This window comes from Brevibacillus sp. NPDC058079 (assembly GCF_042885155.1).
Classification (GTDB): Bacteria; Bacillota; Bacilli; order Brevibacillales; family Brevibacillaceae; genus Brevibacillus.
In genome coordinates this window covers 1-57,671 of record NZ_JBHVSO010000002.1, presented here as the reverse complement: position 1 = coordinate 57,671, position 57,671 = coordinate 1, and the positions used below count along the sequence as shown (strand labels likewise).

Below are 57,671 nucleotides of genomic sequence, written 5' to 3'. Positions count from 1 at the left end.
TGATCTCGTCATTTTCACGGGTGGGCTAGGGCCGACTCAAGATGATTTGACGAAAGAAACCTTGGCGGGGCTTGTAGGCATTGGATTGGAAACGAATCCAGAGGCCATGGAGAGAATTGAAAAATTCTTTTTGCAACGTGGGATTGTCATGACGGAGAACAATCGTAAGCAGGCGCTGGTGCTTTCTGGCAGCCATGTATTCTCCAACGATTTCGGGATGGCGCCGGGGATGGCGATCCGTCATGACAGTAGTACGTTCGTGCTGTTGCCTGGACCACCAAGCGAGCTGTATCCAATGGTGGAGAATTACGTGATGCCTTACTTGACCGATTTGCTTCCCGAAAAACAAGTGTTCCATTCTCATGTACTCCGGTTCTACGGAATAGGCGAATCCGCTTTGGAGGAAAAATTGCTCGATCTGATCGAAAAGCAGGAAAATCCAACGATCGCGCCATACGCCAAAGAATTCGAAGTAACGCTGCGGATTACGGCAAGAGCTGCTACAGTCGAAGAAGGAGAAGCCCTAATCTTGCCTGTAGAAAAAGAAATACTCAGCCGTGTTGGCCAGTATATGTACGGAATGGGCGAGAACTCGTCGCTGCATGATGTGCTGGTTTCTGAGCTAAAAAAGAGAAATGAGACGATCGCTTGTGCAGAAAGCTGCACAGGAGGAGCAATTGCCTCGTTGATTACCTCTGTACCGGGAAGCTCGCAAGTGTTTCGTGGCGGGGTAGTCTGCTACACCAATGAAGTGAAAAATCAGCTGCTCGAAGTACCTCATTCCATTTTGCAAACAGATGGGGCAGTCAGTGAGAAAACAGCTCAATTGCTGGCTGAACATGTACGAGAAAAGCTGGGAGCTACTTATGGTATTTCTATTACGGGAGTGGCTGGACCAGATCCTTCCGAGGGTAAGCCTGTTGGCCTTGTCTACGTAGGGATCGCAGCAGAAGGAATGCCCACAGTTGTAAAAGAGTTGCGCCTTGCCGGAAGAAGGCATGCAATCGTTGGACGTGCCGCTAAATACGCGTTGTTTTATGCGCTGCAAATGCAAAAAGAAAGGTGATTTTTTCATGACGATTTTTTCCGATTTTCCTTTACATAAATCTATTCTGCAAGCGATTCACGATATGGGCTTCGAGGAGCCATCACCGATTCAGGCAGCTTGCATTCCAAAAGTTCTGGATGGCGGAGACCTGATTGGTCAAGCACAGACAGGTACTGGTAAGACTGCTGCATTCGGGATTCCACTTGTAGAAAAGATTACGCCTGCCAATCGTGTACAAGCGATCGTGCTGACCCCAACTCGTGAGCTGGCTATTCAGGTTGCGGGAGAGCTCCTGCGCATCTCCAAATACAATAAAGTTCGTACGCTGCCAATCTATGGCGGACAATCGATCGGACATCAAATTCGTGCACTGCGTCAAGGTGTACAAATCGTTGTAGGTACTCCTGGCCGTGTTATGGACCACTTGCGCCGTAAAACATTGAAGCTGGATCACGTACATACACTCGTTTTGGATGAAGCGGATGAAATGCTGGACATGGGCTTCATCGAAGATATCGAGACGATCATCACGCATATGCCAGAAGAGCGTCAAACCTTGCTGTTCTCTGCGACGATGCCGCCAGAAATCAAGCGTTTGGCTACCCGTTACATGAAACAGCCGCAAACGATCGCGGTGAGCCGTGAGGAAGTAACGGCGCCATTGATCGAACAGGTATACTACAAAGTGTTTGACCGCAATAAAGTGGAGAGCCTTTGCCGCATCTTGGACAGTGAGGATGTTGAGTTGGGAATCATTTTCTGCCGCACCAAGCGCGGTGTAGATGAGTTGTCCGAAGTGCTGCAATCCCGCGGATACCTTGCAGACGGCTTGCATGGTGACTTGTCACAGGCACAACGTGACAAGGTCATGAATTCGTTCCGTGAGGGCTCGATTGAATTTCTGATCGCGACAGATGTAGCAGCACGCGGTATTGACGTAGGAAACGTCTCCCACGTAATCAACTACGATATTCCACAAGACTCTGAGAGCTACGTACACCGTATTGGCCGTACTGGTCGCGCAGGTCGCAAAGGAATTGCGATGACGTTGGTTACGCCTCGTGAAGTAAGACAAATGATGTTTATCCAAAAGCAGACAAAAGCACAAGTGCTCTCTCGCAATGTTCCTTCCTTGGAGGAAGTGGCTGAGCGCAAACAAGAACAATTGCGTGAACAGTTGACTAGCCTTTTGGAAAGCGATGCAATCGCGGATATGTATCAAAAAGTAGCGGATGCTCTCGTAGGTCAATACCCTGCTGAAAAAGTAGCAGCTGCTGCCTTGCACCTCGCATTCCATACCGAAGCGGGACAAGGGCAGGAAGTAGAAGCGTACAACTTTGGTGAGACGGGTGCAGCAAAAGGCATGGTTCGTTTCTTCCTGAACGTAGGTCGCAATGCGAACATGAAGCCACAGGATCTGGTTCGTGAGATCTCTGAATCTGTTGGTATCCCAGGAAAATCAGTAGGTCGCATCGACATTTTCGAGAACTTCACTTTCGTTGAGGTTCCAGAAGAAGTAGCGGCATTCGTATATGAGTCACTGCGTCAAACCCGTATCAACGGAAAACGAATCAATCTGGAGCCTGCAAAGCCTCGCGGAGCGAAGCGTTCCTAATTCGATAGAAATGAGAAGCAGCCATTTCGCTGGGAACAACCAGGAAATGGCTGCTTTTATGCGATGCGAATATTTGTTCGTAAAAAATACTTGGCAAACACTTCTGTCTCGAGGTATGATGAAGACAAGCAAAAGAGATGCGAAAATTGAAAGGGTGTGTACCATTTGTCAGATCGTCGCGCAGCTTTGGAGAGTGCATTGCGTCAAATAGAAAAGCAATTCGGAAAAGGTTCCATTATGAAGTTGGGGGAAGTATCTAACATCCAGATTTCTACGGCTTCTAGCGGTGCACTTGCTCTAGATATCGCACTTGGTGTGGGTGGGTTCCCACGCGGACGGATTGTTGAGATTTACGGACCAGAGTCTTCTGGTAAAACAACAGTAGCGCTTCATGCCATCGCAGAAGTGCAAAGACAGGGTGGACAAGCAGCTTTTATCGATGCTGAGCATGCCTTGGATCCGGTTTACGCTGCTAAGCTGGGTGTGAACATCGATGAATTGCTGTTGTCCCAACCAGACACTGGTGAGCAAGCTTTGGAGATCGCGGAAGCACTGGTGCGTTCTGGTGCGGTAGACATTATCGTAGTCGACTCCGTTGCGGCACTCGTGCCAAAAGCAGAGATCGAAGGCGAGATGGGAGATTCCCACGTAGGTTTGCAAGCACGCTTGATGTCCCAAGCACTTCGTAAGCTGTCTGGTGCCATCAACAAGTCCAAAACGATTGCGATCTTCATCAACCAGCTTCGTGAAAAAGTGGGAGTTATGTTTGGTAACCCGGAAACAACTCCAGGTGGACGCGCTTTGAAGTTCTACGCGAGTGTTCGTTTGGATGTTCGTAAAGCGGAATCTATCAAAGTCGGCAACGACATTTTGGGTAGCAAGACAAAGATCAAAGTTGTCAAAAATAAAGTGGCTCCACCATTTAAGGTTGCAGAAGTGGACATCATGTACGGTGAAGGTATTTCCAGAGAAGGTAGCATTCTCGACATCGGTTCTGAGATTGATGTCGTGCAAAAGAGTGGTGCTTGGTATTCCTTCAACGAAGAGCGACTCGGCCAAGGTAGAGAAAATTCGAAGGTTTTCCTGAAGGAAAATCCGCACATTGCATCGCAGATTGAAACAAAAGTGCGCGAATACTTCAGCCTAAACCCTGGTTCTGTTCCAGAAGGTGAAGCAGTAAATGACCCAGAGCAAGATGAAGAGCCTACATTTGATCTGGAGTAATGAAGAGTAGAAGAGCAGCCTGTCGATGAGACAGGCTGTTATTTTAGCTTTGCGAAGGAGTGAATCATCATGAAGAGCGGCCTGATCACTGCCGTTCATCGAGATATCAAACAAAAGCAACGCTACCATATCGATGTAGAAGGCGAGTATGCCATTACCGTACACGAAGACATACTGGTAAAGTACAACCTATTTAAGGGAACAGAATTAGATGAAGATTTTTGCCGAGAAGTCCTGATAGCAGAAGAAAAGCATAAAGCGTATTTAGGTGCTTTGCGATACCTCGGCATACGACCACGGACAAGTAGTCAGCTGCATTCTTATTTGGTAGAGAAGGGGTTTTCTACCCAGATTGCCGAAGAGATATGCCAGCGCTGCAAGGATCACGGCTACATCGATGATGAAGCATTTGCGAAGCAATGGGTAGACGAACGATTGCGTTTGAAGCCGAGGAGCCCGTATATGCTGCGTATGGAGCTTACCCAGCGTGGAGTGGACAGAGCGATTGTAGAGGACGCAGTCCGTGGCGTGTCTAGGCAGGCTGAACTAGATGCTGCCCGTGCATTGATAGAGAAGAAGGCGAGACGCATAGAAGGCGCACCGAACCCAGATGAAGAACGCAAGCTGCTGTCTATGCTGATGCGCAAGGGATTCTCTCATGCTATCATTCAACAAATGCGTGAAGAATTGCGTCAGAGAAGCGATAGTTAGACGCAACTCTATTTGCATGATCTTGACAATTCTTGTTCACAAATAATAAAATAGGTTTGTATTTACTTGGTGTATCATATCTTTTTGCGATTTGCTCACTCGTTGCCTATGGAACAACTGAAAAACCGTGCGATAACAGTACGGATTCAGCGGACCGAGTAAAATCGGTCTTGTTTTTTAGCCGAATGTTCAAATGTGAGAGCACTCCATGAAAAACAAATGCTTGGAAAGCGGGGAGATGTCTTACAATAAGGAGGTGAAACGAAAAAGCCTATGGATCCTATAATTACTGTTGTCATTGTGCTCGTTGCCCTGCTGATTGGCTTGGGTGCTGGCTACTTCACTCGTAAATCGATTGCGGAAGCGAAGATCTCCAGTGCAGAAGAAGCTGCACGACAGATCGTGGAGGAAGCCAAGCGGGACGCCGAAGCCGTTAAGAAGGAGAAGGTGCTGGAGGCAAAGGATGAAGTCTTCAAGCTTCGATCCGAAGCGGAAACCGAATTGCGTGAGAGACGCAATGAGATCCAGCGTCAGGAACGACGAATTCTACAAAAAGAAGAATCGTTGGACCGCAAGATGGAACAGTTAGAGCGCAAAGAAGAAGAATTGTCTGAGCGTGACCGTGCCATCGCAGAACTGCAAAGCAAGGTAGAGCACTTATATAAAGAGCAAGTATCAGAGCTAGAACGAATCTCCGGCTTGACGCAGGATGAGGCGAAGACGATCATTCTCACTGATGTGGAGAATACCGTCCGTCACGAAATGGCTGTGATGATCAAGGAGATTGAGACTCAGGCTAAGGAAGAAGCGGACAAGCGTGCTCGTGAGATCATTACGACCTCCATTCAACGTTGTGCAGCAGACCACGTAGCAGAAACAACCGTTTCTGTGGTTACGCTGCCAAATGATGAGATGAAGGGACGTATTATCGGACGCGAAGGACGTAACATTCGTGCCCTGGAGACGTTGACTGGTATCGATCTGATTATTGACGATACGCCAGAAGCAGTCATCCTGTCTGGCTTCGACCCGATTCGTCGGGAAATCGCCAAGACAGCACTGGATAAACTGGTCGCAGACGGTCGCATTCACCCAGCTCGCATCGAGGAAATGGTGGAAAAAGCGCGTCGCGAAGTAGACGAGCGAATCCGTGAATACGGTGAGCAAGCAACGTTCGAAACAGGCGTTCACGGCTTGCATCCAGATCTGATCAAGATTCTTGGACGCTTGCGTTATCGTACAAGCTACGGTCAAAACGTACTGAAGCACTCTATGGAAGTGGCACATCTCGCCGGTTTAATGGCGGCAGAACTAAAAGAAGATGTGAAGCTGGCCAAACGTGCAGGTTTGCTGCATGATATCGGAAAAGCGATTGACCATGAAGTAGAAGGTTCACACGTTGAAATCGGTGTAGAACTGGCTAAGAAGTACAATGAGCATCACGTAGTAGTGAACAGTATTGCGTCTCATCACGGTGATACCGAACCAACTTCCGTCATTGCTATGCTCGTGGGAGCAGCTGACGCTCTGTCTGCCGCACGCCCAGGTGCACGCCGTGAGACATTGGAAACATATATCAGACGTTTGGAGAAACTGGAAGAAATCTCTGAGTCGTTCGATGGCGTAGAAAAGTCTTATGCGATTCAAGCAGGACGCGAAATTCGCGTGATGGTTCAACCTGATAAGATTGACGATGCGGAAGCTACCCGTCTGGCACGGGATATCACGAAACGAATTGAAAATGAACTTGACTACCCAGGTCATATTAAAGTGACGGTTATCCGTGAAACACGGGCAGTTGAGTATGCAAAGTAAAGTGGCTGCGTGCCACTTTACTTTTTTTGTAGCACACCAAATGGTTGACGATGTCAAGTTTTCTAATGAGCAGAGGAATTGTGTATACTAGCAATGAGGTGATTTGGTAATGAAGTTGTTATTCATTGGAGATATTATGGGCTCGCCTGGCAGAGAGATCGTGAAAACATATCTGCCGTTACTGAAACGAAAATACAACCCTACCTTTATCGTAGCGAATGGAGAGAACGCTGCGCATGGTCGCGGGATCACAGAGAAAATTACCAAGGAGCTTTTCGCGTGGGGCGTTCAAGCGATTACGCTCGGGAATCATACGTGGGACCAAAGGGAAATTTTCGATTTTATTGATGATGAACCGCGGATGATCAGACCCGCGAACTTCCCAGAAGGGGCTCCTGGAAAAGGGATTACATATATCAAACAACATGAAGGGGAACTAGCCGTCATTAATTTGATGGGGCGTACGTTCTTGCCACCGCTCGACTGTCCGTTCCAAATGGCTGATAAGCTAGTAGAGCAAGCCCGGAAGCGTACGAAGCTCATTTTTGTAGACTTTCATGCGGAAGCTACATCGGAAAAGCAAGCAATGTCATGGTATCTCGATGGGAAGGTTACGGCGGTCGTGGGGACACATACCCATGTGCAAACCGCTGATGAACGTATATTGCCTCAAGGAACCGGATTCTTGTGTGATGTAGGAATGTGTGGCCCGAGTAATGGCATTTTGGGGATGGAGCGAGAAGCTGTTATTAAGAAATTTTTGACACAGCTCCCTGTTCGCTTTGAGGTAGCGCCAGATCCTGCGCAGTTGAATGCGGTGCTGATTACTCTAGATAAAACGACAGGGCATGCGAAAAAAATGGAGCGAATCAGAATTGACTCTGACCATCCGTTTATGGAATAATGGGAATAAGATTAGAATTTTTTGAATCTTTCAAGCAAGTTAGCAGGAATTTTTAGGGGTTATGCGAATATCATTCTAATGATGACAGGATTCCTATCAGACGGGAGGTTCAAAAAGGATGGAAGTATTAAAAGTTTCAGCAAAGTCTAACCCCAATTCCGTAGCTGGTGCCCTTGCCGGAGTTCTTCGTGAACGAGGCGCGGCTGAGATCCAAGCCATTGGCGCTGGGGCGCTTAATCAAGCTGTGAAGGCAGTAGCAATCGCACGAGGGTTCGTAGCGCCGAGTGGAGTTGACCTCATTTGTATTCCAGCCTTTACCGACATCGTGATTGATGGAGAAGAGCGAACTGCAATCAAATTAATCGTAGAACCCAGATGATACAACTGCAAATGCTTCACCTGCCTGTTTGTTCGAAGAATGAACAGGTTTTTTCGTTTGTCCAGAAGTATGACCTCCGAAGAGATCGAAGAGAAGGAGCGTTTCCATATGAAAATCTTTGATGCGCATAGCGATGTATTATGCAAGCTATGGCAGAACCCCGAGCTGGACTTTTATAAAGAAGACAAGCTCTTGCAAGCTGGTTTTACCGCCCTTGAAAAAGGGAATGTAGACATACAAGTGCTTGCCTGTTTCGTCCCTTCTCAGGTGCCGTTTGGACGTCGTTTTCATTCTGTACTAGAAATGATCGATATTTTTTATCAAGAGGTGGCCAGTGATAAATTCCGGCCCATTTTCACAAAGGCAGATTTGGCTGAATGCGTATTAAAGGGACAGAAAGGGGCTATTCTGTTTGTAGAAGGTGCGCATGCATTAGAAGAGAGTCTGGTTCAGCTACGTACGTGGTTCCGGCTTGGTGTACGAGGAATGACGCTGACCTGGAATCATGGCAATGCCATAGCGAGTGGAAATGGAGAGCCGAATCCAGGTGGACTTACTTCATTTGGACGAGAAGTCATAGAAGAAATGAATCGGCTGGGGATGATCATTGATGTTTCGCATTTGGCCGACCCAGGATTCTGGGATGTACTAGAATGCTCAAAAGCACCAGTGATCGCTTCCCACTCGAACGTGAGAAGCCTATGCAATCACTCTCGCAATTTGACGGACGAGCAAATTCGAGCGTTAATCGCCAAAGACGGCGCGATTGGCTTAACGTTTGTAGACTTCTTTACCGTGCCGGACAAGCGCACGGTTTGGATCGATGACTTGCTGCGCCACTTGGATCACATCTGCGCGTTGGGGGGCGTAAACCACGTAGGTTTTGGCTCCGATTTCGATGGTATTACCGAGACGTTTGGAGACATAGCATCCGCGGCAGATTACTCCCAATTACTAGAAGCTTTGTTAAAACGTTATAAAGAGGCGGAAGTATTGAAATTTGTGCAAGGAAATTGGTTGCGTGTTTTCGGAAACGTGCTACAATAAAGCATGAGGATATTAATGTACCAAGTTCAACATTAAAATTCAGGTCAAAAGTAAGTTGAGTAAAAGCACTTGCAATTTGACATGGACAGGACTACAATTGTTACTGTCTATGCACAGAAATGTCACATCTTATCAGTCTTTTTAAGGTGTGATAGGGCAGCTTTTCTCACAGTCACTGAAAGGGTGGAATCTGAATGATTAGTCAACTTTCCTGGAAAGTTGGAGGACAGCAAGGGGAGGGCATCGAGAGTACTGGTGAGATTTTCTCGATGGCAATGAACCGGATGGGATACCATCTGTATAGCTACCGTCACTTCTCTTCCCGTATTAAGGGTGGACACACGAACAATAAAATTCGCGTGAGCACAACGCCAATGCGTGCGATCTCTGACGATCTGGACATTCTCGTAGCGTTTGACCAAGAGACGATCGATTTCAATGCGCATGAGCTGCGTGAAGGCGGTATCATTATCGCGGACGCGAAATTTAATCCAAAGTTGCCGGACGGCTTGAAGCCAGTTCGCTTCTTCACTGTACCACTGACTGAGATCGCTGATGAGCTGGGAACTTCCCTGATGAAAAACATGGTGTCGATTGGTGCGTCCAGTGCCATCCTCGGCATTTCAGTGGAAAGCTTCCGTCCCATTGTTGAAGATATGTTCCTCCGCAAGGGCGAAAAAGTGGTTGAAAAGAACATGGATGCCATTCGCCGCGGTTTTGATTTTGTAAATGAATTGACTGGTGGTCAACTGCCTGAGTTCCAAATGGAAAAGGCTGATCCACAAAAACAACTGTTCCTCATCGGTAACGATGCGATCGCTCTGGGTGCTGTAGCAGCAGGCTGCCGTTTCATGCCAGCTTACCCGATCACACCTGCTTCCGAGGTAATGGAATACTTGATTAAAAAGCTGCCTAAATTGGGCGGTACTGTTATCCAAACAGAAGACGAGATTGCTGCAATTACGATGGCAATCGGTGCTAACTTCGCGGGTGCTCGTTCCTTGACTGCTTCTGCAGGTCCTGGTCTGTCCCTGATGATGGAAGCAATTGGTCTGGCTGGTATCACGGAACAACCAGTTGTAATCGTGAACACACAGCGTGGTGGCCCATCTACTGGTATGCCTACCAAAATCGAGCAATCCGATGTGAATGCTATGATCTACGGTACGCATGGTGACATTCCAAAAGTAGTTATCGCGCCAAGCACAGTAGAAGAGTGCTTCTACGATGCAGTTGAAGCGTTTAACATTGCGGAAGAATACCAACTGCCTGTTATCCTGATGACAGACTTGACGCTGTCCTTGGGTAAACAAACCGTTGTTCCATTTGACTACAGCAAAGTAGAAATCCGCCGCGGAAAACTGCTTGCTGGACAAGAATTGCCAGAAAAAGAGCAAAACGACCTGTTCAAACGTTATGAAGTAACAGAAGACGGCGTTTCTCCTCGTGTTATTCCTGGTCAAAAATACGGTCTGCACCACGTAACTGGTGTTGAGCATGATCAAACTGGTCGTCCATCTGAGAATGCTGCAAACCGTATTCAACAAATGGATAAACGTATGCGCAAAATGGAAGGCGTCCTGAAAAACTTCAAAGGCGCTGTAACAGCAGATGCTCCTCACGCTGACGCGGATGTTCTGGTTGTGGGTATCAACTCCACAATTGGTACCATTCAAGAAGCAAAAGGCCGTCTGGAACAAGAGGGAATGAAAGTAAACCATGCACAAATCCGTTTGCTGCATCCGTTCCCAACTGAAGAAATCAAAGCACTCGTAGATAAAGCGAAGAAAGTTGTTGTTGTTGAGCACAACGCTCAAGCGCAAGTAACAAGCTTGCTCAAACAACACGTTGGAAACGCTGAAAAAATCGAATCCGTGCTTAAATATGACGGTAACCCATTCCTGCCGAAGGAAATCTATGCTGAAGTGAAGGAGCTGGTAAAACATGGCGACTATGAAAGAGTTTCGAAATAACGTAAAGCCAAACTGGTGCCCAGGCTGTGGAGACTTCTCCATCCAAGCGGCTATTCAACGCGCTGCAGCGAACGTAGGTCTGGAACCTGAAAATCTGGCGGTTGTTTCCGGTATCGGTTGCTCTGGTCGTATTTCCGGCTACATCAACTGTTATGGTTTCCACGGTATTCACGGACGTTCCCTGCCAATCGCACAAGGTGTGAAAATGGCGAACCGCGAGCTGACAGTTATCGCAGCAGGTGGTGACGGGGATGGTTTCGCGATCGGTATGGGCCATACTGTACACGCTATCCGTCGTAATATGAACGTTACGTACATCGTAATGGATAACCAAATCTACGGTCTGACAAAAGGTCAAACCTCCCCGCGTTCCGCGACTGGTTTCGTGACCAAGTCTACACCGGCAGGTTCCATCGAGTCCTCGATTTCTCCAGTTGAACTGGCGCTGTCTGTAGGTGCAACATTCGTTGCTCAATCCTTCTCCAGCGATCTGAAGGGCTTGACTGAACTGATTGAAAAAGGTATCCAACACGAAGGCTTTTCCTTGATCAACGTATTCAGCCCTTGTGTAACCTACAACAAGGTAAACACATACGACTGGTTCAAAGAGAACATCGTACCAGTAGACACGCTCGAAGGATACGATCCACATGACCGTATCAAAGCAATGTCTACCTCTATGCAACACAAAGGCCTGATTACAGGTCTGATCTACCAAAACACTGAGCAAAAACCTTACGAAGCTCTCGTAAATGGCTTCAAAGAAGAAGGTTTGGTGAACCAAGACATTCGCTTGTCTGAAGAAGACTTCGAAAAATTGGTTAAAGAATTTGCTTAAGTTTGATAGAGTGAAAAACCTCTCCTTAACGGGAGAGGTTTTTTTATTACATACGATCGCGCCACTGCCTGTACACGAGCATGACAAGGAAAAAGACGACCAGTTGACCAAAGAGTGGATACAGGAAGCGGAGAAGCGAGCTAAACCCGATAAAACTGATCAAATAACAAATCAGCAAAATCCCAAGTAGAATAGTCGGGCCTCGAAGGGGGGTAACTTGTCTAATCTGTTGGGCTAGACCAAAAACGTTAGCTACAAGTGTCGAGAAGATTTCCGCATACACCAATAGGGAGAACAAAAAGGGAATAGTCGGTCCCAAGCCTTGCAGCACAGCAATCATGGGCATTTCCGCGTGATGAATTCCCGGCATTTTTACAGACAGAGAAGCGTAGGCGAGTAATAGCAGAAGGCCTATTCCTAACCCCCCTATGATTCCCCCTAGGATGAGAGGCTTCTCGCTCGTACTCTGTCTGCCCATCGGAATCAAAACCGCTTGTGTAAGCGTGACATTTAAGGCAACATAATAAAAGGGAGAACTAAGCCACGCCCAAGGCCGTAACGATTCAACGACGACATTCGTATCTAACCATGGCTTCGTATAAAGGAAGACAAGTACAGTAAAGCCAATGAGCATCGGAACAAAAATGCTGTTCACGTGATGGATGGCAAACAGCCCTTTTTTCGTCACGAAAAAAATCAAAATCATGCTAAACCAAATGCCGATTTGGGGAGATAATCGAAAAGACTCCCAAAAAATCGCGCCGGTAGCAGCGAGCATGACGGAGGTAGTACCTAGCAATACGGTTAGAAGCAAGGTATTAAATACAGTGCCAAACGGATGCCCAAATAAATAGGTGCTGACTTCTTGATAGGAATCGGCCTGAATCCGATAGGCAATCAGCATGACGCGGATGCCTGCCCAAATAAACAGCGTCGTCGCCAGAATGATGCCTACTAAGCCTTGTGTTCCATATTGAACAAAGAACTCTACAATTTCTTTGCCAGAGGCAAAACCAGCTCCTACGACTGTCCCAATATACGTAAAAGCGATCTGCCATGCGGCTCTCCATGTTCCTTGCATCTCAGACCTCCTGTCCCACCTTATTCCATCCTATGAGAGGGAGTGAACCGAATATGCGCGTTACCGTGTTAGGCTATCAATCTCCTTATCCTGGCCCTGGAGGTGCTACTCCGGGTTACCTGATTGAGACAGACCGTGTCAAAATTCTTCTCGACTGCGGCAGCGGTGTTCTTGCACAGCTAGGCAAGCATTTGCCCATTTATGAGCTGGATGCCATGCTCTTATCTCACTATCATCATGATCATGTTGCGGATGTAGGAGTGATGCAGTACGGTTTGATGGTTCATCAGCTATTTGGCCAAAGACCTGCTGACAAGCCGCTTCCGATCTACGCTCCAGCGCTGCCAGTGGCTAATGCCCAGACATTGGTGTATCGAGATGCGACCACATTTACCCCAATCACAGAAGAAACGTCTGTTACCATTGGGGACGTTTCGATCACTTTTTTACGGACAGACCATGGTGATGGAGATCCATGCTACGCCATGCGCTTAGAAGCAAACGGACGTGTCCTCGTATACGGTGCTGACAGTGGACCAGGTACAGCCTGGGAAGGGTTTGCAAATCAAGCGGATTTGTTTATTTGCGAGGGGACCTATCTGGATTACAATTTACCAGCGAAGCCAAATGGGCACCTGTCTGTTCGCCAAGCGGCAGAACTGGCACAATCTCTATCCTGCCGTTCTTTATTAGTTACACATTTGTTTTACGGCTATGAGGAGTCTCAAGTAATTGCGGAGGCCAATGCCTTTGTCGCAGGTGCCGTTTACGCGGCGCGCATCGGTCTGCAAATCGATTTATAACGTTGTTTTTGTACATAGAGAGGAGAGTTGACTGTGTTTCCAAATGTATTAGAAGTCGCACGCAAATTAATCCGTGAACGGGTACAAGTAGGAGAAACTGTTGTAGACGCCACGATGGGGAATGGAAATGACACCTTATTTCTTGCGCAATTGGTGCAAGAAGAAGGGAAAGTAATCGCCTTCGATATCCAGCCACAGGCGATCGAGAAAACGCGAGAGAGACTCGAGAGAGAAGGTCTGGCGAACAGAGTAGAAATGAAGCTCGCCAGTCATGAGGAAATTGACAAGCTGGAGATAAGTGCCGCGGCGATTATGTTTAATTTGGGCTATTTGCCGGGTGGAGACAAAGAAATCACAACACAAGCGAGCAGTACCATTCAGGCGATTCAATCAGGGTTGAGGGTACTCAGACCAGGCGGAATCATGACGGTCATGATTTACTGGGGACATCCGGCGGGAGAAACGGAAAAAGAGGCAGTGGAAACATTTTGCCACGAGCTAAGTCAATTGGATTATTTGGTTTTAAAATACCAATATATCAATCAGCAAAACCAAGCCCCGTTTTTACTGGCCATCGAACGCAGGGAGCAATAAAGAGAACGAAACGGGATCCTTTCCCGGGCAAGCGCAACATCCGACATCATTCCTATGGGAAAGCAATTATTTTGTCAGGTCGCGTAGAGGTGTACAAAAATAGGCACGCTCTTGCTCTTTCTGGCACATACCCTATGTAGAGCAATGTGGCAAGGGGGATCTACGTGGACAGAATCGGGATAATGTTGGATTGGGCCCTTATGGAGAAAGGAATTCATGGCATCAAGTCATATGAGCGTCTGCCTTATTATGTCGAAATCGGTAAAGAGCTTGGATTGGAGCCTGTTTTTTTCCATCCGCGGCATGTGAAGCCAGGAGATGAAAGAGTCAAGGGATATTTTTGGAACGGAAATCGACTCGTCTCCCAACTGGTTTCAGTCCCGCGAGTCATCCACAATCGTGTTTTGACAGGGGATGCAACAGCGAGGAATGTGATTCGAAGATTGAGCCAAAAGAAGACGGTGTTCAATGGCTTGGTTGTACGGGATAAGCGAAAAGTGCACCAGATGCTCTGGAAAAACGAGCAACTCCGTAGCTATCTGCCGCATACAGTGCCTTATTCCATGGTGCAGTTGCGTCAGTTCTTGGATAAGTACCAGGTGGTGTACGTCAAGCCTTCGATTGGATCAGTCGGAATTGGGGTAGCACGTATTGAACGGCACGGAGGCAATTATCACTTCATTGCATCGAAAAAACGGCAGATTTTATCTCATTCGCAGATACTCTCCACGGTGCGACGCTGGGTCGGTAACAAACGATTTCTAATCCAGCGAGGAATTCCTTTGGCGCGCTATGGAGGAAAAACGTTTGATATTCGTGTTTCGGTGCAGAAAAACAAAGAGAAGCAGTGGACTGTGAGCGGGATGGTTGCCAAGGTCGCCAATAAGAAAAACAAGCTGAGCAATCTCTCTCGAGGAGGGACAGCAGTACCGTTTTCGGAAGCTTTGGTACCCATCTTTGCTGAGGTGAAACAACAACAAGCGGTCATCGAAAGAGTTAGCATAGCGGCGGTGGAAATTGCGAAGCAGTACGGTCGGCATTTTTCATCGTTAGCAGACTTAGGCATGGATATGGGAATTGACGAGCGAGGCAATCCGTATTTGATTGAAGTCAATGTGCGTGATCAGCGCTATTCGTTTTTCAAGGCTGGAGAGAGTGCAATGTTTAAACAAACATACCGTCATCCACTGGAATATGCGCAGACATTACTCGCTGAAAAAAAGAAACAGAAGCATCAGCTGCTATCGCCAAGTTATATGTTCTAAAGAAGAAATGCAGAAGAATGTGAAAAAGACGGTGGCAATTATTGCCCCGTCTTTTCGTATGCGGTGACCTACGATTCTGCCGGCTGTTGTTGGTCAGCAGCCAAAGGAAAGGGCAGATTGCGAAAGTGACGATATACCAAAGCCAATATCGATTTTCGAGTCAAGATTCCTTGGAAATAGTGCTCGTCGTCTTCAATGCAGACGAAAGGGTGATTAATGGACACTTCCAATGCTTTCAAAAATTCATCGGTGTCACGCAATCGAGGGACCTTCGTATCCATCACGTCATCTACAATATGTTCGGACATACGCTCGGTCTCAAAGCGTTCCAGACCTAGAGTCTTATTCATGATCATATTCGTGCTGATTAACCCATGCAAACGATACTGATGATCCAGTACAGGAACGGCTGAATAGCCGGACTTGATTAGGACTAGCAGGGTGTGCTCAAGCGAATTACCTAACTGCACATGTGCGACCTTTGTGGACGCGATTATGAGATCTTTGATCGGAATATGTAACAAAGGGATCTCTTGATTCATCCAGATCCACCACCTTTTCTTTCTGACGTCTATAGCAGTGAGCACTGCTTGTGGTCCTCTTCTATGATACCGTAAGCGAGGTACAAACGGTAGGGTTACATTTAGAAAACTTGGCGTTGGCAAGCCTTTGGTGGGCATTCGACGAAAAAAAGCCCGGCAGTTACGCCAGGCAAGTAATCGAGGTGTGGAACAATCGTCCCTAGTTCTAGTATGGGAGATCATGTTGTTTTTTACATTAGGAGTTTAGAGGAAACCAGGTTCTCCCTTACGCTTTATACGTTTGATTTTTGAAAATCGGTTTTGCTTCCACCCGTTTTTTCCGATTGAACCAAAAGGACATCGTCGTCAACTCGTAAAGGAAAATGCACAGTGGCGGTGTAATCACGAACATGCCGAGAACTATTGACGGTGTTGACCAGCCTAGTCGATGAATGACGTAGCTCTGCAGTAAGAACAAGATCAACGGATGAACCAAGTAGATAGCCATATTTTGTTTGGCTAACCGGGCAAGCCAAGGACCGAGTTTAGGCAGTTTGCCGAGATAACTGGATGCAGGGTAAAAGCTGATAATCACACAGAGTGTGTACACCAAGTAAAGCGGTTCGAAAATATTCATGCTCTCGTAATAGCTTTTGGAGCCGGAAAGATAGCTGTACGCCATCCATACGGCTGCACTTGCCATCACAACGATAGAAGGTATTTGAAGGCGTTTCACCCACGTCCGCCATTTATCCACATTCATCCCGGCATAAGCGCCGAGTGCAAAAGTAAATACGTACATGAAAACATAATGCTGTCCGTAAACATAACTATGCTTTATGAGGGACAGGAATGGGTTTGCAGCCCAATCAATGGCCCATAAAGGCTTGATAAACAAATAATGGTAGAGAACGTACAGACCAGCTTGTCCAATAAATAGGGCGATGATCCAGCGGAAGTTCAAGTACCGTTCTATCCACGATTTGATCAGGCAAAACAACAAGCACAGTTGCAAGTAAAGCGGAATGTAATACAGGTGGTAGAATGAGCTACCCGTAAACAGACTATCGAAAAACGGTCCTACCAGCACGGCCGGGTCAAAGGTTTGGTGTTTAAAATAGGTGAAGATGGCCGTCCAAATTACGTAAGGAAAAATAACCGCGCGCCAGCGTTTTTTCCAGAAAGCACGCCAATCCAATTGTCGGTTCTGATACCAGTAAAACAGCAGCATTCCAGTTGCAAATATAAACAAAGAGCGACCGAATTTTAACAAGATGATTAGAACGGCTTGTAAATCACTATTCCACGGATACGTCTTCTCATTTGAGAGAAAAAAACTGAGGATGTGAATCATCAAGACAGTAAGAGCCCCAAAAACAAAAAGGGCATTCAGATCCTGAAACGTCCCCTTTCGATTGCTATTCATAATTCCTCCAGAATTTTACCGGCAGCACCTGGAGAATCAAAAGCAAGTAAATTGCCCGTTATTCGGGTAAGTGCCAGTCAGGTGCGGCCAGTTCTTTTGCGGTATAAGAAAATAAGTGTAATCGTTGCGACAAATGATGCCTCGACTCTGTCACTAACTCATTTTGCACATAAAAGGGGGTAGGTGATACAGCCCACTCAGAACGAATTGTCTCCAATAGACGTGCTTTCACATCATCTATAGTGGCCAATTTTCCAGTCAAACTCGCAATACTGCCAACAGTAGAAGCATTGATGGAAGGAATTGGCTTATGACTTTGCATTTCATCCAAGCCTGCGAGATGGTAAAAGCGTTCCATCCATTCCCCTCGTGGCCGATCATCTACGTTAATGCATAACTGCAAAATAGAACCGTGTCGCGTGCGTCTTTGTGCCATACCTCCGATTTTTTTACCGTGAATGGAAAAATCGTATTCCCCTGCACAGTAGGAACCCTTCACTTCTCCAAATTCCAGCTTCCCGTAATCGCGCAGGCCCACATCAAGAAGCTGGGCTACAAACGAGAAGAAGGAGTCAATGGAAATCGAAGTGTCAGGCAATAAACAAGCCATATTGAGTACGCCAGCATCAAGCGGAACACAAGCTCCACCAGACGAGCGAAGAACACAACCAAAGCCATCTTGACCGAATTCACGCAAGGCTTGTTGGAGATGAGGAAGCTTGGCGTCTCTGCGGCCGAGATACAGCGCCTGATCGTACACCCAGAGATGAATCACAGGGGATGCAGATTCAAATTGCATGCTGGCTGCCAACGCTTCATCACGGATTAAAGGCTCAAGTGGACTATCCTGGTAGGTACCGGAGTCCATCCAACGAAACGGTTGATTAACAGAAAATGACATAGGAAGGCTCCTTCACAGGACAAGAATAGCTACCATTATAACATCTGAAATGCGTTTATTTCTACGTTTTCGCTATCTTTTTTCCATTTGGTAGAACATGCATGTCAAGTAGAGTGAAAAAATACCCGACAGGCCAAGATAGCTTGTCGGGTATTCATATGGTTCTTTATTTGGTCTCCTTGAAGGAGAAATTGTCCAGATAGGTCGTTTTGCGAGGCGCGTTTTCAGTTGCCTCTTCTTGCAGGTACAGACCGAGCTTTGTGCCTTCTTGTTTCACATACTGTTGACCGAACAAGTATTGATCGTTCAGGTAAATGGAAACAGTGTTCTCGTTAACTTCTACTTTTAAGCGATTGCTGGATTTCAGCTTGTAGGAGCTAGAAGTAATGATGTCAATATCGTCTTCTTCGACATCATTCACTTTACCTAAAACAACGCGATCTTTTTGGACGAATACAACATTGGCTTTTCCGTCTTTACCGTTGAAGTAAAGGCCTCCTAAACCTTCACTGCCAACGACATTGACATCAACGCTCAATTCGTATTTCTTAACTTTGTCAGACTCATTCCAATTAAGTGGCAGGAAGTAGTGATCCAGATCATCGTCATCGGATTCCGCTGTCACTTGTTTGCTAGCGACCTCCCAGTTTCCTGTCGCTTTGTCTGTATCCCAGTTTTTCAATTTGGAATCAGAGAAGGAGTCGCTGATATTGAGTCGCTCTGGTTCTGGCTGAGGCTGTGGTTGACCAGGGGTAGGGAATACAATTTTGATCTCATCATCATCGTCACGATCCAAAATAGCACGATAGAGCAGAGAAGCAGCTTCCGCACGAGTAATCGGATCTTGTGGACGGAAATTGCCATTGTATCCTTTCATCAGATCAGTTTGGATCGCGATCGCAATATACGGACGTAGAGCTGACGAAATATCGTCGTAATCACGGAACTTTTTCAATTGATTCAGGTCGGCTTTGTACTTTTGATCGTAGCCCAACAGGCGTACCAATGCGACAGCAATGTCTTCACGTACTGCAGCTTGATCTGGCTTATACGTGTAGGTGGAGCCGGATTTGTAACCAGTCAAGTAAGGCTTGGCGTATTCCACATACAGAAATGCCCAGTGATGACGCGGTACATCCTTAAAGGTTTGGTCGACGTAGCGTTTGTTTATATCTACATCTGCTGCTGCGATCATAATCTTGGCAAATTCGGCGCGGGTAACTTCATTGTTCGGTCTAAATGTCCGATTGTCGTACCCTTTGATGATCCCTTTTGCCGCCATCTCCGTAATTTCCTTGTATGCCCAATGGCTACGTGGAACGTCTGAGAACGAAGGAGTGGAAGCGGCACCGACGACTGGGATAACCGTTAAGAATATCAACACCGACAAAAATACGGCTAGTGCTCTTTTCATGTTAACCTCCTCAAAATGGCAATGTAGTTTTTGTTGACTGCTATTCAGACGGCGAGTGGGCTTGTATTGTTGCAGGAGAAAAAAATATTATGGTGAAAATAGGAAAAAAGACGGAGTTTCAAAAAATTTGGCAGGTAAGGAGGAGCATGTACCAATGGTAAGGGCATGCTTGTTTGATTTGGATGGAACGCTTTTGGATCGGGAACGGTCATTGGATGCATTTTTGGCACGACAATATAAACGTACACAGCCGCTCCAGAAAAGAATGTCACTGAATGCGTTCTTGTCCCGTTTTCATGAGCTGGACCAGCGTGGGTATGTGTGGAAAGACGTTGTCTATCAGACCATCGTGGAAGAGTCAACGATCGAAGAGGTTACTTCAGCATTTTTATTAGAAGAATACGTACAGCTATTTTGGCAGGACTGTCTGGCATTTACAGGTGTAGTTGAAACACTTCAGATCTTACGCCAATCGGGCATGAAGCTAGGGATCATTACGAATGGACACAGTGAGTTTCAAATGAAAAACTTGAATGCGATTGGAATTGAAGCATTTTTTCATGCCTTTTTGATTTCGGAGCGGGAAGGGGTGTCCAAGCCAGAGTCAATCATATTTGAAAGAGCACTGGACCGGCTGGGAGTGAAAGCGAGTGAAGCGGTATATGTGGGGGATCACCCGGTTAACGATGTACAAGGTGCGCGTGCGGCAGGGATGAAGGCAGTTTGGAAGCGGGACATGTTTTGGGGGGATAACGTGGAGGCAGACGCTATCATCGATGAAATCCCCCAACTGATCACGATCCTAGGAGAGTGGCGAGAAAAATAGAGGAATCTCCCCATCAGCAAACGTACAAACGAGAAGGTTCAGGCGAACATAACAACCGAATCTGCCGTATCAATATGTTTTTTCTCTTGCGAAATCAAGCGATTTGCGTGCGCCGATGATGTCTTTCTTTGCGAGCATCTCACCAAACAACCACATCCTCTTGCCGGGAATACCCAGAGATGATCGGAACGGTCACTCGCCGTTTCGTACATATTTTGCCTCATAATGGTTATTATGCATTAGCTTTTGTATCACCCAAAATGATATAATTCTTTATTGGTTACTTATGTAGATGATTTTAGCTGAGGTGATACATGATGAAGGAAACGAAAGAGGCGACTGTGGACTTAAAATCCGATAAGTCTCCAAAGAAAACGGAAGACTATGCGAAATACTTCCAGGCCCCCTCTCTGAAAGATGCGAAAAAGCGTGGTAAGGAAGAGATTTTAGTCCATTACGATTTTAATATCCCAGAAGGCATGCAGAACATCGGAAAAGGAAAGCGTTATCATGTTCGTACGTATGGCTGCCAAATGAACGAGCATGATTCGGAGACGATTTCTGGTATCTTGAAGGCAATGGGCTATACCTCCTCTGACTCTGTCGAAGATGCGGATGTCATCCTATTTAACACCTGTGCGATCCGCGAAAATGCAGAGGATAAAGTATTTGGAGAGCTTGGCCACATGAAGCGGCTCAAGAATAACAATCCGAATCTGATCCTCGGTGTTTGCGGCTGTATGTCCCAAGAAGAGAAAGTCGTCAAGAAAATCCTGAAAAGCTACCAGCAGGTTGACTTGATTTTTGGAACGCACAATATTCACCGATTGCCAGAACTGTTGCGCGATGCGATGTTCAGCAAAGAAATGGTGATTGAGGTTTGGTCCAAAGAAGGCGATATCGTCGAAAATATGCCGAAGCTCCGCGAAGGAAACACCAAGGGCTGGGTTAACATCATGTACGGCTGTGACAAGTTCTGTACGTACTGTATCGTGCCGTATACCCGCGGAAAAGAGCGCAGTCGACGCCCGGAAGATGTTATCGCAGAAGTGCGTGATCTCGCTCGCCAAGGCTTTAAGGAAATCATGCTTCTTGGACAAAACGTCAATGCGTATGGGAAAGATTTTGAGGATATCGAGTATGGTTTTGGAGACCTGATGGACGAGGTCCGCAAGATTGATATCCCGCGCGTGCGCTTCACGACAAGTCATCCGCGTGATTTTGACGACCACTTGATCGAGGTGCTGGCAAAGGGAGGCAACCTGGTGGAGCAAATCCATTTGCCTGTTCAATCCGGATCGACAGAAGTACTCAAGCGGATGGCGCGCAAATATTCGCGTGAGCATTATCTGGAGCTCGTTCGCAAAATCAAGGACGCGATCCCGAATGTCTCACTTTCTACCGATATTATTGTTGGCTTCCCAGGCGAAACCGATGAGCAGTTTGAAGATACCATTTCGATGGTGGAAGAGGTTAAGTATGAATTTGCGTATACCTTCATTTATTCCCCACGTGAAGGTACACCGGCCGCTGTCATGGAAGACAACGTTCCAATGGAAGTGAAAAAAGCGCGCTTATATCGACTCAATGAAGTGCTGGCTCGCATCGCACTGGAGCAGAACAAAAAACTGCAGGATCAGGTTGTCGAGGTACTGGTGGAAGGAGAATCGAGGACGAATGCGGAAGTGCTTGCGGGACGTACGCGTACGAACAAGCTGGTCCATTTCACCGGCGACAAATCCTTGATCGGACAGTATGTGCACATAAAAATTACAGATGCGAAAACGTGGACACTCCACGGAGAACTCGTATCCAAAGTTGAGGTGTAGGTCATAATGGAACAAACAAACGTGTATACCCAGAATGAAATTCTTGAGAAAGCTCGCGAACTTGCAGCTATGATCGCGCGTACGAATGAAGTCGATTTCTTCAAACGTGCCGAACTGCAAATCAAGCACAATGAACGTGTGCAAGATTTAATTGATACATTAAAGCAGAAGCAAAAGCAAATGGTGATGTTTGAATCCATCAACAAGCCGGAACTGGTGAAAAAAGTGGAAGGCGAGTACAACCAATTGCATGAGGAGCTGGATTCCATTCCAATCGTTACGGAATTCAAGCAATCGCAGGTCGATGTGAACGATCTTTTGCAAATGGTCACGAACGTGATCACGAACACCGTTTCGGAGCGTATTATTTTGGATACAGGCGGAAACCCATTGACCGGAGAGACAGGTGGCGGGCCTGAAAAGAAAAAATCTGGCGGTTGCTGCTCCTAATTCTTGATAAAAAGCCTTCCCGGCGCTGTTTTGATGAATACCCAACAACTTTCCCAAATATAAGGTGGTTGTTTGCACGCTAGTCGAATGCCCTGCATACAAATGTACAGAAACGTTGTATGGAGGAGGTAACGAAATGTCGGGTATAGACAAAGATCTACAGTGCCGGGAACTTATCGCGAAAGCAGTCTGCGGCAAAGGCCATAAATTTTCTATTACCACCCACACCATCATACCGTCGCAAACTCCTTCGACGATCCTCGGATGCTGGATTATAAACACGAACTTCCAAGCAGAGAAAGTCGGAGATGCCGTTGAAGTATCTGGTACGTATGACGTCAACCTGTGGTTTTCGTTTGCTAATAACACGCAAACCGAAGTCAAGCGGGAAACTGTTCAGTTCTCCGTACTCGTACCGCTTACGTTCTTCGACAAGAACTGCAGAGGCGATCTGGAAATCGTTGCACGCGCCGTGGAGCAACCGAAGTGCATAAAAGCGGAGTTAAGTGGTGGTGGCACAATCACAGTCAGAGTTGAAAGTGAATATGCAGTAGAGGTTATTGGGGAAACAAAGGTGTGCGTTGTTGTCTGCAATAGTTGTGATGAAAAAGAGTTTCATCTGAGTGACGACTTTGAAGATAACAGTGACGAGTTTGATGACTTTGATTCCGCTACGCTACTCGACGAGCTCGACTAAAGAGGAGAAATTATCTCCTCTTTTTTCTTTTTTTCGGATATGTACCATTCACACTTTTTTCTAGGCGCAGTCATAAGATAACCAGAGAATAGCGGGGGAGTGTGGAAGGCATGATTCTACGCACAAAGGCGAGTCGGCTAGCTAACAAGCAGGAAGCGCCAGCAACACAACCGATGACGGCCAACGCTAAAGAAGTCGTAGCTTATTTGCATCGTCCAGAAATCGGGCGCTGGTTGGTCCGGCAAGGGAGAATACCTGTAACGACAGGAAAAGCAGCGCGACCGGGCTGGCGGACATATAGGATCTGCCTTTACCAAGACTATGTACTGGATATCGCCAGGAGCGAGGAGCAATCACAATGGCTGCTGCACCGGATGGAGGAGCCCGAATGGTATTCCGTCTCCTTGCCTTCCACCGAAACGGAGGTTCAGGTGGTGCAAGGGATAGCTGCTCGAAGTTTGTATGCCGCCGGAGCCGATGCGGGTCAAGTGACGATCATGGCTGCTTCTCCCCATCGTCTTAAGGTCGTCGAGGTGGAACCAAATTGGCCAGCCAAGCATGCTGACGAATATATGCAGCGGACTCGAGATTGGTGGGAAGGTCGGATACGCAAACAACCGCAAAAGCTGCAAAGCATGGGGGCTGATCCCGAGTTTGCTTTACGCAAGCCTACAGGAGAGATGGCACTTGCTTCTGACTTCCTGAGTATTAATGGCACGGTTGGGTGTGATACGACACGCTATCGGGAAGAATTAGGTCTTCATCAGCACCCAGTTGCGGAGTTGAGACCTGCGCCATCGGAGGACCCTGATCAATTATTTATGCATATCTACGATAATCTGGTACTCGCATCCCAAAAAATAGGGAATTCGTCTATCGAATGGCTCGCTGGCGGAATGCCGTTTCAAGGTTACCCAATCGGTGGGCATATTCATTTTGGCGGGCTTACCCCTACTTTTTCTCTTCGGCGAAAGTTGGATGCGTACTTGGCTCTTCCTCTTGTTCTGATTGAGGATGCAGGTTGTATGAGCCGGAGAGAGCGATATGGATTTTTGGGGGATGTAAGGGAGAAGGAATATGGATTCGAATATCGTACACTCCCCAGCTGGCTGGTTGATCCCCTTGTCACTCGAGGTATTCTTCATTTGGCCCATTTGGTTGCAACCAATCACGAGAAGCTACAAGCGACGCCTCATCTAAAGCTCCCACTCATCAAAGCGTACTACCAGGGCGAAAAAGAAAAGCTCCTACCGTACGTTGCCCAAGTCTGGCAAGAATTAAAGGAGCTACCAGGCTATACGCTGTCACGAATTCATTTGGATCGATACTTTTCTTTTTTAATCGAAAGCCAATCGTGGAAAACGGATGAAGACCTTCGCAAGACATGGAAGCTACTATAAACAGATCTACCATCGGATGCAGGGTCAACATTACCGTACAATCATGATATAATAGCGACGAGAATTAGTAGGCTAGGAGAAGAAAACCATGGCTCAATATACCCCGATGATTCAACAGTATCTAGCTATCAAAAAAGATTATCCGGATACTTTCTTATTTTTTCGCTTAGGCGATTTTTATGAACTGTTTTTTGATGACGCCATTCTTGCGTCCCGTGAGCTGGAAATTACACTGACGGGACGTGAGGGTGGTGGTTCTGAGCGCATACCAATGTGTGGTGTTCCACATCATGCGGCAGATGGCTATATTGCAGAGCTACTGAAAAAAGGACATAAAGTAGCCGTTTGCGAGCAAGTCGAAGATCCAAAAGAAGCCAAAGGGGTCGTTCGCAGGGAAGTTACACGCGTCATTACCCCGGGTACGATGATGGAAGGCAAATGGCTGACGGATAAGGAAAACAATTACATGGCAGCGTTGGCCCAAGTAGAAGGGCGAACAGGTGTTGCTGCGTGTGATATGAGTACAGGCGAGATGTACGTGACGTCCTTGGTGGGACAGGCAGAGGCATTTCTAGATGAAGCCTTGCAATACCGCCCCAAGGAGCTCGTCTTTTTTGGCCTCGCTGTTTTGCCGAAGACAGCACTGCCATCTACTGTCGTGGATGCGCACCAACTGGACGCATTTGCGGTGGATAGTCAATATGCGGAGCAGGCAAAAGGGCTGGATATGTCCATGCGAGCGGCGGTCAATGCTCTCTTGTTCTACATAGGGACGACGCAAAAACGCAGTCTTGCCCATATGCGACTGTTAAAGCAGTACGATGCAAAGCAGTATCTACAAATGGACGGCTTTTCCAGACGTAATTTGGAATTGACAGAGACCATTCGCGATAAGACGAAAAAAGGCTCTCTGTTGTGGCTGTTGGATCGGACTCAAACCGCAATGGGTGGTCGTCTCTTGCGCAGATGGATTGAGCGTCCGTTGCTCAGTCGCGATCAGTTGGAGGCACGTCTGAGCGCTGTGGAAGCCTTGAAGGGTGACATGCTGCTTCGCTCCGATTTGCGGACTTGCTTGGATCGTGTCTATGATTTGGAGCGTCTGGCGGGCCGAATTTCCTACGGGAATGCGAACGCACGAGATCTCATTCAGCTGCGAATGTCTTTGGAAGCCGTACCAGAGCTGAAGCAGTATATGATCCAAACGAATACGCCGGTATTGATGGAACTGGCGCAAGGGATGGATGAGTGCACGGATATCGTCAACTATTTGGCTCATGCGCTCATGGATGATCCCCCGATATCGGTTCGTGAAGGCGGAATGATTCGGACGGGATATGATGAGTACCTGGACAAGCTCCATACGGCAAGTCGTGAAGGGAAGACATGGATTGCCCAATTGGAGCAGGGTGAACGAGAAGCGACAGGGATTCGTTCACTCAAAGTTGGCTTCAATAAGGTGTTTGGCTATTACATCGAAATATCGAAGTCCAATATCGCAAACGTTCCATCTGGGCGGTATGAGCGCAAGCAAACATTGGCCAATGCAGAGCGGTACATCACACCAGAGCTGAAGGAACGCGAAGCGCTCATTCTTGAAGCGGAAGAAAAGATGATTGAGCTGGAATACCAACTGTTCGTGGCTGTAAGAAGTGAAGTTGCGAAGCATATACCAAGATTGCAGAACCTCGCAGAGCGCATTGCATCTGTGGATGTTCTCCAGGCGTTTGCTACGGTAAGTGACGAGCGGGGCTTTATACGCCCTGAGCTTGTGGAAAACGGCGAATACGTCATTACAGAAGGGCGTCACCCAGTAGTAGAAGCCGTTCTGGAACGCGAAAAATACGTGGCAAATGACGTGGAGATGGATCAGACGAACCGTCAAGTTTTGCTCATTACGGGTCCAAATATGGCAGGTAAGAGTACGTACATGAGACAGATCGCCTTGATTACGGTGATGGCACAGATCGGTTGCTTCGTTCCGGCTAAACAGGCCAAGCTGGCGATTGTCGATCAGATCTTTACTCGGATTGGGGCAGCTGACGACCTGGTAGGTGGACACAGTACGTTTATGGTGGAAATGCTGGAGACCAGACACGCCTTGCAAAAAGCGACAGCGAAGAGCTTGATCCTGCTCGATGAAATTGGCCGCGGGACTTCGACGTACGATGGAATGGCGCTCGCACAAGCGGTCATTGAGTACATTTGCCAAAAAATCGGTGCCAAAACACTCTTCTCTACGCACTACCATGAGTTGACCGGATTAGCAGAGACGTTGAGTGGTGTCGTGAATGTCAACGCTCGATGCGAAGAACGGGAAGGAAAGCTCCTGTTCCTTCACAAGATTGAAGAAGGACGAGCAGATAAAAGTTATGGAATCCATGTGGCTGAACTGGCTGAAATGCCGACTTGGGTCATTGAACGGGCGCGCAGTATCTTAACTGGGCTTGAAGCGAATGGAAATGCAGGGAATGGAAATGCAGCGAGTGACGTGCAAATGTCGCTCGAAACGCTATGGACGGCACCAGTTGCTGCGGTGCGTGAAGAACCGATGCAGTTTACGTCGGCGGAGGAAGAATCGATTATGGCTGAACTGCGCGAGCTGGATTTGAATTCAACGACGCCAATGGACGCCATGATGAAGCTATATGCATGGAAACAGCAATTGAAAAAGCGATAGGGTTCGTCCGGAGGGGAGGCACTCATGGGAACCATTCAAGTTTTAGATGAGCATCTCGCCAATATGATTGCTGCAGGGGAAGTAGTGGAAAGACCAGCTTCGGTTGTCAAAGAGCTGGTCGAAAATGCAATTGATGCCAGTGCAACGACAATCGAGATCCACGTAGAGGAAGGCGGTCTGGAGATGATTCGGATCGTTGACAATGGGAAAGGGATGGATCGGGAAGATTGCCAGCTGGCTTTTGAGCGCCATGCCACCAGTAAAATCAGCAATGCGCGTGATTTGTTCCGCATTCGTACACTGGGATTTCGTGGCGAGGCACTGCCGAGTATTGCGGCAGTTTCGCGCATGGAGCTGACGAGCAGTACGTCCAGTAGTGAGGTAGGTACGCATCTCTTGATGGAAGGTGGGCAGCTCGGAACGATTTCCGATAAAGCCGCTGTAAAAGGGACGGAAGTATGTGTACGCAGTTTGTTTTTCAACACACCTGCTCGCTTGAAATACATGAAGTCGATCGCTACGGAAGTCGGACACATTTCCGATTATGTGAATCGGCTTGCACTTACGCATCCATCAATCTCCTTTCTGCTGACTCATAACGGCAAGACACTTTTGCAAACGTCTGGCGACGGAAAGCTGCTGCACGTCATGGCGGCTATCTACGGTGTGCAAGTAGCGAAGCTGTTGCTACCAATTGCAGGGGAGACCCTCGACTATAAGTGGTCTGGTTTTCTTTCGAAGACGGAAGTGACAAGGGCGAATCGCTCTTACCTTTCGACACTGGTAAACGGTCGGTATGTGCGCAGCTATTCAATCAACAATGCGATTATGCGCGGTTATCATACATTGTTACCCATCGGACGCTATCCGATTGTGGCTTTGCAGATCGAGATGGATCCGTCACTGGTCGATGTGAACGTACATCCTGCCAAACTAGAGGCGAGATTCAGTAAAGAAGATGAATTGTGCTGTGCAATTGAACAGTCGGTAAAAGAGACATTGCGACAAGGCTTAGGAATTGTCAGACCCATGGTTACGCAACAAAAAGCTAAGGTCGTCACCCAGGTCGTACAACCGCAGTTTGACCTGCAAATCAGCAAGCCTGAAACACCGCAATCGTCACTATTAGCAGCGAGTCCCCGACTCCAGGAATGGATGGCTAAGCAGGAAACGACAAGTAAGCAAGTGGATGTTGTGACGCATACCGCGCCATCCTTTGAGAACGGCACGGTGAAGGAGACTGCAGCCAACTATGAAAAGCTGGAGTCTGCGAAAGTAGAGGCTATCCCGCATGAAATCGTGCAAGCGACTCTGTTGGATCAAACGGACACGAGGGAAGCTTTCCAACCTTACGAGACTAAGCTTCCGTCACAGTTGGACATGGCTCCGGACAATTCAGCCGCAGCAGGTACTGATCAATCACCGCCACTCCCGGAAGCTACCAATGAAAATGAGACAGATTCACCTGTACCTGTTATGTACCCTGTTGGTCAAGTACATGGCACCTACATCGTCGCGCAAAATGACGAAGGCATGTATTTAATCGATCAACATGCCGCGCAGGAGCGGATTTTTTACGAGTATTTCATGGACAAGCTTGCAGAAGAGGGCATTTCCAGCCAGATCATGCTGTTTCCTCATACGGTGGAGTATACGGCTGCAGAGGCAAGCAAACTGGAAAAGCGACTGTCGCTTTTGCAATCGTTTGGTTTGGAGATTGAGGCGTTCGGTGGGCGGACCTTTATCGTTCGCGCTCATCCGCATTGGTTCCCAGAAGGGGCAGAGCTGGAGGTCATTGAGGAGCTCATTCAGTTTGTACTGGAAACGGGCGAAAATACCCAAGCCAATGTCGTGCTGATGCGTGAGAAAGCTGCCATCATGATGTCCTGCAAAGCATCGATTAAAGCGAATCGCTTCCTGACACATGCAGAAATGGAAAGCTTGCTGAATCAGTTGCGCAAGACGAGCAGTCCGTATACGTGCCCACACGGCAGGCCGATTGTGATTCATTTTACTGGTTATGACTTAGAAAAAATGTTTAAGCGTGTGATGTGAACATGTATGGGGAAGGATTTATTTTCGGAGTAGTCATATGGGGCGTATGATGCAAGGGTGCTGCAAGTTATGCAATCTCGCAGAGCAGATCGTACTGTCCAAGAAGATGCGGCGACAACGCCCCCACCGGATAAGCGGACGATCAAGATACGTAATGTGGATCATACGATTACACCCGCCACACTAAAAGGGCACATAGATAATGCAGCCAGTGTGTGGGGCGTTTGCTTGTTCATGTTCCATAAATTGGTCAATGCAGCTTCCTCCAGCATCGAGTACAACGTAAGTAACTTCCAAGAGTTTGTTGATTACACATATTCCCGGCGAGATGACATCGATAGCGTGACGCTGAGCGAATGGCTGGACAGTTGCGGGTTGTAGTAAACGAATAGTGTTTTTCATGAGGAGCTGCTAACGTGGCTCCTTTTACTTTTGCCCCAAGGGGGGTGAGGAGGATAAGCTCATGTCAAAAAATGAGATGCAGGTACTATCTGATATCCGCGAGCGGATTGTCCGAGTAGAGACAAAACTGGACTCTATGACTGATATTCGTGCTACAGCGGAAGAGGCGAAAGAGAAAGCGAATGAAGCACTACAATATGGGAAATCAGCGCATCATCAATTGAACGAAGTTGCTGATAATCAAAAATGGCTCTGGCGAACCGTGTTAGGCGCGGTGATCGTCGGAGCCATTGCACTTATGTGGAAGGGGATGAACTAAATGAAAGAAACGGACCTGTTGGCATTGGCCTACCAGTACCTGTTAGAAGATGCTTTGATTGTTGTTGCTGTGCTTCTTGTGGTCGGAGCGATGCTCAAGAAAACGCCATTTTCAAACAGACTTTTGATAAGAGAAAGGAAGATGCAGAATGATGATCAAGGGGATCGATTGTGCAGTACCTTTAACAGTAGAGAAAGCAAAAGCAATGGCGGCGGCAGGCATGAAATTTGTCTGTCGCTATCTTGTTCCTGCCAGTATGGAGTGGAAACGATTGACGAAGGCAGAAGCCAAGGCGATCACAGCGGCAGGGATGCAGGTCGTATCGGTCTTCCAACGCGGGACTAATGACGCTGCTGGTGGTGCAGCCAACGGCACAAGGGATGGCAAAGCTGCCCTCCAGGAAGCCAAGTTGATCGGTCAGCCTGTAGGTACTGCGATTTACTTTGCCGTGGATTTTGAGTCACAGCCAAAGGACTATGCAGCGATTGAGGCATACCTGAGAGCAGCAGCCAAGGAACTGCCTGGCGTGTATGGCTCATATTCAGTCGTTGAGGATATGGCAAAGCACGGGGCCTGCCAACATTTCTGGCTTAAAGGCAATTGACAGTTTAGCGATGAAAGGCTTGCTGAATGACCCAGATGTTTGGAAGAAACGATTGACCGATGCCCCTGCTGGTGTGCTAAACGAATTGCCCTGGCTCATGTTTACGATGCTGGATCGAGTTGCAAAATCAACTCAGAAGTAACATCAAGCTATTTTAGGTTTTGTTGTAGATCTACTCAATTAGAACAGATTCAAATGATAGTAGATTTTTAAAAGTGAGTAAATTGAGATGAAAAAAATATGTTGAGATTTAAAACTTTACTAAATTAAGTATAAACAATCACTTCTACATGTAATTTGATAATTTAGCAGAATTTGACAAGTGATATTAATGTGGTAATATATTCCTTGTTAAAACATATAAGGGAGAGGTTATTTGTGAAAAAATTCCCCATAGCAACTGCTGTATTATTGAGTACACTTTTATTGACAACAAGCCCACAAACCTTAAGTGCAAAGAGATCAGAAAAAGTTGAAATTACTAATGCTAGTAGTTATGACATTTCAGAAAAAGCTATAAATAGAATTGGCGACATAGAAAATTACGAAATGATATTCAACAATTTAAGAAAGATGAGCAGTATATCAAAAAATAAATCCGCAGATGTGATATTTGTAGATTTTGAAGATAAGGAACAGTTGACATCCTTTGCAGACGATTACAAATTAGCCATAGGGATTGAAGAAGTCAATGATAAAGAAAGTGATGTCATTCTATATTGGGTCGGTAAGAATAAAAATGGTATAAAAATTTCCGGAAAAGATGATATATTTGTGGATATAGATGCTTACAAAGAAGAGAAGAAAAAAGATAAGGCACTTGTGATACAAGACACTATACTTGATGCTGTAACAGACCATTTAGAGTTTTTAGAGGAAGATGAATGGCATGCGGAAGATACTAATGAGAATAGAATGTCATTAGCAGCGGCAAATGGAGAATATGACTGGAAAAGTGCTGCATGGGATCAAGTTTCGAAAATGTCTCCACCATACGGGAAAATTCGTTTGAATTACAAAATTTCAAAAGCTGTAAGCCTTGATTCTGCAGATAAAGGGCATTACATGTCGGCCTATTTAAATGCACAAGTTAATCCAGGTGCACAACTTGCTGGCAGCGATGATAACTATGACGTTGATTCACAAGTTTATGGAGTTGAGTTAAAAGCAAAACCGAAGGATCCATCTGACACTCCTTATGTAATGTTAGATCACGAACCGGTTAATACTGGAAATTCAGGAAGTACATCTCATCAAGGCGGATTAGGGTTTGATATGAAGGGTGGGGGTTCTTTCAGTTATGCTTATCAGTTTAGCCAAAATTGGACTGACCTTGATTTGACTGACAATAGTGATGAATTCGGAAAATGGACTTACGAAGTTCTTGGTGATTTACAAGAAGAAGTTGTGACAGTAAAAGGAGGGGCTATTTTTAAAACCCCAACAAATTACTCTAGTCATACTATAAATGTATATGCTGACGTTACATTTGATGGTCCATTTATATCACCTGCTACCAGAATTGCGAACGAAAGAATTAAGTTAAAGTGGTAATATTACGTTAATCAAGTTAATGAAGGTGGTGTCGACTTGGAAAAAACAATTTCTATATTCTTAGCCTTCTTCGTTGGCTTTATATTAACAATGCTGAAGGTAGGAAGAGATCTTGATTTTCTAGAATTACCAGTTATTATCCTGAATATTATCGGTCTTTTGATAATGGTGATATTTGGATATTTAGCTATAGCAAGGGCTATCAGGTTACTATCAAATAAATGATTTCTTTAAACAAGCAAAGTCTAGTGGCTGGATTAGTATCAGTCAAAACCGAGGCTCTAGCAAATGTAACTCTACCCGTCTCTTAACTAATCAGAGGCGGGTTTTGCATTATATTCTTTCCAAGTTCTTTTTACTGATGTAAAAGCAGAAACAGGGCCGTAAATTTAGTACTATCAGTAAAGTTCGTATGGATAACAGAAAAAATAGAAGTCATCCTTACGATTGAGCTTCTGGCAAATTTGCTGGAGGGTTTTTGTCGATAAATCTTATCCCATGTTATTAAAATCAGGGGGATTTTACCAGCGAAAAGAGCATCAATTCTTGCATTGTCATTAGGCATCGTGTTAAGTGGCTGCAGTACAACGCCAGAGAATAATACGCCAGTTCCAGCAGCTACAACTACCTCATCTGCACCAGTCCCAGCTTCTGAACAGAAGACGATGTAAGCCGAGGAAGTGAGTAGAGGTGATTTAGGGCCTGGTGAAATCGACGCTGCATCGGCAGGTGGGTGACAGTATACTTTAAAGTTCGCGGACATGCCTCCCAAGATTTTGATTCGAGACATATTTACGCTGTTTACTCACCCAAGTGGTTCTTTTCCTTTTTCAATAAAAAACGGAATAGACGACTATTCTGCCTCTTTGGTTTTGCTCAGAAAATTTAAAAATCAAGATTGATTTTAGACAAACACTGACTTATGATTACTTGCAAAAACGAGGTGAAACGAAATGAGTTCATCACGCCAAACGGGGATGTTTATTTATCCGTGGGATATAGCCGAGAGTGGTATCGAAGCTGTGATGCAAACATTGCAAGAAGCCAGGTGCAATACAGCAGTGGTCAATAGCAGCTACCATCAGGGGAGATTTTTTCACCCGCGAAGCAAAACGTTTCGCAGGCTGCCGTTTTCAGGAGTATCGTTTACGCCTGAATGGTCGAAGTACAACCGTTTGCGCCCGACCGTACACGAGCAAATCGCACAAGCAGGCATTCTTGCCAAAATGAAAGAAGCTTGTGAGCAGGCAGGAATGGGGTTTCATACATGGTGGGTTGGCCTTCACAATTCTACGCTTGGTTTGGCTCATCCAGATCTTTGCGTGCAAAACATTTGGGGGGATACATACACTTACGCGCTATGTCCATCGCAGCCTGAGGTTCAGCATTACGCCAAGGCGCTTTTTAGCGATACGCTTGAGCAGGTAGAGCCAGAGCGGATTTTGATCGAAGCGACCGCCTTTTTGCCGATGAAGCATGGCGAGCATCATGAAGTATGCCTCCTGCCGTTAGGAGAATCACTGCAATGGTTACTCTCGCTTTGTTTTTGTGGGGCGTGTACGGAACGTGCCGAATCAAAGCGAATCGATGTCGGAGCAGTCCGACAGCTTGTATCGAGGCTAGTCAGTCAAATGGTGGAAGCCGATCGTATCTCGCAAGTATCCGCTGAAGCGAGAGAAGTTGCCTTTTTGCTGCTAGAATACCCGGAATTGTATCACTATCAGCAATCCCGTCTGGAAGTGGTAGATGGGCTATGGAGGAGCCTGAAGGAAATCGCGCAGAGTAAGGGGACTGCGCTGGATGGCTTTCCGTCCTCGACACCGTTTTTTGTGAATCAGTCCTATTGGGAAGGGGTTTCGTTGCGAAAAGCTGCCGCTACATTGGATCGCCTCGTTCCGCTCGCCTATGGAGACAGTGTCGGTGATGTGGCGTATACCTTTCATGCGATCAAGCTTGTAGCGCCAGAAGCTACGCTGGGGGCAGCTTTCTCCCTACATCATAGCCAAATCCAGTCAGCAGTCGAGTTGGCAGCGAGGGTGAAAACTGCAGTGGACGCAGGCGCTCAATCGATTATTTATTACAATCTCGGCCTGTTAAATAACCGCAGGCTGGACTGGATCAGACAGGCGAACCTTACCATAGAGGAGTAGATATGCTCATAACAAAAAAGACCCACGGAACTCTGCGGGTCTTTTTTACATGTGTGAAACTGATGGACTGGAAAATCATACTTCAGTCCGACGCGCTTTCATAAAAAATGGTATGATTGTCATAGCAAAGAGGAAAACACTTTGGTTCAGATTCTATTTGACCGGCAAATTAATCCTGCTTACAATAATATGATCGTTACCGTTTATGTAAAAACCGTCGAGTCGTTTTTCTAGAACAGCAGTTCTTGTCAAAAAGGGCGAAGACGTAAGGAAGGGAACAAAGGCGTGATTGTTACGACAGGACTTGAGCCTGGTGAAGAAACCTTGCGTCACGCAGCCGAATTGGCTAGTACATTGGGGCTACAGGTTGTGAATCGACGCGATTTTTCATTGGGTCAAATGCGCAAGCGATATGGGGTAGAAGAAGTATTGGTGGTTTCCGCTCTCGGAGCACGTTTGGAAGTGCCGGGGAAAAAACCATTCTTTTTTCATCCGAACACATCTGCTTTTCGTATAAAGCGGCTTATGCGCGGCGATACTGATACTATGCTTGTTGCTTGCCAAATTCATCCAGGGGATGAAGTGCTGGATGCAACCTTAGGTTTGGGTGCTGACGCTATTGTATTTTCTCATGCGATTGGCGCAAATGGGAAAGTCGTTGGCATCGAATCTGAGCGATTGTTAGCTATCTTGGTAGAAGATGGACTGCGGCATTGGTCATCCGATGCGGAAGAATTAGAGCAAGCCATGCGCCGTATTGAGGTACGATGTGGCGACCATCTAGAAGTACTGAGAGGACTGCCTACACGTTCCTTCGACGTCGTTTATTTCGATCCCATGTTCGAGATAACTGTAAAAAGCTCGTCGGGGATCGCTGGAGTCCGGGAGCTCGCCAATCCAGATGCTCTTTCAGAAGAGGCTGTTTTGGAAGCGCAGCGAGTTGCGAGAAAACGTGTGGTAATGAAAGAAGGAAAAGAAGGTAGGATGTACGAGCGTTTTGGTTTTACGCCGTTTCGCTCCCGCGGCCAGCAGGTCGTGTACAGCTACAAAGAGATAGGTGGAGGGGAGTGACCTTGCAACAGAGAGAAAGGCTAGTCGTGATTATTGGCCCAACAGCGGTTGGCAAGACCCAGCTTAGTTTGGAGCTGGCCGAACAGTTCGACGGTGAGATCATTTCCGGAGATTCCATGCAAGTATACCGTGGAATGGATATTGGCACCGCAAAAGCAGAGCCTGAGGAACTTGCGAGCATACCGCATCACCTCATTGATATTAAAAATCCAGACGAAGAATACTCTGTCGCGATGTTTCAGGAAAGTGCCGCAGCGCTGATTACAGACATCAACCAACGTGGCAAACTTCCGTTTATCGTCGGCGGGACAGGTCTGTACATAGAATCGGTTACCCATCGATTTCAGTTTTCCACCACTTCTCAAGACCCTGAGTTCCGTGATCGTCTGCAAAGATTGGCTGACAGCGAAGGCGTGGAAGCACTGCACGCCAGACTGGCCGACGTCGATCCGATTACAGCCGAACGCTTGCATCCCAATGATGTAAAGCGGGTGATACGCGCATTGGAGATTTATGAAAGCAGCGGGTACAAAATGTCCGACTTTCAGCTACGGGCGCAGCATTCACCTTATGATTTGGTGATGATCGGTCTCACGATGGACCGCGCAAAGCTGTACGAACGAATCAACCACCGGGTCGAACTCATGATCGAAGCGGGACTGGTTGAGGAAGTGAGGGGGCTCTTAGATGCTGGCTACGACGCGTCACTCGTCTCCATGCAAGGCTTGGGGTACAAGGAGCTCATCCCTTATCTGTATGGAGAAATCACGCTAGAAAAAGCAGTGAACGACATACAGCAGCGAACGCGACATTTTGCCAAACGCCAGCTTTCTTGGTTCCGGCGCATGGCAGAAATTCAATGGTTTGACATGACTGATCCGGCCGAACAGAGGAATAACGTGGAAACTATCAAGCGAATATTGGCAGGAAAGTTTCAACAATTGCCGAATATATAACATACAAGTCCTTTTAGGGGGTAGTGTACATGAAACAGACGATCAACATTCAAGATACGTTCTTGAATCATTTGCGGAAAGAAAACATCGCGGTTACCATTTACCTTGTGAACGGATTTCAATTGCGCGGGTATATTAAAGCATTCGATAATTTCACGATTGTGATTGATAGCGAAGGCAAGCAACAATTAGTATACAAGCATGCGATCTCCACTTTCACTCCGCAACGCCCTGTATCGCTCATGTCTCAAGAGAACAACCAACAGTAAGCAAAGCAACACCAACAGCCAGGATACATGTGATCCTGGTTCTTTTTTTATGATCTGGCGCGTGGGGGATGATTGCATTTTCTGCTGTTTGGTACTCTGGCGCATCTTTTTTCATCAGCGCATTTCTCATCAATCAGAGATGGAAATACCTCAATCGCAAAAAGTATCAATAAAAAAGCCCTGTCGCCGTTGAAGCGAACAGGGCTTTCACATTACTCCATACAATGATTATTCGTGTAAATTTGGAAAGTGATGCCAAACTTATCCTTCACATTGCCGTATGCTGGACTGAAGAACGTTTCTTGCAGAGGCATAAGCACTTGACCGCCTTCTTGCAGGGCATCAAAAATCTTATGAGATTGTTCTTTATCATCGGTCGAGATGCAGATGGTCACTTGATCACCAAGTTGATGCGGTTGTCCTGGAAAGGTATCGGAAAACATCATTTCAGTTTCACCGACGCGAATAGTAGCATGTCCGATACGATTCTTGGCTTCTGCAGGTAATGGGAACTCCGGATTTTCAGGCAATTCACCGAAGGTTTGCTTGAACAGCACTTCAGCACCTAGCGCACCCTCGTAGAAGCTGATTGCTTCACTTGCAGTACCATTCAAAACGATGTAAGGAATCAAACGCAATGCCATGTGTCAACATCTCCCTTGGTTTTCATATGACCAACTTGTCAAACCCACTTGCTATTATTGCCCATAATGTGATTGTAATGCACAGAACGTATGTTTGCAAGTGTTAAATTGATCAGGACGCTGATGAACTCCGACGAACCATGACTACGTAGCAGACAATGGCGCTGATCGTAGAAAGAGCAATGATGATCCCCATTGGTACTGCGGTGTGTTCGCCGCTGATTCCCACAAGTGGAGCGACAATTCCGCCGCTGATGAAGGAAAGGAGCCCCTGGAGAGCAGATGCGCTTCCTGCCGCCTTGCTTTGATTTTGCATGGCGAGGGAAAATCCTGTCGCGCCCACAATCCCTACACTGGATACGACAAAGAAGAGGGGAACAAGCACAGCAATAAGACCAGCTTGAAGTAGAATCATTGCCAGAAGGAGGATTCCGCCGACTCCCGCAATGGTAATCCCAGCAATGAACAAAGAAGTTTCTCTCACTTTACCTGCAAGCTTACCTGTGATTTGACTCGCAATAATAATGCCTACACCATTTATCGCGAAAATGAGACTAAACGTTTGTGGAGACACTTCAAATATTTTTTGAAACACAAAGGGCGAACCGGCGATGTATGCAAACATAGCAGCAGTCACCAGTCCCTGCGCGATGGCGTACCCCATAAAAACGCGATCCTTCAGCAAGGTACCAAAGGTAGTCAGTGTATTGCCGATTCCCGCCTTGGAGCGGCGCTCTTGTGGTAATGTTTCTGGCAGAGCAAGCAACACGACTAAGAACATGATAGCGCCAATCAGACCCAGTACGACAAACACACCGTGCCAGGTAGTAAATTGGAGAATTTGTCCCCCTACGATAGGTGCCGCGATCGGGGCGATTCCGTTAATAAGCATCAAGAGGGCGAAAAACTTCGTGAGTTCTGTCCCTGCGTACAAATCGCGAACGGTAGCGCGGGCGATAACAATTCCCGCAGAACCAGCAAGACCTTGTACGAAGCGAAGCAAGACGAACGTATAAATAGAGGGAGCTATCGCACACAAAAAGGAAGAGACCGCATACAAAATGAGCCCGATAATTAAAGGGATTCTTCGACCGCGTACGTCGCTGATCGGCCCTGCGAATAACTGACCAATGGACAGGCCGAGCATGCATGCTGTCAGACTGAGTTGGGTCATGGAGGTGCTCGTCTGCAAATCATCAGCAAGCATAGGAAGCGCAGGTAAATACATATCTAGGGACAGTGGACCAAAAGCAGAAAGTGACCCTAGAATCGCAGCCATCCACAGCCGGCGTGATTTGTTGCCAGTTAGGGACGAGGAATCAAGTTCTTTTGCTAGATTATTCACGGCAAGTTGTCAAACCTTTCTCATTATTATTCCAGGAAAGAAGCTTTTTACAACTCAGAAGAGGGTTGCGTATTTTGCAAGTAAAAAGCTTGGAGGTTGCTGTGCATGCGATCGAGCAAGCCACGCAACACATCCTTTTCTTCATTAGAAAATCCGATGAAGCAATTTTCCTCAATGACACGTAATACTTCTTTGACATGCTTGGTAGCCATCCGACCTTTGTCGGTAAGATAAACGCGGGAGATACGTTGGTCCCGTTCATCTGCTCTGCGCTCGACAAGTCCCGATTTGGCCATTCGATTAATCATCACGGTAAGCGTAGCGGGCTTTACCCCGATTTTTCGGGCCAATTCTCTTTGAATCATTCCATCTTTTTCAATCAAGCGCATTAACAGAATGGGTTGACCTGGATAGACGTCGTATTTTTGAATCAGAAATTCTACATTTTGCCGATGCATTTTCATTACATGCGACGCAGAATGGGTTAATGCGGTTGCATAACTGAACTCCACCAAAGTACCCCCAATTAATTAGTTTGCTAATGAATATTCTGTTAAAGACGTCCGTAAGTTAATGCCTTGTCCTATTATACAAAAACGATTGATCTTCGTCATGAAAATGATTTGCATTTACGAGCTTTGGAAGGATACGCTGCATTCTTTGGAGAAGTAATGATGTCCTTGAAAATCGAATGAATAGGTTAGGTGAGATCAAGATGATCCTGAATGAAAAAATAAAAGCGGCAGTCGTACAATTAACAGGGGTAGACGGGGAAGATCTCGGAATCATCTCCACAAAAGAAGCGCTTCAAATGGCAAAAGAACAGGGAGTGGACCTGGTATGTCTGTCTTTGGCTTCGAGTCCGCCGCCTTGTCAGTTAGTGAATCGAACGAATTATAAGGAACAGGTCATCAAGGAAAACGCCAAAAACCGAAAAGCAGAAAAAGGCGTAAAAGTAAAAGAAATTCGTTTAAGTGCCTACATCGAAGACCACGATTACGATACGAAAATAAGACAGGCAGAACGAATTCTTTCATCCGGGGATGCCGTGCAGTTGACTGTAAAACTGGAGAAAAAGGAAGGTCAGGAAGCCAAGCGATTAATTGAGCAGCTCATCAAAGATCTGGCTCATTGCGGAAAACAGGATAAAGGGATTCAAGTAAGCGGCAAGCAGGTAGTTGCCAATCTATTGCCACTCTAATGACGAAAAGGGAGTAAGCGCATGCCTTTTACTTTTGCTCATCCGGCTATAGTACTGCCATTACGCAAATGCAAGTGGTTTTCGTTCTCTGCCCTCGTCTTTGGCAGTATGGCACCGGATTTTGAGTATTTCTTCCGGATGCAGCCATACAGCGTGTACAGTCACACCATGCTCGGATTGTGGCTAGTTGATTTGCCCATCGCGATCCTATTAGCGTTTTTGTACCGGTACGTGGTCAAGAATCCGATGCTTGCGCGTTTGCCGGAATGGATAGGACGAGGGATGGACAACACAAACCATGGAAGCAGAATGCCAGCGTGGCGAGCGGTAATTGTGTTTATATACTCAGCGTTAATCGGCAGTTTGAGCCATATGGCATGGGATGCCTTTACACATGATGGTGGACGTATGGTAGACCACTTCTTGTTCTTGCAACAATCCATCTCGATTGCCCATTATAAGGTGCCTGTTTACAAGCTGCTGCAGCACGGTAGTACCCTTTTCGGTGGCTTGGCCATTTTGTATGTCATTGCACGAAGGGCGCACAAAAACAGACAGATCGTTATGAGACAAGTACCTGTCTTGGAAAAATGGATGTTCTGGTTCGGGGTGGGGTTGTTTGGTATCGTGACGGTCGTTTTACACGCATTCCTGGTCAAAGGAATTTCACCCTTCGTCCATCCTTTGCAGCAAGTGGTCCCGTTTCTTTCGGGATCTCTGCTTGGAATCGTGGTGCTCTGCTTCGCTTTGGACAGGCTCAGATTGAAAAAGTAAAATCCCTCAATATGAGGGATTTTATTGTTTCTAAATTGAAAAATCCTCAGACTTCAAATTCATTAAATCATCGCGGGTTGGGTCAAGAATTTTGAGCAATCTAACGGCTTGCACACGTATTGCCTTTTCAATATTATTTCGTACATATCTTGCATTGCTGAAATTCACATGAAATGGATCACTCGTTACTGTTAGCAGTCTTCTTCTCAGTTTTTCACTTGCTTCAGTAGAGATTCTATACTCCTTGTTCTTTGCCATTACATTTGCAATATCCATCAACTCATCAACCTCATAATCAGCAAAGTTGATGTGGACGGGAAAGCGTGAAGGCAGTCCCGGATTTAACTCAAGGAATGTATCCATTTCATCATTGTACCCTGCAATTATACAGACGAAATCATTGCCAAAGTCCTCAAGGCATTTTGTAAGACAGTCTACAGCCTCTTTTCCAAAATCTTTTTCACCGCCACGAGCTAATGAATAGGCCTCATCGATAAATAGTATTCCTCCCATGGCTTTCTTAACAAGATCACGGGTCTTTTGTGCTGTGTGCCCAATAAATTCACCAACGAGATCTGCACGTTCTACTTCAGTTAGATGACCCTTAGTTAAAACACCCATTTCCTTAAAAATCTTTCCGAAAAGGCGTGCAATTGTTGTTTTCCCAGTACCGGGATTTCCTTTAAAAACCATATGGAAAACTTGCTTCTCAATTTTAAGCCCGTGTCGTTCCCTTGCTTTATTCATTTTGATGAGCGCATAAATTTCATAAATCGTTTTCTTGGCTTCATGTAAGCCAATCAGGCTTTCTAATTCTTCAAAAACAGTTGTTAAATTTGAACTCGACGTAGTACGAACTATTTCAGGTAAAGTATTTGTCTGCTTAACACTTACTGGTCGATTGAATACAACTTGAATTCGATTATTACTACTTGAAGATTCGAGCACCTCAGTTTGAGGAATGGCTCCTGCTTGCTTCACATGTTTCACCTGCCTTGACCATCATACAGAAAGTATACTCAGGAACATCGGAAAACCTGCCAATTTTTACGCAAGAGATCGAATTGGACAAGTCATTACGTGGATTTTTGTGAAATTGATGTTATTCAAGTAGGCGAAATTGGAATATAAAAAATGATAAAGGAAAAATTGATGGAAAATTAGTCATCATCGATGAAATAAAAGATTATTACCTAAGCTGCTAAAAATTGGGTTTCAATTCGTCCTGGTGACGTTGATTCACGCACCATTGGTAAAAAATAGAATCTTAAAACTACAGAATAACTTACACTTTTGTTGGCCGCGTACAATTGAAGGAATGGAAAACGCATATAAAAAACACAATTAATTTGTGGATTACAAAGAATGCAGAACACTACAATCTGATTTACCTCTCTACAATGACACAACTCCTAAATTTCGGACTACCCCAGGAATAATCAATGAACAAATAGTCGATAAATCGGATTTGTTCATTGGAGTTTTTTGGACTCGGATTGGGTCACCTACAGGAGTAGCCGAATCTGTTACTATTGAAGAAATTGAGCGAATTGTTTTGATATCGGAAGAGAAAGCAATAAAACAGAAGATAACAAAAGGATGATTTTAATGGTGTTGAAGTAAAGAATGTGTTAGTTGATTTCGGAACAGATTAACTTAGACTTTAGTAATTACGCTGGAATACCTGTCGTATTTGATGAAAGCGTTGAAACATATAAACTTGTGTTTGACTAAAATGATCTATTTAGAGTGATTAGAAAAGGCACTTCATAGGAAGCGCCTAAGATAAAATTACTTCATTGATTCAATCGCGTCTAACAAATCTGCCTCATTGATGGAAGGCAACTCATTCGCATCAGTTATATTTTCGAATTCAGCATTTGACTGATTGGATTTTAAGCCCTTGGAACTGGTCATTTTAAATAGTTGGTTAGGTGTGTTTGGAATATAAGTATATTTCTTCAATTCGTCATCATATTCGCCACTCAAAAATAACAGATATTCACCTTTTTCTAACTCGTGATAGTCCACGTCAACTACGTTAGCAAGCTCTTTATTGTCGCCTAAATCTAGACCAATAAGACGATATAGTTCGATGCTTTCACCTTCAGATATCTTGGCGTCAGAAAGGTTGCTATAAAGTTTATCCACTTGTACTTCGTACACATTATAAACAACAGTACCCACTTTTTCTTGCCTAAACACAGATGGTACTTTTCCTTTTATGATTACATTAGCTTTTTGGACTATTTCTTCAGTAGATTTAAATGTTCTAGATAGAGCAACGCTATGAGAGTTTGAATGGTTGAATTCTTTATACATCAGTGCAGAACCAACACCAGCAATTATTGCAGTCACAGACACAATAGCAATCAATTTTTTCAATGTTCACACATCCTTTCAATAATTAGTTGTTGTCGTAGAGACCTCTAAGTTCTTTTTTGTCATACTTTGTAGGGCCATGGATATCCCAGTCAAATACATCTTTGCCATCCATTATGGAATCAACACTTGTATCTTCAGGATGGGCAAGACCAAGTGTATGTCCGAATTCATGAGTCATAGTTTTTATCGTATCATCCGTATCAAGATCGTCACACATAGACCTAACAATTATTATGTTCGCTGAAGCATATGGAGACCGATTCATCCTGCCTCTATCATCATAGGGTATTCCAAGCCCATATGTACCCAGCCTATAAAGCTCCTTTTCGGTTCTTGAATCTGGGTGTTCTACAGAAATATAACCAGTTTCATTAGTGTCTGCTGGTGAAAGGTTGATATTGCTGATTGCGTTCCACTCGTCAGCAGCAGACCAAAGTAAATCCGAGTATTTTTTATCTAAGTTGATATCTTCATATGTAACGTCATAGATGTCCCATTCTCCTCCGAGATAGTCTGCAAATGCACTTGTTGTAAAGAATGAAAGCGAAGCAATGACAGTGAATAAACCAGCAGCAACTTTTGTCCTTTTACGTGACATAAAAAATCCTCCTGATCAAAAATATTTGACAACATTTTCAATATATATGGAAAAGTAAATTTTGTAAATATTTAACATAATTTGAAATATCGTGTTACTTTGTAGGTTAAAAAACTACTTTCATTAAATTCGAGTAATTAACTTCTTAATTTTCAAGAAGACTTTAGCAATACGAGGTACATCCGGGATAGTATTAAAAAGGCGGTTCGTGTGCAAGCGGTGAGACTAATGAAGGCAAGTCATCTGACCAAAGAAGAATTAATGAAGTTAAAAGCAGGAGATTTCACGTAAAAGAACACCAGGAATAAGTTAAACGACCATTACTCCGAGAGAGAAGAGTGATGGTCGTTCTGTTTTCTTTCACGACTCCCGCAACCGAAGTCGGAAGAAGTGTTGTTTGTCGAGCAGTATGTGACGCTCGCGCGTGTGGAGAAGTTTCTCTACAAACTTATAGATGAAGGCGTACTCGAAGAATCATTTGGCGTAAAAGACATGGGGGTTATCCTGAAAAATCTGAATCTCCGCATTCATGAAGATCTCCTCAAGGAAGAGGCGGATGCCTTGCCTGGTGGATATGATGAGAAGGAACTCCGCAAAGTGATTAGCAAAGCGATTCCGTTTTTCGTGAAGGAGATTTTCTCAGAGAAAGCGACAAGTAACCCATGACATAAGTTGATTTCAGTTGGCGTGCCCTGCTGCCGTAACGTTTTGGGCAAAATGTGGTATGATAGTGCATGAAGGGGCGTGAATCGGTGAACGATCTGATCAAAACGAAAGAAACAGCCATACTGATTGGTTGCTATTTAGATAACCGGAATGAAGAAAGAACCCGTCTTTCCATGGAAGAATTGCATGAGCTGGCAGATACTGCTGGTGTAGAAGTACTGGACGTCATCACGCAAAATCGGGACCGGGTTGATTCTGCCTGGTATTTGGGGACAGGAAAAATTGATGAAATCACGCAGAGAGCTGAAGAGCTGGATGTGGACGTGATCATTTTCAATGATGAGTTGTCTCCGAGTCAGACTCGTAATTTGGATAAAGTTTTTGATTGCAAAGTGATTGACCGTACGCAGCTCATTTTGGATATTTTCGCAGGTCGTGCACAGTCGCGTGAAGGGAAAATCCAGGTAGAGCTGGCGCAGTACAACTACTTGCTGCCTCGACTTGCCGGGCAAGGAAAGCAGCTATCTCGTCTCGGGGGCGGTATCGGTACGCGTGGACCGGGTGAAACCAAGCTGGAAAGCGACCGTCGACATATTCGCAAGCGGATCAGTGAACTCAAGCAGCAATTAGAGGATACTGTTCGGACGAGACAATTGCATCGGGAGCGTCGGAAGAAAAACAATGTGTTCCAGATTGCGTTGGTCGGCTATACGAATGCTGGGAAGTCGACGATCCTCAACAAGCTTACGAATGCAAACACCTTGCAGGAAGACAAACTGTTTGCCACTTTGGACCCGACAACCAGACAATTGGAGTTGCCGAGCGGACTGGATGTGCTTTTGACAGATACGGTTGGTTTTATTCAAGACTTGCCTACGAGTCTAGTCGCTGCATTCCGTTCGACATTGGAAGGTGTAAAAGAAGCGGACCTCATCCTGCATGTGGTAGATAGTCATCACCCTGACTTCCAAGTACATATGGAAGTCGTAGACAAAATTTTGCGCGAGCTAAAAGCAGAAGAAATTCCGCTGCTAGTCGTTTTCAACAAGGCAGATATGCTTGTAGAGGGCTCTTACTTGCCGCGTGCAGACGAATCGATTTTGATTTCTGCCATGCGGGAAAATGACCTGAAGCAACTGCTCAGCCGGATTGAGTCATTTGCACTCGAATCTTTCAATGAGATGAAGCTGCGCGTTCCTGTCGAGCGCGGAGACATTCTCTCCCTTTTGCATCGGGATGGGGTAGAGATGGAACAAGAATTTAATGAAGAGGAAGCGGCCTACTTGATCACTGTCCGTGTGAACAAGGATAATCCGATTTACGGCAGGATTGCTCCTTTCCTCCTGGATAAACCAGAGACTGTTGAAGAGAGTTGGTAAGTAACAGATGTTTTCATATTTTTCCCATGGAGAAAAGCTTCGCCCCCTCGTAATGGAGGTGGAAGCGACGATCTCAGAGAGACATCGTCAAATTTCCGCTTTGGTGGATACGAATCAACTGAAAGTATTGCGTTCCTTCCAAAAACATGAGGTCAATGAATTTCATTTTTCAACATCCACAGGCTATGGCTACGATGACTCCGGACGTGCAACGTTAGAATCGATTTATGCCGAAGTGTTTGGTGGAGAAGCGGCATTGGTGCGTAACCATATTATCTCGGGTACACATGCGATTGCGATTTCTTTGTTTGGCATTCTTCGTCCAGGCGACGACCTTCTCTATATTACGGGTAAACCGTACGATACGCTTGAAGAAGTAGTAGGTGTGCGCGGCGAAGGGCAAGGCTCACTCAAGGATTACGGCATCGGCTACAGCTATGTGCCTTTGACGCCAGAAGGTGAAATTGATTTTGTGGCAGTTGCACAAGCGATTACGCCAAAGACAAAGGTCATTGGGATTCAACGTTCGCGAGGCTATGCAGATCGACCTTCTTTCACCATTGCGAAAATCAAAGAAATGATTCGGGTTGTAAAAGAAATTAAGCGTGATCTGATCGTATTTGTAGACAACTGCTACGGAGAGTTCACGGAGGAGCAAGAGCCATTGCACGTAGGTGCAGACATCATGGCAGGCTCTCTCATCAAAAACCCGGGTGGTGGCTTGGTCAAAACAGGCGGTTATATAGTAGGACGCGAGGATTTGGTTCAGCTTGCTTCGTATCGGATGGCAGCACCGGGAATTGGCGCTGAGGGCGGTGCATCGCTCTACTCACTACTGGAGATGTACCAAGGCTTTTTCTTGGCTCCACACGTAGTGGGAGAAGCTTTAAAGGGAGCGGTATTCTCTTCGGCAATGCTGGAGCGTCTGGGCTTCAAAACGAACCCACTGTGGCATGAGCCGCGGACCGACCTGATTCAATCCGTGGAATTTGGCAGTGCTGAACGACTGATTACGTTTTGCCAAGGGATACAAAAAGCAGCACCAGTCGATTCACACGTCACTCCGTATCCAAGCGAAATGCCTGGATACGCTGATCCTGTGATTATGGCAGCAGGTACGTTTATTCAAGGGGCGAGCATCGAATTCTCGGCAGATGGCCCGATTCGTCCTCCTTACTTGGGCTTCGTTCAAGGTGGGTTGACGTACTCGCACGTAAAAGTGGGGATTTTGACAGCGTTGAACGGGATGTTGGAAAAAGGCTTACTCGAAATACCGGGTGAATAGGATAAAATCGCAAGGATTGGACGGCATTCTCTAGATAATGGGGGATGCCGTTTTTTCAAGTGAAAAAACTGTACATAACTTTCTATGTAATATTATCTAACATCTATTGACAGGGATTTTGTTATAAAATAGAATAAGACTAAGAAATACGAAACAGGAGGGACAAGTCATGAGTGATGACCTTCGCCGGAATATGGCCCTCTTTCCCATTGGGATCGTCATGAAGCTGACGGATCTCACTGCGAGGCAAATCCGTTATTACGAACAAAACGACCTGATTCAGCCTGCCCGCACAGAAGGGAAGCAGAGGCTCTTTTCTTTCAACGACGTAGATCGCTTGTTGGAGATCAAGGCTCTGATTGAAAAAGGACTGAATATTGCAGGGATCAAGCAAGTCCTGCAAATGCAAGAGCCTACTTTGGAACAAACAGAGATTACCACGACGTCCGAAGAGAAACGCAAGGACATGTCCGACAAAGAGCTGCATCAGCTCCTAAGGCAACAGATTATGTATCGCGATGCCACTCGCCATGGCGAGGGTGCATTGATACGTGGAGAGCTTTCCCGCTTCTTCCACTAGATAGAAAGCCGATATAGAGACAGGAGGAGAGAAATGTGAGCAAGTTTACAAGAGAAGACATCATGCGCATGGCCCAAGAAGAGGACGTAAGGTATATCCGACTGCAGTTTACCGACCTGATGGGGATCATTAAAAACGTAGAAATCCCGCTGTCCCAATTGCCAAAAGCACTCGATGGCAAAATGATGTTTGATGGTTCTTCCATCGAAGGTTTTGTTCGCATCGAGGAATCCGACATGTACCTGGTACCTGATCTGGATACATGGGTTGTATTCCCATGGGGCAATGAATTTGGTAAAATTGCACGTCTGATCTGTGATATCCACATGCCAGATGGCTCTCCATTCGAAGGAGATCCGCGCTACATCCTGAAGCGTGCCTTGAAAGAAGCCGAAGAAATGGGCTTCACAGCTTTCAACGTAGGTCCAGAGCCTGAGTTTTTCCTGTTCAAGCTGGACGCGAAAGGCGAGCCTACGCTGGATCTGAACGACCAAGGCGGATACTTCGACTTTGCTCCACTCGACTCCGGTGAAAACTGCCGTCGTGATATCGTATTGACGTTGGAGAAAATGGGCTTTGAAGTGGAAGCATCTCACCACGAGGTAGCCCCAGGTCAACACGAAATCGACTTCAAGTATGCAAATGCACTCCAAGCAGCTGACCAAATTTTGACGTTCAAACTGGTTGTTAAAACCATCGCACAAAAACACGGTCTGCATGCGACCTTCATGCCAAAACCGCTGTACGGTGTAGCTGGTTCCGGTATGCACGCGAACCAATCGCTGTTCCGTGGTAAAGAAAATGCTTTCTATGACGAGTCCGATGTAATGGGACTGAGCCAAACAGCGAAGCATTACCTGGCAGGTATTTTGCAGCATGCTCGCAGCTTTACTGCGATCACGAATCCGCTCGTAAACTCTTACAAGCGTTTGGTTCCTGGTTACGAGGCTCCTTGCTACGTAGCTTGGTCTGCGAAAAACCGTTCTCCATTGATCCGTATCCCTGCTTCCAGAGGCTTGAGCACGCGTATTGAAGTACGCAGCCCAGACCCTGCAACGAACCCATACTTGGCGTTGGCAGTTATGCTGAAAGCTGGTTTGGACGGAATCAAAAACAAGCTTACGCCACCACCTGCTATTGATCGCAACATCTACGTGATGACCGAGCAAGACCGCGAAGCAAACGGAATCGAGAACTTGCCTGCTACTTTGAAGGAAGCGATCGAGTGCCTGAAAGCAGATCCGGTGATTTGCGAAGCATTGGGCGAGCATGCATTGGTACACTTTATTGAAGCGAAAGAAATTGAGTGGGATATGTTCCGCACACGCGTTCACGATTGGGAGCGCGAGCAATACATGACCGCTTACTAATAAGCGAAACCCCTTGTGCCTGTAGGTGCGAGGGGTTTTTTCTATTTCGTGGGCAAATTTGATCTTTTAAGAGGTTTAACATTTTTGCCCACGATTTGCCCACTATTTTTTTCGGAGTAGACACTTTCCATGTAGCTTTCAAACTTGTCCATGTTATCTAATTCAATTTTCTTTGAGATGTGGGCATATACATCCGAAGTGATCTGGATACTGCCATGACCTAATCGTTCTTGGATGTATTTCATATCCGTTCCAGTTTCCAATAATAGCACTGCGTGAGTGTGTCTGAGAGAGTGAATAGGGATTGAGGGAATGTCTAATCTATTGAGAGTACGTGAGAAAGCATTAAAGAGTGACGATTTAGGGACGTAATTACCATCGTCTCTAGTTAATACGAGATTCAGATTGTGGTGGTAAAGTTCGTTTAAAGCCAGCCAAGCGATATGCTAACCTATTATAAAGGCATGAAAGCAAAGCGCTAACAAAAAACGGAATTGAGATAGCAAATTGATAACTGGATGTGATTTTATGCAAAACAAAATACGAGAGGTGCGAGAACAGAGGGGGTTAACGTTAGAAGCTCTCGCCAAGTTGGTCAATGTCTAAAAAGCTTATATGTCCCAAATTGAAACTGGGGCACGCGGAAAAAAGATAGGTTATCCGCTTGTGTCAAGAATCGCAGTGGCTTTGGAAACTACCGTTGAGTGTTTGATGAATAGTGAAGCAAATGACCAAGAATCTGAACATATCGGTTCCAGAGAAGGGCGTTGAATACGACAATCGTGTGCGTCTTATGTACCATCCAGACTTTCACCCAAATCAGGGAAAATGATTTACAGATGATGAGACTGCCTATCTTTGTAAATTCTATGGAACTGACGCTCTTAAATCTTTATCGCTGGCCCTTGGTCGCCTAGAAAAGTCTCTGGAATACAGGATTGCATACCTGAGGAAAGCGGGGCTTTTCGATTACTACCGCGCTAAATGGGATAGACATATTAATGCTTAAAGAAAGGAAGGAATATTATGAAAAAATTAGTGGCTACTGATTTAGATGAACAGGAAATAAGAAATATGTGCCATGAACGCATCAATGAATTGGTAAAAGAAGTAGATGCAGAAAAGGTGTTTTGGGATACGACAGAGCTTAAAAAACGTACGTGCATGTGCTGGAACACTATACAGGATAAAGTTTTCTTTGATCCAAGATTCCCGAAATTTAAGGTAGGAGGGAAGTGGTACTTCCCTGCCAGAGAGACAAGAGAATTTTTGATTCAGTGGCTGTATGAACAGCCAAGGCACTGATTGCTGGTGGACATGCTTCTAATAATAGAGGTAAACAGTTAAAGCAAGCCGATTTTAAATCGAAATAAAGGGAAGTGACAGGCTGTGAGGTATGACTTTGATTCAGCGATTACCCGAAAAGCTGAGCTTTGGAGAATCTACCGTTCCCTGCGCTTTCAGCCAGTAGATGGTACATGGGACTGGTGGATTGTGAAAGAAATTAACGAGCTGGAAAGCGAAATGGAAGCAGCCAGAGAAAACGAAAAGGCCACTGCTCGCAACAGTGACCAATTCAACAACAAAACAAATTTGAATACACCTATCCTACCACGGTTTTGTGGAGATGGACAAGCACTGTGATACATCAGGGCTGTCCCAATCAGGAGACAAATTCTCAATTTTGATAAAGATAAGCGATAAAAAAGACCATCCCTTGCCACTTTCAAAGCTTTAAGTCAGCCTTCTTGGACCTTTAATGAGATTAGCTACATCTAAGTGCAGATGCAATAAGGCAAATTGGGCAAAGTTATACAGCCAGGTGTTTTTTCGCAAGGGAAAACGTTACCTTTTGAGCTGATTGTTTTTAGGAGTTTCTTCCACATAGTTAATCACCTCCAATTAAAAGGGAAATTTTACCACCAAATACATCTTAACATATGTAGGAAACTATTAAAAAGGTAATTTTCTGAATATTACAGATCGTGATTTAACAAACTGCTCAAAGTGATAAATAGAGAGAACATGTCTAAATCAAAATATCAATCCCATATCTTAGGTCGGTCAATTCCCATTGTTCTCATATAGTCTAACAACTGACCAGTGTGAACAGATTCGTGGTAAGCGATGCGTAATAACATAGACCCAAGTCTTTTAACATACGCACCTGAATCAGAAAGATCTATTTCTATATTTTCTAAGTCGTTTATTGTAATTGTTTTAAGGTATTTTAAGAATTCCTCACGATAAGGTTGAGCAAATTCAAGTTCATCATCTACTGATGTGAACTCTTTTGCTTCAAAGGGATTAAACAAATTAATTAGTCCTTTACTCCCTCTCCCTATAAGAACTTGGTGAAATAAAAACTCACCTTGTGTTAAATGTCTAATCGTTTCAGCACAAGTAAAAGCGGTTTCATCTGGTTTCCAGTTTAACATTTCTTCGGGTATAGCTTTCCATACTTTTATACTTCTGGATCTGATCTCTTCAAAATTTAAAATCATTAAATCGACTGAATTCATTAAAACTCCACTCCTTGCTGTCTATTCTTAGGTAAATTATACAAAGTTATTTCTTGTAATATTACGCAAATGAAAAAACAGCAAAGCTTACGAATAAGGTATTTGAACTTGTTGCAGTATTGTTTTCAAAATGTGTAATGAGTAAGGACCGGAATAGCTCTTCCGGTCCCACACTTCAGGGATGGTTATCATCGTGATCAGGAGGTTCAGGATTACAAATATAGCCACATACGGTCGACCAGACATCATTGCACATGTCATAGCACTCCTTGGACCCACCTGACAGTGAGCAATTAGTTAAACATTGTGCCCAATCATTTTCACAACTGGTGCACCTAGGCTCCGACATAATAGACCACCCCCAAACGCTAGTATGCGTTAAGGGAAAAAAACAATGTAAAAATGCGATCATTTATCACATTAGTTAGGGAGGAAAGGAGGGCTGCAAGTGCGAAATACGATCATCCTCGGAGATTGCTTAAAAGTAATGCAGCAGATTGATTCGCGATCGATTGATTTAATCATTGCGGATTTGCCTTATGGCATCACTCAAAACGAATGGGATGAACCACTTGATCTGCCTGAACTGTGGAGTGAATACGAAAGAATCATTAAAGATAACGGGGCCATCATTTTGACTGCTGCCCAGCCATTTACAAGCAAGCTTGTGATGAGTAACCCATTGCTTTTCAAATACGAAATCATCTGGCAGAAGAATAAGTCAACAGGCTTCCTAAACGCCAAGAAGATGCCACTCCGAGCACACGAAAGCATCCTGGTGTTTTACAAGAAGCTCCCGACATACAACCCGCAAAAAACAAAGGGGCACAAACCTGTAAATAGCTACACAAAGCATACTAGCGACGGCACAAACTATAGGGAGACAAAGACCGGAATAACCGGAGGCGGGCAGACTGATCGATATCCTACGACTGTGCTACAGATACCAGTGGTGAACAACGACAGCCGGGAGAAGATTCACCCGACTCAAAAGCCAGTGGAGCTGCTGGAGTATCTGATCAAGACGTTCTCCAATCCCGGCGACCTGGTTCTGGACAACTGCGCAGGCAGCGGCAGCACTGGAGAGGCTGCGAAACGAACTGGTCGGGACTACATCCTCATCGAGAAGGAATTTGCATATGTAGAGGCAGCCAGAAGGCGCTTAGAAAAGGTCACGTTGACCAGTGCAATTTAACACATCGGTAATTGAGTTTAACTCTCTTCTACTATCTCGCACTGATTTTTTAACATTTCGTTGACAATCGCTTCATGCAGATCTTCATCTTCAATTAACAAAAGTGTATTAGTAACTCGGTTACAAACAAAATAACGACCATCCATCTTGACTAAAACATAATTTTCTTTTCCGGTTGTCCAAATGAGTTTGTAGTTATCTAAATCCATTTTTATCTTCACTCCTTTCGATAACTTAGGAAAGAGCGAAAGAGCATGTCTGCTCTCTCCTAATCTGAATCCACACATATTACCATTTTGGAGGGCGGCAATCAGGTTGTCAATGAATAGGAAACACAACACACGATTTGATAAATAGGTTTCCTGCACGATGCAGGAAAGGGGAGGGAAGCAACTTGGAAAAGCAAGCAGCGATTGACTTGATAAATACGCTTGAAGTGCTGGACTATGAAGCCGATGGAGAAGCGTGCTATTACGCGAATGTTGAATTGAACACGAAAACCATCAATGTTTTGAAGACTCTCGGTTATTCAGAAGATTGGATTCGCAGGAACTCATTAGACGGCGAGGAGTTCGACTTAACCAATGTCGTTTGGAATTACGCGCAATGGTGGGATGGAGATAAGTTTGTTCTGGAGAGGCCCAATTATTGATGTGATTAGCTTTTCAAAACAATCGATTTGTAAAAAGGGAGGGAATTGAATGAGGGAACAAGTTCAATGGTTCGCGGAACAGATGGAAAGCAAGTTGAAGGAGAACGATCACAAGGGCGGTTGGTTAGAATGCGACTACGAATATTTGATTGCCCGTTTGCGTGAAGAGTCATTGGAATTGCGCGTGTCATTGGAAAGTGCGATAACTGACGAAGACATTTTGGAGGTCATAAGGGAATCTGTGGATGTCGCGAATTTCGCCATGATGATAGCAGACAAAGCGCGGAGGAGTATTGATTAACAAAATATTACCTTTGGTAAGGAGGTGGGAACGTGGCTAAATCGACCGACCTGGAAGCAATGTTTTCTAAAAGCCACCTATCAGCCAAGAAGGGTTTTAATGCACAAGACAATGAAAGCAAGAGACAGCACAGAACACACTATCAAGAAGTTATTTTTCTTTTCCAGGTATCCTAGAGCGAATATGTAAATTGCCAATACAAAAAAACTAATGCTTCTCAAGATAATACTGTCTATGTAAAACCGACTAATGATAAGTAAAATTATTGCTATTGCGGCAAGAGCAAGAAACCACTTGGGACGAGCAAGGACTTTTTGAAACATTAAGACACCTCACCTTATTCCGATATATTACCATTTTACCGTGGCGATCGATCAGATGACAACATCTATGCGAACCCGGAGTTGTTTCGTTCCATTTAACAAAAGAGAAATGGAGTAGTTTAACTGTATCGAGTCTTCTTCTTAATAAGGTTACCCAAGCATGCAACGAACGCATAGAAGCATCCCCATAAAACCCAAGCGTCAATGTTAACGATAAATGAATCCCAGCTGGTTGTTGTGAAGAGTAAAGGCAAAAAGAATAAAATAACAGCACCAAGGTACTTTTTCTTGAAAAGGTACGAACAAACCAATCCAATAAGAAAAGCGAGTATTGGAATGTAGAGCAACACAAGTGCGAAAGGATTGAGATTGTTATTGAATAAGTACAGCAAAGTCATCACCTCGATAATTTATACGGTCATTTTAGGTGTTGAAATGAATTCACGAAAGTACCAACATTTAATGGTACCTCATTTATGCTAGCTTCAATTTAACAAAATATTTCGTTTGTATCTAGGAGGGATAGAGGCATGAAGAATCTCACTATCATAAATCAAAATGGACAACTGCTGATAGATAGCAGAGAAGTAGCGGAAATGGTTTCAGTAAGACATGCTGATTTGCTAGAAAAAATTGATGGCTATATCAAGCACTTAACCAACGGAAATTTCCGTTCGTTGGATTACTTCATCGGAAGTACCTATAAAGACGGTAAAGGTGAGAGTCGACCTTGTTACCTACTCACACGCAAAGGCTGCGACATGGTTGCAAATAAGTTAACTGGTGAAAAGGGAGTTTGGTTCACAGCAGAATACGTTGCCAAATTTGAGGAAATGGAGCGGGCGATTCAGCAGCCATTCACAGGATTAAGCCCAGAAGTACAAGCAATTTTCTTTCTGGACAAGAAGGCGCAAGAGATAGAGATTAGGGTCGAACGGTTGGAAAATAACAAAACAATTGATTACGGTCAGCAATTAGTGCTGCAAAATGCAGCAAGGCAGCGTGTGGTCGAGGTTCTAGGCAGCAAGGATGGACAGGCCTACCAAAACAGCAGCTTGCGTGGAAAGGTCTTCTCGTCAATTTGGAGGGACTTCAAGGGATACTTCAACGTAGATTCATACCGAAATACTCGGGTACTTGATCTAGAAAAGGCGAGGGAGTACATCAAGGATTGGCGACCGCAGGGAAAACTCCTTCGAGAAATTGAAGTTGCCAATAGCCAGTTGGCGTTTTCGTAAGGGGGAAGCTGCTATGAAATGTGGATTTTGCGACGAAAAGATCGAGACGGGCAAGCTTGAATGGATATTGATTAGTAAGAAACCAACTATCAGTCATTATTGCAGCTTGGGATGCTTGTCAGGTCATGTAGATGAAAAGGCAATCGAAGCAGAAGAGCAAAACGGAATAATAAACTAATTGGGAGCGGGGTAACTGGTTTATCAGGACTTAAAGAGACAAAACGATTGTTACTACAATTTTTTAAGAGGGTAGGCGGTGTAGGTGAAAGATAAGCTGATCGAAAAATTATGTGAAAAATGCCCCGCTACACAATGGGGCAAGAAATCGATCTGTAGCGTCCACAACCTCCATGTTGGTAAGGTCGAAACCTGCCCGGAGTGGGACAATTACATCATAGAGAATCAAGGATTATTTGATCGGAGCGGGCAGCTCGGATTTATCAATCTCGAGCCAGCTCTTGAAGTAGTGCAGAAAGTAGAGGAAGAGATCAAGGATTACCATTGGATGGTAAAAGAGGTTGAGCGTCTAAGGAAGGAAATTGACAAGGCGATATCTTCGAATCCGTTGATACAAGAGAAATTAGTCGCCACCTATGGTGATGCCGCAGGTATGCCGAGCGGGAAAGGGGTGCGTCTCTCAACATTGACCATACCGGAAGAGCGGTTCGAAAAGCAAATTGAGCGGATGATAAACCTCGAAAAGAAGGTTCGACAGATAAACGATTTCTCTGTAAGTCTGGAGGACAGTAAATACAGAACGGTCGACGGTATGCGGATGAACAGTATCGCAAGGCATGTAGGTGTATCCCGTCAAAGGTTAAATGAGATTAAGCGTGATATTGTGACTCGTCTTGCGCAGGAAATGTATAGTGATGAGTTTTTGGGATGTTAACAGGTTGACGATAACTTATTGATAATATGGAAAAAAGTTAAAGAGCCACTTGTGTAAACAAAACAGGTGGTTTTTTCATAATGTCAAACTCAATTTCCGTGATGCTTATCGAAATAAATAATTCGATTATTTTGTGGGTGTTAGATATGATAAGAGTAGTGAGAATAATATGACAGGTTGTGAAAGATATGGATAGATCTACAACGCCCATTGAGATAATCAAAAGTGAATACGAGGCGAGTGTTTCTTTGTATCATGTATTGATTAAAGAATTTGCGAATCAAATAAATGCTCTATTAGAACGTGAGGGAATTGTAACACTGTTTCCAGTTGATGCTAGAGTTAAGGGGTGGGCATCTGTGAAAGAAAAAATTCAGCGTAAGGAGTCGGTAAAGAATATAGAAACACTTACAGAAATTAAGGATATTGCAGGAATTAGGATAGTATTACTATACAAAAAAGATGTGGAAAAAGTCTGTATTTTAATAAAGGAATACTTCGAAGTGTTAAATGTAGAAAATACTGAGGATCGATTATCTGATAATCAATTTGGTTATGGTTCCATACATTTCGAAGTAACTCCAAAAGAAAGTTGGTGTGAGGTCCCGACTCTTAGTATGTTAAGAGGTTTAATCGCAGAAATTCAAGTACGTACTGGATCACAACATATTTGGGCTGCAGCATCACATACATTACAGTATAAAAAAGAACAACATGTACCAATTCCACTTAGAAGAAGTATCAGTAGGGTTGCTGCACTTTTAGAAACGGTTGATTTAGAGTTTGCCAGAGTTCTAGATGAACGGGTGTATTATCGAGATGGGGGGATAGCCTCAACGGACACATTGAACATTGATAATTTACGTCTGTTATTGGACAAAAAATTACCTATTAAGAATAAATCACACGATGAAGATTATGCAGAGGTTTATGACGAGTTACTTATATTAAACGTAAATAAAATTAATCAGCTAGAAGCGATTATTGACAGGCATTTGGAAAGCGCATTAGAAGAAGATAGAGGATGGGCAACTCATAACAAAGAACAAGCAGATTCAGGGTTTTCGTTATATTACTTAGATACAACTATTGAACGCATAATGGATGGTGTCTATCTTTCGCATGTAGGATTACTTAGAGATATATTGCATAAAGAGTATGGCGAAGAATATAGAATTAAACGCATGGAAGTAGATCTCAGTGCGTTTTAGTTTCTATTAGATTGTTTGCACAGTGTAGGGTCGGATGGAGAAAAGCTAGGTTTCAATGCTTTTTAAAGGTTGACACATCTGACGTTATTGACGTTTTTTGCAAGTAATTCGATTTACGCATTATACTAAGGCTACGCACGATAAAAACGCCGCTCGGAATGATGAAGTGCACCCCTTAAAGTAGACATTGGAAAAACCCCTGTGGTTTACCGATGAACTTTAGGGGGTGCATTTTTTTATGGCAGCTAAAGGGCAAAAGTTTATGAGCTATCCAGAAACACTGAAAAGGGAA

General features: G+C 45.2%; 60 protein-coding genes and 2 pseudogenes (1 of these 62 running past the window's edge). 47 read left to right on the top strand and 15 right to left on the bottom strand.

Features of this window, described 5'->3' with window-relative positions:
• The 10 genes from ACFVS2_RS06800 to ACFVS2_RS06755 all read left to right on the top strand — a co-directional run.
• Positions 1–1,066 carry the 3' portion of a competence/damage-inducible protein A gene (locus ACFVS2_RS06800; RefSeq protein WP_390232578.1) on the top strand. The gene continues 179 nt to the left of window position 1, outside the view, so 1,066 of the gene's 1,245 nt are visible here — the last part of the coding sequence; its start codon lies off the left edge, out of view; its stop codon occupies positions 1,064–1,066.
• 7 nt (positions 1,067–1,073) lie between these two features.
• Positions 1,074–2,663 carry a DEAD/DEAH box helicase gene (locus ACFVS2_RS06795; RefSeq protein ID WP_173617470.1) on the top strand — a complete coding sequence of 530 codons (1,590 nt, stop codon included), beginning with the start codon at positions 1,074–1,076 and terminating at the stop codon, positions 2,661–2,663.
• Positions 2,664–2,828: 165 nt separating this feature from the next.
• Positions 2,829–3,887, top strand: a complete 1,059-nt coding sequence (gene recA, locus ACFVS2_RS06790) for a recombinase RecA (protein WP_017249260.1) — start codon at positions 2,829–2,831, stop codon at positions 3,885–3,887.
• Positions 3,888–3,956: 69 nt separating this feature from the next.
• Positions 3,957–4,598 (top strand): RecX family transcriptional regulator, encoded by a 642-nt coding sequence (locus ACFVS2_RS06785; RefSeq protein WP_173617471.1) that lies wholly within the window; start codon positions 3,957–3,959, stop codon positions 4,596–4,598.
• Positions 4,599–4,871: 273 nt separating this feature from the next.
• Positions 4,872–6,413, top strand: a complete 1,542-nt coding sequence (gene rny, locus ACFVS2_RS06780; protein ID WP_007719154.1) for a ribonuclease Y — start codon at positions 4,872–4,874, stop codon at positions 6,411–6,413.
• 109 nt (positions 6,414–6,522) lie between these two features.
• On the top strand, positions 6,523–7,317 hold the full coding sequence (locus ACFVS2_RS06775) for a TIGR00282 family metallophosphoesterase (protein ID WP_007719153.1): 795 nt from the start codon (positions 6,523–6,525) through the stop codon (positions 7,315–7,317).
• 118 nt (positions 7,318–7,435) lie between these two features.
• On the top strand, positions 7,436–7,696 hold the full coding sequence (spoVS, locus tag ACFVS2_RS06770) for a stage V sporulation protein SpoVS (RefSeq protein WP_003385776.1): 261 nt from the start codon (positions 7,436–7,438) through the stop codon (positions 7,694–7,696).
• A 108-nt stretch (positions 7,697–7,804) separates the two neighbouring features.
• A complete protein-coding gene (locus ACFVS2_RS06765) occupies positions 7,805–8,743 on the top strand; it encodes a dipeptidase (RefSeq protein WP_390232570.1) in 939 nt (312 codons plus the stop codon).
• 194 nt (positions 8,744–8,937) lie between these two features.
• Entirely contained in the window at positions 8,938–10,716 is a 1,779-nt protein-coding gene (locus tag ACFVS2_RS06760; protein WP_173617473.1) for a 2-oxoacid:acceptor oxidoreductase subunit alpha, read from the top strand.
• On the top strand, positions 10,688–11,554 hold the full coding sequence (locus tag ACFVS2_RS06755) for a 2-oxoacid:ferredoxin oxidoreductase subunit beta (RefSeq protein WP_007719146.1): 867 nt from the start codon (positions 10,688–10,690) through the stop codon (positions 11,552–11,554). Before ACFVS2_RS06760 ends, ACFVS2_RS06755 begins: the two co-directional genes overlap by 29 nt.
• Before the next feature lie 46 nt (positions 11,555–11,600).
• On the opposite strand, the gene ACFVS2_RS06750 is transcribed toward ACFVS2_RS06755, so the two are convergent.
• On the bottom strand, positions 11,601–12,635 hold the full coding sequence (locus tag ACFVS2_RS06750; protein WP_173617474.1) for a YkvI family membrane protein: 1,035 nt from the start codon (positions 12,633–12,635) through the stop codon (positions 11,601–11,603).
• Between the two features lie 53 nt (positions 12,636–12,688).
• Between ACFVS2_RS06750 and ACFVS2_RS06745 the strand changes: the two genes are divergently transcribed.
• The 3 genes from ACFVS2_RS06745 (at position 12,689) to ACFVS2_RS06735 (ending at position 15,297) form a co-directional block, all read left to right on the top strand.
• Entirely contained in the window at positions 12,689–13,438 is a 750-nt protein-coding gene (locus ACFVS2_RS06745; protein WP_390232565.1) for an MBL fold metallo-hydrolase, read from the top strand.
• 33 nt (positions 13,439–13,471) lie between these two features.
• Positions 13,472–14,032 carry a tRNA 5-(aminomethyl)-2-thiouridylate-methyltransferase MnmM gene (mnmM, locus tag ACFVS2_RS06740; RefSeq protein ID WP_390232562.1) on the top strand — a complete coding sequence of 187 codons (561 nt, stop codon included), beginning with the start codon at positions 13,472–13,474 and terminating at the stop codon, positions 14,030–14,032.
• Between the two features lie 164 nt (positions 14,033–14,196).
• The gene (locus ACFVS2_RS06735) at positions 14,197–15,297 is read left to right on the top strand and encodes a YheC/YheD family endospore coat-associated protein (protein ID WP_390232559.1); all 1,101 of its coding nucleotides are present in this window, start codon (positions 14,197–14,199) and stop codon (positions 15,295–15,297) included.
• A 68-nt stretch (positions 15,298–15,365) separates the two neighbouring features.
• Here the strand turns inward: ACFVS2_RS06735 and cbpB are convergent, their stop codons facing one another.
• From cbpB to ACFVS2_RS06715, 4 genes are all read right to left on the bottom strand, one after another.
• Complete coding sequence (gene cbpB / locus ACFVS2_RS06730; protein WP_173617478.1) at positions 15,366–15,839, bottom strand: cyclic-di-AMP-binding protein CbpB; 474 nt, start codon at positions 15,837–15,839, stop codon at positions 15,366–15,368.
• A 265-nt stretch (positions 15,840–16,104) separates the two neighbouring features.
• Positions 16,105–17,244: an acyltransferase gene (locus ACFVS2_RS06725; RefSeq protein ID WP_390232555.1), complete on the bottom strand. Its 1,140-nt coding sequence runs from the start codon at positions 17,242–17,244 to the stop codon at positions 16,105–16,107.
• Positions 17,245–17,302: 58 nt separating this feature from the next.
• The gene (locus ACFVS2_RS06720) at positions 17,303–18,145 is read right to left on the bottom strand and encodes a lipoate--protein ligase family protein (RefSeq protein WP_173617480.1); all 843 of its coding nucleotides are present in this window, start codon (positions 18,143–18,145) and stop codon (positions 17,303–17,305) included.
• A 166-nt stretch (positions 18,146–18,311) separates the two neighbouring features.
• The gene (locus tag ACFVS2_RS06715; protein WP_390232551.1) at positions 18,312–19,559 is read right to left on the bottom strand and encodes an S-layer homology domain-containing protein; all 1,248 of its coding nucleotides are present in this window, start codon (positions 19,557–19,559) and stop codon (positions 18,312–18,314) included.
• 154 nt (positions 19,560–19,713) lie between these two features.
• Between ACFVS2_RS06715 and ACFVS2_RS06710 the strand changes: the two genes are divergently transcribed.
• The 12 genes from ACFVS2_RS06710 to ACFVS2_RS06655 all read left to right on the top strand — a co-directional run bounded on the left by ACFVS2_RS06710 (position 19,714) and on the right by ACFVS2_RS06655 (position 32,597).
• Positions 19,714–20,385, top strand: coding sequence for an HAD family hydrolase (locus ACFVS2_RS06710; RefSeq protein ID WP_390232548.1), 672 nt, complete (start codon positions 19,714–19,716; stop codon positions 20,383–20,385).
• Positions 20,386–20,702: 317 nt separating this feature from the next.
• Positions 20,703–22,214 (top strand): tRNA (N6-isopentenyl adenosine(37)-C2)-methylthiotransferase MiaB, encoded by a 1,512-nt coding sequence (gene miaB / locus ACFVS2_RS06705; protein ID WP_390232545.1) that lies wholly within the window; start codon positions 20,703–20,705, stop codon positions 22,212–22,214.
• Between the two features lie 6 nt (positions 22,215–22,220).
• Positions 22,221–22,664 carry a YlbF/YmcA family competence regulator gene (locus ACFVS2_RS06700; RefSeq protein WP_007719127.1) on the top strand — a complete coding sequence of 148 codons (444 nt, stop codon included), beginning with the start codon at positions 22,221–22,223 and terminating at the stop codon, positions 22,662–22,664.
• Positions 22,665–22,800: 136 nt separating this feature from the next.
• Positions 22,801–23,361: an outer spore coat protein CotE gene (cotE, locus tag ACFVS2_RS06695; protein ID WP_173617483.1), complete on the top strand. Its 561-nt coding sequence runs from the start codon at positions 22,801–22,803 to the stop codon at positions 23,359–23,361.
• A 110-nt stretch (positions 23,362–23,471) separates the two neighbouring features.
• Complete coding sequence (locus tag ACFVS2_RS06690; protein ID WP_390232541.1) at positions 23,472–24,761, top strand: putative amidoligase domain-containing protein; 1,290 nt, start codon at positions 23,472–23,474, stop codon at positions 24,759–24,761.
• A gap of 88 nt (positions 24,762–24,849) precedes the next feature.
• Positions 24,850–27,438, top strand: coding sequence for a DNA mismatch repair protein MutS (gene mutS / locus ACFVS2_RS06685; protein WP_390232538.1), 2,589 nt, complete (start codon positions 24,850–24,852; stop codon positions 27,436–27,438).
• A 24-nt stretch (positions 27,439–27,462) separates the two neighbouring features.
• On the top strand, positions 27,463–29,493 hold the full coding sequence (mutL, locus tag ACFVS2_RS06680; protein ID WP_390232536.1) for a DNA mismatch repair endonuclease MutL: 2,031 nt from the start codon (positions 27,463–27,465) through the stop codon (positions 29,491–29,493).
• Positions 29,494–29,562: 69 nt separating this feature from the next.
• Positions 29,563–29,874: a polysaccharide deacetylase family protein gene (locus ACFVS2_RS06675; RefSeq protein WP_390232533.1), complete on the top strand. Its 312-nt coding sequence runs from the start codon at positions 29,563–29,565 to the stop codon at positions 29,872–29,874.
• Positions 29,875–29,956: 82 nt separating this feature from the next.
• Complete coding sequence (locus ACFVS2_RS06670) at positions 29,957–30,214, top strand: hemolysin XhlA family protein (protein ID WP_390232530.1); 258 nt, start codon at positions 29,957–29,959, stop codon at positions 30,212–30,214.
• Between the two features lie 148 nt (positions 30,215–30,362).
• The gene (locus ACFVS2_RS06665; RefSeq protein WP_390232527.1) at positions 30,363–30,818 is read left to right on the top strand and encodes a DUF1906 domain-containing protein; all 456 of its coding nucleotides are present in this window, start codon (positions 30,363–30,365) and stop codon (positions 30,816–30,818) included.
• 378 nt (positions 30,819–31,196) lie between these two features.
• Complete coding sequence (locus ACFVS2_RS06660; protein ID WP_390232525.1) at positions 31,197–32,372, top strand: hypothetical protein; 1,176 nt, start codon at positions 31,197–31,199, stop codon at positions 32,370–32,372.
• A gap of 36 nt (positions 32,373–32,408) precedes the next feature.
• On the top strand, positions 32,409–32,597 hold the full coding sequence (locus ACFVS2_RS06655; RefSeq protein WP_376900759.1) for a hypothetical protein: 189 nt from the start codon (positions 32,409–32,411) through the stop codon (positions 32,595–32,597).
• A gap of 130 nt (positions 32,598–32,727) precedes the next feature.
• On the opposite strand, the gene ACFVS2_RS06650 is transcribed toward ACFVS2_RS06655, so the two are convergent.
• Positions 32,728–33,135, bottom strand: a complete 408-nt coding sequence (locus ACFVS2_RS06650; protein WP_390232522.1) for a hypothetical protein — start codon at positions 33,133–33,135, stop codon at positions 32,728–32,730.
• Positions 33,136–33,325: 190 nt separating this feature from the next.
• Here ACFVS2_RS06650 and ACFVS2_RS06645 point away from each other — a divergent pair, with 190 nt between their 5' ends.
• The 4 genes from ACFVS2_RS06645 to hfq all read left to right on the top strand — a co-directional run bounded on the left by ACFVS2_RS06645 (position 33,326) and on the right by hfq (position 36,818).
• Positions 33,326–34,522, top strand: a complete 1,197-nt coding sequence (locus tag ACFVS2_RS06645; RefSeq protein WP_390232519.1) for an alpha-amylase family protein — start codon at positions 33,326–33,328, stop codon at positions 34,520–34,522.
• A 285-nt stretch (positions 34,523–34,807) separates the two neighbouring features.
• On the top strand, positions 34,808–35,593 hold the full coding sequence (locus tag ACFVS2_RS06640) for a class I SAM-dependent methyltransferase (RefSeq protein ID WP_390232516.1): 786 nt from the start codon (positions 34,808–34,810) through the stop codon (positions 35,591–35,593).
• Positions 35,590–36,549 carry a tRNA (adenosine(37)-N6)-dimethylallyltransferase MiaA gene (miaA, locus tag ACFVS2_RS06635; RefSeq protein WP_390232513.1) on the top strand — a complete coding sequence of 320 codons (960 nt, stop codon included), beginning with the start codon at positions 35,590–35,592 and terminating at the stop codon, positions 36,547–36,549. Before ACFVS2_RS06640 ends, miaA begins: the two co-directional genes overlap by 4 nt.
• A gap of 29 nt (positions 36,550–36,578) precedes the next feature.
• The gene (gene hfq / locus ACFVS2_RS06630) at positions 36,579–36,818 is read left to right on the top strand and encodes an RNA chaperone Hfq (RefSeq protein WP_007719110.1); all 240 of its coding nucleotides are present in this window, start codon (positions 36,579–36,581) and stop codon (positions 36,816–36,818) included.
• Positions 36,819–37,030: 212 nt separating this feature from the next.
• Here hfq and ACFVS2_RS06625 read toward each other — a convergent pair whose 3' ends face one another.
• From ACFVS2_RS06625 to ACFVS2_RS06615, 3 genes are all read right to left on the bottom strand, one after another.
• On the bottom strand, positions 37,031–37,462 hold the full coding sequence (locus tag ACFVS2_RS06625; protein ID WP_390232509.1) for a VOC family protein: 432 nt from the start codon (positions 37,460–37,462) through the stop codon (positions 37,031–37,033).
• A 112-nt stretch (positions 37,463–37,574) separates the two neighbouring features.
• Complete coding sequence (locus ACFVS2_RS06620; RefSeq protein WP_390232506.1) at positions 37,575–38,807, bottom strand: multidrug effflux MFS transporter; 1,233 nt, start codon at positions 38,805–38,807, stop codon at positions 37,575–37,577.
• A 47-nt stretch (positions 38,808–38,854) separates the two neighbouring features.
• Positions 38,855–39,322: a MarR family winged helix-turn-helix transcriptional regulator gene (locus tag ACFVS2_RS06615; RefSeq protein ID WP_390232503.1), complete on the bottom strand. Its 468-nt coding sequence runs from the start codon at positions 39,320–39,322 to the stop codon at positions 38,855–38,857.
• Positions 39,323–39,522: 200 nt separating this feature from the next.
• Between ACFVS2_RS06615 and infC the strand changes: the two genes are divergently transcribed.
• Positions 39,523–40,008, top strand: a complete 486-nt coding sequence (gene infC / locus ACFVS2_RS06610) for a translation initiation factor IF-3 (RefSeq protein ID WP_173621402.1) — start codon at positions 39,523–39,525, stop codon at positions 40,006–40,008.
• Between the two features lie 21 nt (positions 40,009–40,029).
• Positions 40,030–40,782, top strand: a complete 753-nt coding sequence (locus ACFVS2_RS06605) for a DUF4184 family protein (RefSeq protein ID WP_390232500.1) — start codon at positions 40,030–40,032, stop codon at positions 40,780–40,782.
• A 30-nt stretch (positions 40,783–40,812) separates the two neighbouring features.
• Here the strand turns inward: ACFVS2_RS06605 and ACFVS2_RS06600 are convergent, their stop codons facing one another.
• The 3 genes from ACFVS2_RS06600 to ACFVS2_RS06590 all read right to left on the bottom strand — a co-directional run bounded on the left by ACFVS2_RS06600 (position 40,813) and on the right by ACFVS2_RS06590 (position 43,765).
• Entirely contained in the window at positions 40,813–41,763 is a 951-nt protein-coding gene (locus ACFVS2_RS06600) for an AAA family ATPase (RefSeq protein WP_390232498.1), read from the bottom strand.
• 810 nt (positions 41,764–42,573) lie between these two features.
• Positions 42,574–43,167: a hypothetical protein gene (locus ACFVS2_RS06595; RefSeq protein WP_390232495.1), complete on the bottom strand. Its 594-nt coding sequence runs from the start codon at positions 43,165–43,167 to the stop codon at positions 42,574–42,576.
• Between the two features lie 22 nt (positions 43,168–43,189).
• The gene (locus ACFVS2_RS06590; protein WP_390232492.1) at positions 43,190–43,765 is read right to left on the bottom strand and encodes a zinc metalloprotease; all 576 of its coding nucleotides are present in this window, start codon (positions 43,763–43,765) and stop codon (positions 43,190–43,192) included.
• Between the two features lie 168 nt (positions 43,766–43,933).
• Between ACFVS2_RS06590 and ACFVS2_RS06585 the strand changes: the two are divergent.
• The 6 genes and pseudogenes from ACFVS2_RS06585 to glnA form a co-directional block, all read left to right on the top strand.
• Positions 43,934–44,056: pseudogene (locus ACFVS2_RS06585) on the top strand (AAA family ATPase); the annotation flags it as partial.
• Between the two features lie 99 nt (positions 44,057–44,155).
• Positions 44,156–44,431 (top strand): hypothetical protein, encoded by a 276-nt coding sequence (locus ACFVS2_RS06580; protein WP_390232489.1) that lies wholly within the window; start codon positions 44,156–44,158, stop codon positions 44,429–44,431.
• Between the two features lie 86 nt (positions 44,432–44,517).
• Positions 44,518–45,810, top strand: a complete 1,293-nt coding sequence (gene hflX / locus ACFVS2_RS06575) for a GTPase HflX (RefSeq protein ID WP_390232486.1) — start codon at positions 44,518–44,520, stop codon at positions 45,808–45,810.
• A 7-nt stretch (positions 45,811–45,817) separates the two neighbouring features.
• Entirely contained in the window at positions 45,818–47,095 is a 1,278-nt protein-coding gene (locus tag ACFVS2_RS06570; protein ID WP_390232483.1) for a methionine gamma-lyase family protein, read from the top strand.
• A gap of 169 nt (positions 47,096–47,264) precedes the next feature.
• On the top strand, positions 47,265–47,675 hold the full coding sequence (locus tag ACFVS2_RS06565; RefSeq protein WP_390232481.1) for a MerR family transcriptional regulator: 411 nt from the start codon (positions 47,265–47,267) through the stop codon (positions 47,673–47,675).
• A gap of 35 nt (positions 47,676–47,710) precedes the next feature.
• Positions 47,711–49,045: a type I glutamate--ammonia ligase gene (gene glnA, locus ACFVS2_RS06560; protein WP_007719084.1), complete on the top strand. Its 1,335-nt coding sequence runs from the start codon at positions 47,711–47,713 to the stop codon at positions 49,043–49,045.
• Between the two features lie 119 nt (positions 49,046–49,164).
• On the opposite strand, the pseudogene ACFVS2_RS06555 reads toward glnA, so the two are convergent.
• A pseudogene (locus ACFVS2_RS06555) lies at positions 49,165–49,479 on the bottom strand (tyrosine-type recombinase/integrase); the annotation flags it as partial.
• 592 nt (positions 49,480–50,071) lie between these two features.
• Here ACFVS2_RS06555 and ACFVS2_RS06550 point away from each other — a divergent pair.
• A complete protein-coding gene (locus tag ACFVS2_RS06550; protein ID WP_390232478.1) occupies positions 50,072–50,350 on the top strand; it encodes a group-specific protein in 279 nt (92 codons plus the stop codon).
• A gap of 84 nt (positions 50,351–50,434) precedes the next feature.
• Complete coding sequence (locus ACFVS2_RS06545) at positions 50,435–50,689, top strand: hypothetical protein (RefSeq protein WP_390232476.1); 255 nt, start codon at positions 50,435–50,437, stop codon at positions 50,687–50,689.
• A 398-nt stretch (positions 50,690–51,087) separates the two neighbouring features.
• Here ACFVS2_RS06545 and ACFVS2_RS06540 read toward each other — a convergent pair whose 3' ends face one another.
• Positions 51,088–51,567, bottom strand: coding sequence for a DinB family protein (locus ACFVS2_RS06540; RefSeq protein ID WP_390232473.1), 480 nt, complete (start codon positions 51,565–51,567; stop codon positions 51,088–51,090).
• A gap of 448 nt (positions 51,568–52,015) precedes the next feature.
• Between ACFVS2_RS06540 and ACFVS2_RS06535 the strand changes: the two genes are divergently transcribed.
• Positions 52,016–52,762, top strand: coding sequence for a DNA-methyltransferase (locus ACFVS2_RS06535; protein WP_390232470.1), 747 nt, complete (start codon positions 52,016–52,018; stop codon positions 52,760–52,762).
• 17 nt (positions 52,763–52,779) lie between these two features.
• Here ACFVS2_RS06535 and ACFVS2_RS06530 read toward each other — a convergent pair whose 3' ends face one another.
• Positions 52,780–52,971 carry a hypothetical protein gene (locus ACFVS2_RS06530; protein WP_173621483.1) on the bottom strand — a complete coding sequence of 64 codons (192 nt, stop codon included), beginning with the start codon at positions 52,969–52,971 and terminating at the stop codon, positions 52,780–52,782.
• A 185-nt stretch (positions 52,972–53,156) separates the two neighbouring features.
• Between ACFVS2_RS06530 and ACFVS2_RS06525 the strand changes: the two genes are divergently transcribed.
• The 7 genes from ACFVS2_RS06525 to ACFVS2_RS06495 all read left to right on the top strand — a co-directional run bounded on the left by ACFVS2_RS06525 (position 53,157) and on the right by ACFVS2_RS06495 (position 57,379).
• Positions 53,157–53,414 carry a hypothetical protein gene (locus ACFVS2_RS06525; protein ID WP_390232467.1) on the top strand — a complete coding sequence of 86 codons (258 nt, stop codon included), beginning with the start codon at positions 53,157–53,159 and terminating at the stop codon, positions 53,412–53,414.
• Between the two features lie 49 nt (positions 53,415–53,463).
• Positions 53,464–53,715 (top strand): hypothetical protein, encoded by a 252-nt coding sequence (locus ACFVS2_RS06520; protein WP_390232464.1) that lies wholly within the window; start codon positions 53,464–53,466, stop codon positions 53,713–53,715.
• 32 nt (positions 53,716–53,747) lie between these two features.
• A complete protein-coding gene (locus ACFVS2_RS06515; RefSeq protein ID WP_390232462.1) occupies positions 53,748–53,891 on the top strand; it encodes a hypothetical protein in 144 nt (47 codons plus the stop codon).
• Between the two features lie 677 nt (positions 53,892–54,568).
• A complete protein-coding gene (locus tag ACFVS2_RS06510) occupies positions 54,569–55,276 on the top strand; it encodes an ORF6C domain-containing protein (RefSeq protein WP_390232459.1) in 708 nt (235 codons plus the stop codon).
• Between the two features lie 13 nt (positions 55,277–55,289).
• A complete protein-coding gene (locus ACFVS2_RS06505) occupies positions 55,290–55,454 on the top strand; it encodes a hypothetical protein (RefSeq protein ID WP_390232456.1) in 165 nt (54 codons plus the stop codon).
• A gap of 84 nt (positions 55,455–55,538) precedes the next feature.
• Positions 55,539–56,168: a hypothetical protein gene (locus ACFVS2_RS06500; protein WP_390232452.1), complete on the top strand. Its 630-nt coding sequence runs from the start codon at positions 55,539–55,541 to the stop codon at positions 56,166–56,168.
• Between the two features lie 188 nt (positions 56,169–56,356).
• Positions 56,357–57,379 carry a GTP pyrophosphokinase gene (locus ACFVS2_RS06495; RefSeq protein ID WP_390232450.1) on the top strand — a complete coding sequence of 341 codons (1,023 nt, stop codon included), beginning with the start codon at positions 56,357–56,359 and terminating at the stop codon, positions 57,377–57,379.
• Positions 57,380–57,671 lie beyond the last annotated feature (292 nt).

Coding starts and splice junctions, on each gene's coding strand:
- ACFVS2_RS06795 (WP_173617470.1), top strand. CDS start 1,074: ATGACGATTTTTTCCGATTTTCCTTTACATAAATCTATTCTGCAAGCG.
- ACFVS2_RS06785 (WP_173617471.1), top strand. CDS start 3,957: ATGAAGAGCGGCCTGATCACTGCCGTTCATCGAGATATCAAACAAAAG.
- rny (WP_007719154.1), top strand. CDS start 4,872: ATGGATCCTATAATTACTGTTGTCATTGTGCTCGTTGCCCTGCTGATT.
- ACFVS2_RS06775 (WP_007719153.1), top strand. CDS start 6,523: ATGAAGTTGTTATTCATTGGAGATATTATGGGCTCGCCTGGCAGAGAG.
- spoVS (WP_003385776.1), top strand. CDS start 7,436: ATGGAAGTATTAAAAGTTTCAGCAAAGTCTAACCCCAATTCCGTAGCT.
- ACFVS2_RS06765 (WP_390232570.1), top strand. CDS start 7,805: ATGAAAATCTTTGATGCGCATAGCGATGTATTATGCAAGCTATGGCAG.
- ACFVS2_RS06760 (WP_173617473.1), top strand. CDS start 8,938: ATGATTAGTCAACTTTCCTGGAAAGTTGGAGGACAGCAAGGGGAGGGC.
- ACFVS2_RS06755 (WP_007719146.1), top strand. CDS start 10,688: ATGGCGACTATGAAAGAGTTTCGAAATAACGTAAAGCCAAACTGGTGC.
- ACFVS2_RS06750 (WP_173617474.1), bottom strand. CDS start 12,635: ATGCAAGGAACATGGAGAGCCGCATGGCAGATCGCTTTTACGTATATT.
- ACFVS2_RS06745 (WP_390232565.1), top strand. CDS start 12,689: ATGCGCGTTACCGTGTTAGGCTATCAATCTCCTTATCCTGGCCCTGGA.
- cbpB (WP_173617478.1), bottom strand. CDS start 15,839: ATGAATCAAGAGATCCCTTTGTTACATATTCCGATCAAAGATCTCATA.
- ACFVS2_RS06725 (WP_390232555.1), bottom strand. CDS start 17,244: ATGAATAGCAATCGAAAGGGGACGTTTCAGGATCTGAATGCCCTTTTT.
- ACFVS2_RS06720 (WP_173617480.1), bottom strand. CDS start 18,145: ATGTCATTTTCTGTTAATCAACCGTTTCGTTGGATGGACTCCGGTACC.
- ACFVS2_RS06715 (WP_390232551.1), bottom strand. CDS start 19,559: ATGAAAAGAGCACTAGCCGTATTTTTGTCGGTGTTGATATTCTTAACG.
- ACFVS2_RS06710 (WP_390232548.1), top strand. CDS start 19,714: ATGGTAAGGGCATGCTTGTTTGATTTGGATGGAACGCTTTTGGATCGG.
- miaB (WP_390232545.1), top strand. CDS start 20,703: ATGAAGGAAACGAAAGAGGCGACTGTGGACTTAAAATCCGATAAGTCT.
- ACFVS2_RS06700 (WP_007719127.1), top strand. CDS start 22,221: ATGGAACAAACAAACGTGTATACCCAGAATGAAATTCTTGAGAAAGCT.
- cotE (WP_173617483.1), top strand. CDS start 22,801: ATGTCGGGTATAGACAAAGATCTACAGTGCCGGGAACTTATCGCGAAA.
- ACFVS2_RS06690 (WP_390232541.1), top strand. CDS start 23,472: ATGATTCTACGCACAAAGGCGAGTCGGCTAGCTAACAAGCAGGAAGCG.
- mutS (WP_390232538.1), top strand. CDS start 24,850: ATGGCTCAATATACCCCGATGATTCAACAGTATCTAGCTATCAAAAAA.
- mutL (WP_390232536.1), top strand. CDS start 27,463: ATGGGAACCATTCAAGTTTTAGATGAGCATCTCGCCAATATGATTGCT.
- ACFVS2_RS06675 (WP_390232533.1), top strand. CDS start 29,563: ATGCAATCTCGCAGAGCAGATCGTACTGTCCAAGAAGATGCGGCGACA.
- ACFVS2_RS06670 (WP_390232530.1), top strand. CDS start 29,957: ATGTCAAAAAATGAGATGCAGGTACTATCTGATATCCGCGAGCGGATT.
- ACFVS2_RS06665 (WP_390232527.1), top strand. CDS start 30,363: ATGATGATCAAGGGGATCGATTGTGCAGTACCTTTAACAGTAGAGAAA.
- ACFVS2_RS06650 (WP_390232522.1), bottom strand. CDS start 33,135: ATGTCCGCGAACTTTAAAGTATACTGTCACCCACCTGCCGATGCAGCG.
- ACFVS2_RS06645 (WP_390232519.1), top strand. CDS start 33,326: ATGAGTTCATCACGCCAAACGGGGATGTTTATTTATCCGTGGGATATA.
- hfq (WP_007719110.1), top strand. CDS start 36,579: ATGAAACAGACGATCAACATTCAAGATACGTTCTTGAATCATTTGCGG.
- ACFVS2_RS06625 (WP_390232509.1), bottom strand. CDS start 37,462: ATGGCATTGCGTTTGATTCCTTACATCGTTTTGAATGGTACTGCAAGT.
- infC (WP_173621402.1), top strand. CDS start 39,523: ATGATCCTGAATGAAAAAATAAAAGCGGCAGTCGTACAATTAACAGGG.
- ACFVS2_RS06605 (WP_390232500.1), top strand. CDS start 40,030: ATGCCTTTTACTTTTGCTCATCCGGCTATAGTACTGCCATTACGCAAA.
- ACFVS2_RS06590 (WP_390232492.1), bottom strand. CDS start 43,765: ATGTCACGTAAAAGGACAAAAGTTGCTGCTGGTTTATTCACTGTCATT.
- ACFVS2_RS06570 (WP_390232483.1), top strand. CDS start 45,818: ATGTTTTCATATTTTTCCCATGGAGAAAAGCTTCGCCCCCTCGTAATG.
- ACFVS2_RS06565 (WP_390232481.1), top strand. CDS start 47,265: ATGAGTGATGACCTTCGCCGGAATATGGCCCTCTTTCCCATTGGGATC.
- ACFVS2_RS06550 (WP_390232478.1), top strand. CDS start 50,072: ATGAAAAAATTAGTGGCTACTGATTTAGATGAACAGGAAATAAGAAAT.
- ACFVS2_RS06540 (WP_390232473.1), bottom strand. CDS start 51,567: ATGAATTCAGTCGATTTAATGATTTTAAATTTTGAAGAGATCAGATCC.
- ACFVS2_RS06530 (WP_173621483.1), bottom strand. CDS start 52,971: ATGGATTTAGATAACTACAAACTCATTTGGACAACCGGAAAAGAAAAT.
- ACFVS2_RS06520 (WP_390232464.1), top strand. CDS start 53,464: ATGAGGGAACAAGTTCAATGGTTCGCGGAACAGATGGAAAGCAAGTTG.
- ACFVS2_RS06510 (WP_390232459.1), top strand. CDS start 54,569: ATGAAGAATCTCACTATCATAAATCAAAATGGACAACTGCTGATAGAT.
- ACFVS2_RS06505 (WP_390232456.1), top strand. CDS start 55,290: ATGAAATGTGGATTTTGCGACGAAAAGATCGAGACGGGCAAGCTTGAA.
- ACFVS2_RS06495 (WP_390232450.1), top strand. CDS start 56,357: ATGGATAGATCTACAACGCCCATTGAGATAATCAAAAGTGAATACGAG.